At 71.5% G+C, this 57,671-nt stretch carries 45 protein-coding genes and 1 pseudogene (2 of these 46 only partly in view); 15 read left to right on the forward strand and 31 right to left on the reverse strand.

What is annotated here, in order from left to right:
- The 8 genes from EMA17_RS20050 to EMA17_RS20085 form a co-directional block, all read right to left on the reverse strand.
- Positions 1–486: the beginning of an alpha/beta fold hydrolase gene (locus EMA17_RS20050; protein ID WP_126638438.1), read on the reverse strand. The gene continues 795 nt to the left of window position 1, outside the view; only the first 486 of its 1,281 coding nucleotides appear in the window; it begins with the start codon at positions 484–486; its stop codon lies beyond the left edge, outside the window.
- A gap of 251 nt (positions 487–737) precedes the next feature.
- Positions 738–1,895, reverse strand: a complete 1,158-nt coding sequence (gene ispG, locus EMA17_RS20055; RefSeq protein ID WP_126638439.1) for a flavodoxin-dependent (E)-4-hydroxy-3-methylbut-2-enyl-diphosphate synthase — start codon at positions 1,893–1,895, stop codon at positions 738–740.
- 173 nt (positions 1,896–2,068) lie between these two features.
- The gene (locus EMA17_RS20060) at positions 2,069–3,370 is read right to left on the reverse strand and encodes a M50 family metallopeptidase (protein WP_126638440.1); all 1,302 of its coding nucleotides are present in this window, start codon (positions 3,368–3,370) and stop codon (positions 2,069–2,071) included.
- On the reverse strand, positions 3,367–4,629 hold the full coding sequence (gene dxr / locus EMA17_RS20065) for a 1-deoxy-D-xylulose-5-phosphate reductoisomerase (protein WP_126638441.1): 1,263 nt from the start codon (positions 4,627–4,629) through the stop codon (positions 3,367–3,369). The genes EMA17_RS20060 and dxr overlap by 4 nt, the downstream gene beginning before the upstream one ends.
- Before the next feature lie 129 nt (positions 4,630–4,758).
- Positions 4,759–6,684 (reverse strand): acyl-CoA dehydrogenase family protein, encoded by a 1,926-nt coding sequence (locus tag EMA17_RS20070; protein WP_126638442.1) that lies wholly within the window; start codon positions 6,682–6,684, stop codon positions 4,759–4,761.
- Positions 6,685–6,978: 294 nt separating this feature from the next.
- Complete coding sequence (locus tag EMA17_RS20075) at positions 6,979–8,421, reverse strand: aldehyde dehydrogenase family protein (RefSeq protein ID WP_126638443.1); 1,443 nt, start codon at positions 8,419–8,421, stop codon at positions 6,979–6,981.
- Between the two features lie 108 nt (positions 8,422–8,529).
- Positions 8,530–10,050 (reverse strand): PucR family transcriptional regulator, encoded by a 1,521-nt coding sequence (locus tag EMA17_RS20080; RefSeq protein WP_126638444.1) that lies wholly within the window; start codon positions 10,048–10,050, stop codon positions 8,530–8,532.
- Between the two features lie 43 nt (positions 10,051–10,093).
- Positions 10,094–12,346: a hypothetical protein gene (locus EMA17_RS20085; protein WP_218042937.1), complete on the reverse strand. Its 2,253-nt coding sequence runs from the start codon at positions 12,344–12,346 to the stop codon at positions 10,094–10,096.
- Positions 12,347–12,764: 418 nt separating this feature from the next.
- Between EMA17_RS20085 and gabT the strand changes: the two genes are divergently transcribed.
- Complete coding sequence (gene gabT, locus EMA17_RS20090; RefSeq protein WP_126638446.1) at positions 12,765–14,120, forward strand: 4-aminobutyrate--2-oxoglutarate transaminase; 1,356 nt, start codon at positions 12,765–12,767, stop codon at positions 14,118–14,120.
- Between the two features lie 199 nt (positions 14,121–14,319).
- Here the strand turns inward: gabT and EMA17_RS20095 are convergent, their stop codons facing one another.
- Positions 14,320–14,907, reverse strand: coding sequence for an anti-sigma factor antagonist (locus EMA17_RS20095; RefSeq protein ID WP_126638447.1), 588 nt, complete (start codon positions 14,905–14,907; stop codon positions 14,320–14,322).
- 382 nt (positions 14,908–15,289) lie between these two features.
- Here EMA17_RS20095 and EMA17_RS20100 point away from each other — a divergent pair, with 382 nt between their 5' ends.
- Both EMA17_RS20100 and EMA17_RS20105 read left to right on the forward strand, forming a co-directional pair.
- Positions 15,290–15,937 carry a phosphatase PAP2 family protein gene (locus EMA17_RS20100; protein ID WP_126638448.1) on the forward strand — a complete coding sequence of 216 codons (648 nt, stop codon included), beginning with the start codon at positions 15,290–15,292 and terminating at the stop codon, positions 15,935–15,937.
- Positions 15,938–16,174: 237 nt separating this feature from the next.
- Positions 16,175–17,593, forward strand: a complete 1,419-nt coding sequence (locus tag EMA17_RS20105; protein ID WP_246126777.1) for an APC family permease — start codon at positions 16,175–16,177, stop codon at positions 17,591–17,593.
- 103 nt (positions 17,594–17,696) lie between these two features.
- Here the strand turns inward: EMA17_RS20105 and EMA17_RS20110 are convergent, their stop codons facing one another.
- The 8 genes from EMA17_RS20110 to EMA17_RS20145 form a co-directional block, all read right to left on the reverse strand.
- Positions 17,697–18,491, reverse strand: a complete 795-nt coding sequence (locus EMA17_RS20110; protein WP_126638449.1) for a tyrosine-protein phosphatase — start codon at positions 18,489–18,491, stop codon at positions 17,697–17,699.
- A gap of 103 nt (positions 18,492–18,594) precedes the next feature.
- Positions 18,595–19,554 carry a metallophosphoesterase gene (locus EMA17_RS20115; RefSeq protein WP_160161478.1) on the reverse strand — a complete coding sequence of 320 codons (960 nt, stop codon included), beginning with the start codon at positions 19,552–19,554 and terminating at the stop codon, positions 18,595–18,597.
- 164 nt (positions 19,555–19,718) lie between these two features.
- Positions 19,719–21,221, reverse strand: a complete 1,503-nt coding sequence (locus EMA17_RS20120) for a CoA-acylating methylmalonate-semialdehyde dehydrogenase (RefSeq protein ID WP_126638451.1) — start codon at positions 21,219–21,221, stop codon at positions 19,719–19,721.
- Positions 21,222–21,492: 271 nt separating this feature from the next.
- Positions 21,493–22,923 (reverse strand): NAD(P)/FAD-dependent oxidoreductase, encoded by a 1,431-nt coding sequence (locus EMA17_RS20125; RefSeq protein ID WP_126638452.1) that lies wholly within the window; start codon positions 22,921–22,923, stop codon positions 21,493–21,495.
- Positions 22,924–23,029: 106 nt separating this feature from the next.
- Entirely contained in the window at positions 23,030–23,830 is an 801-nt protein-coding gene (locus EMA17_RS20130; RefSeq protein ID WP_126638453.1) for an ABC transporter permease, read from the reverse strand.
- Positions 23,830–24,729 (reverse strand): ABC transporter permease, encoded by a 900-nt coding sequence (locus EMA17_RS20135; RefSeq protein ID WP_126638559.1) that lies wholly within the window; start codon positions 24,727–24,729, stop codon positions 23,830–23,832. Before EMA17_RS20135 ends, EMA17_RS20130 begins: the two co-directional genes overlap by 1 nt.
- A gap of 38 nt (positions 24,730–24,767) precedes the next feature.
- Positions 24,768–25,919, reverse strand: coding sequence for an ABC transporter ATP-binding protein (locus EMA17_RS20140; RefSeq protein ID WP_126638454.1), 1,152 nt, complete (start codon positions 25,917–25,919; stop codon positions 24,768–24,770).
- A gap of 97 nt (positions 25,920–26,016) precedes the next feature.
- The gene (locus EMA17_RS20145) at positions 26,017–27,513 is read right to left on the reverse strand and encodes a gamma-aminobutyraldehyde dehydrogenase (protein ID WP_174861403.1); all 1,497 of its coding nucleotides are present in this window, start codon (positions 27,511–27,513) and stop codon (positions 26,017–26,019) included.
- 363 nt (positions 27,514–27,876) lie between these two features.
- On the opposite strand from EMA17_RS20145, the gene EMA17_RS20150 reads away from it, so the two are divergent.
- On the forward strand, positions 27,877–29,490 hold the full coding sequence (locus EMA17_RS20150) for a PucR family transcriptional regulator (RefSeq protein WP_126638456.1): 1,614 nt from the start codon (positions 27,877–27,879) through the stop codon (positions 29,488–29,490).
- 7 nt (positions 29,491–29,497) lie between these two features.
- Here EMA17_RS20150 and EMA17_RS20155 read toward each other — a convergent pair whose 3' ends face one another.
- Positions 29,498–31,339: a serine/threonine-protein kinase gene (locus EMA17_RS20155; protein ID WP_160161479.1), complete on the reverse strand. Its 1,842-nt coding sequence runs from the start codon at positions 31,337–31,339 to the stop codon at positions 29,498–29,500.
- A 251-nt stretch (positions 31,340–31,590) separates the two neighbouring features.
- On the opposite strand from EMA17_RS20155, the gene EMA17_RS20160 reads away from it, so the two are divergent.
- A complete protein-coding gene (locus EMA17_RS20160) occupies positions 31,591–32,721 on the forward strand; it encodes a hypothetical protein (protein ID WP_126638458.1) in 1,131 nt (376 codons plus the stop codon).
- A gap of 159 nt (positions 32,722–32,880) precedes the next feature.
- On the opposite strand, the gene EMA17_RS20165 is transcribed toward EMA17_RS20160, so the two are convergent.
- Positions 32,881–34,110, reverse strand: coding sequence for a geranylgeranyl reductase family protein (locus EMA17_RS20165; RefSeq protein WP_246126778.1), 1,230 nt, complete (start codon positions 34,108–34,110; stop codon positions 32,881–32,883).
- A 118-nt stretch (positions 34,111–34,228) separates the two neighbouring features.
- Here EMA17_RS20165 and EMA17_RS20170 point away from each other — a divergent pair, with 118 nt between their 5' ends.
- Positions 34,229–35,428 (forward strand): cation:proton antiporter, encoded by a 1,200-nt coding sequence (locus EMA17_RS20170; RefSeq protein ID WP_126638459.1) that lies wholly within the window; start codon positions 34,229–34,231, stop codon positions 35,426–35,428.
- A gap of 73 nt (positions 35,429–35,501) precedes the next feature.
- Here EMA17_RS20170 and EMA17_RS20175 read toward each other — a convergent pair whose 3' ends face one another.
- Together EMA17_RS20175 and EMA17_RS20180 are read right to left on the reverse strand one after the other, a co-directional pair.
- Positions 35,502–36,719, reverse strand: a complete 1,218-nt coding sequence (locus tag EMA17_RS20175) for a polyamine ABC transporter substrate-binding protein (RefSeq protein WP_126638460.1) — start codon at positions 36,717–36,719, stop codon at positions 35,502–35,504.
- A 192-nt stretch (positions 36,720–36,911) separates the two neighbouring features.
- Positions 36,912–38,342, reverse strand: a complete 1,431-nt coding sequence (locus EMA17_RS20180; protein WP_126638461.1) for a gamma-aminobutyraldehyde dehydrogenase — start codon at positions 38,340–38,342, stop codon at positions 36,912–36,914.
- 186 nt (positions 38,343–38,528) lie between these two features.
- Between EMA17_RS20180 and EMA17_RS20185 the strand changes: the two genes are divergently transcribed.
- The 4 genes from EMA17_RS20185 (at position 38,529) to EMA17_RS20200 (ending at position 42,610) form a co-directional block, all read left to right on the forward strand.
- Positions 38,529–39,020 carry an Lrp/AsnC family transcriptional regulator gene (locus tag EMA17_RS20185; protein ID WP_174861399.1) on the forward strand — a complete coding sequence of 164 codons (492 nt, stop codon included), beginning with the start codon at positions 38,529–38,531 and terminating at the stop codon, positions 39,018–39,020.
- Positions 39,017–40,402, forward strand: a complete 1,386-nt coding sequence (locus EMA17_RS20190) for an aspartate aminotransferase family protein (protein WP_126638462.1) — start codon at positions 39,017–39,019, stop codon at positions 40,400–40,402. Before EMA17_RS20185 ends, EMA17_RS20190 begins: the two co-directional genes overlap by 4 nt.
- Before the next feature lie 175 nt (positions 40,403–40,577).
- Positions 40,578–41,234 carry a pyridoxamine 5'-phosphate oxidase family protein gene (locus EMA17_RS20195; RefSeq protein WP_126638463.1) on the forward strand — a complete coding sequence of 219 codons (657 nt, stop codon included), beginning with the start codon at positions 40,578–40,580 and terminating at the stop codon, positions 41,232–41,234.
- A complete protein-coding gene (locus EMA17_RS20200) occupies positions 41,231–42,610 on the forward strand; it encodes an NAD(P)/FAD-dependent oxidoreductase (protein ID WP_126638464.1) in 1,380 nt (459 codons plus the stop codon). The genes EMA17_RS20195 and EMA17_RS20200 overlap by 4 nt, the downstream gene beginning before the upstream one ends.
- A 10-nt stretch (positions 42,611–42,620) precedes the next feature.
- On the opposite strand, the gene EMA17_RS20205 is transcribed toward EMA17_RS20200, so the two are convergent.
- The gene (locus tag EMA17_RS20205; RefSeq protein WP_160161480.1) at positions 42,621–43,427 is read right to left on the reverse strand and encodes a tyrosine-protein phosphatase; all 807 of its coding nucleotides are present in this window, start codon (positions 43,425–43,427) and stop codon (positions 42,621–42,623) included.
- A 179-nt stretch (positions 43,428–43,606) separates the two neighbouring features.
- Here EMA17_RS20205 and EMA17_RS20210 point away from each other — a divergent pair, with 179 nt between their 5' ends.
- A complete protein-coding gene (locus tag EMA17_RS20210; protein ID WP_126638466.1) occupies positions 43,607–44,356 on the forward strand; it encodes an ABC transporter ATP-binding protein in 750 nt (249 codons plus the stop codon).
- A 4-nt stretch (positions 44,357–44,360) separates the two neighbouring features.
- Positions 44,361–45,656 carry a hypothetical protein gene (locus EMA17_RS20215; RefSeq protein WP_126638467.1) on the forward strand — a complete coding sequence of 432 codons (1,296 nt, stop codon included), beginning with the start codon at positions 44,361–44,363 and terminating at the stop codon, positions 45,654–45,656.
- Positions 45,657–46,035: 379 nt separating this feature from the next.
- On the opposite strand, the gene rlmN is transcribed toward EMA17_RS20215, so the two are convergent.
- From rlmN to rpsB, 6 genes are all read right to left on the reverse strand, one after another.
- Positions 46,036–47,142, reverse strand: a complete 1,107-nt coding sequence (rlmN, locus tag EMA17_RS20220) for a dual-specificity RNA methyltransferase RlmN (protein ID WP_126638468.1) — start codon at positions 47,140–47,142, stop codon at positions 46,036–46,038.
- Between the two features lie 118 nt (positions 47,143–47,260).
- A complete protein-coding gene (locus EMA17_RS20225; protein ID WP_126638469.1) occupies positions 47,261–48,535 on the reverse strand; it encodes a phosphatidate cytidylyltransferase in 1,275 nt (424 codons plus the stop codon).
- Positions 48,535–49,092 (reverse strand): ribosome recycling factor, encoded by a 558-nt coding sequence (frr, locus tag EMA17_RS20230; RefSeq protein WP_126638470.1) that lies wholly within the window; start codon positions 49,090–49,092, stop codon positions 48,535–48,537. The genes EMA17_RS20225 and frr overlap by 1 nt, the downstream gene beginning before the upstream one ends.
- Positions 49,093–49,124: 32 nt before the next feature.
- On the reverse strand, positions 49,125–49,934 hold the full coding sequence (gene pyrH, locus EMA17_RS20235; protein ID WP_078977400.1) for a UMP kinase: 810 nt from the start codon (positions 49,932–49,934) through the stop codon (positions 49,125–49,127).
- An 80-nt stretch (positions 49,935–50,014) separates the two neighbouring features.
- Complete coding sequence (gene tsf / locus EMA17_RS20240) at positions 50,015–50,848, reverse strand: translation elongation factor Ts (protein ID WP_126638471.1); 834 nt, start codon at positions 50,846–50,848, stop codon at positions 50,015–50,017.
- Between the two features lie 203 nt (positions 50,849–51,051).
- On the reverse strand, positions 51,052–51,990 hold the full coding sequence (rpsB, locus tag EMA17_RS20245) for a 30S ribosomal protein S2 (protein ID WP_126638472.1): 939 nt from the start codon (positions 51,988–51,990) through the stop codon (positions 51,052–51,054).
- A gap of 454 nt (positions 51,991–52,444) precedes the next feature.
- Between rpsB and EMA17_RS20250 the strand changes: the two are divergent.
- Positions 52,445–52,900: pseudogene (locus EMA17_RS20250) on the forward strand (peptidoglycan DD-metalloendopeptidase family protein); the annotation flags it as partial.
- Positions 52,901–53,010: 110 nt separating this feature from the next.
- Here EMA17_RS20250 and EMA17_RS20255 read toward each other — a convergent pair.
- Together EMA17_RS20255 and dusB are read right to left on the reverse strand one after the other, a co-directional pair.
- A complete protein-coding gene (locus tag EMA17_RS20255; RefSeq protein ID WP_126638473.1) occupies positions 53,011–53,592 on the reverse strand; it encodes a TetR/AcrR family transcriptional regulator in 582 nt (193 codons plus the stop codon).
- 98 nt (positions 53,593–53,690) lie between these two features.
- Positions 53,691–54,887, reverse strand: coding sequence for a tRNA dihydrouridine synthase DusB (gene dusB, locus EMA17_RS20260; protein WP_126638474.1), 1,197 nt, complete (start codon positions 54,885–54,887; stop codon positions 53,691–53,693).
- Between the two features lie 100 nt (positions 54,888–54,987).
- Here dusB and ybiA point away from each other — a divergent pair, with 100 nt between their 5' ends.
- Together ybiA and EMA17_RS20270 are read left to right on the forward strand one after the other, a co-directional pair.
- A complete protein-coding gene (gene ybiA, locus EMA17_RS20265) occupies positions 54,988–55,680 on the forward strand; it encodes a riboflavin biosynthesis intermediates N-glycosidase (protein ID WP_126638475.1) in 693 nt (230 codons plus the stop codon).
- Between the two features lie 14 nt (positions 55,681–55,694).
- A complete protein-coding gene (locus EMA17_RS20270; RefSeq protein ID WP_126638476.1) occupies positions 55,695–56,711 on the forward strand; it encodes a flagellar basal body-associated FliL family protein in 1,017 nt (338 codons plus the stop codon).
- 112 nt (positions 56,712–56,823) lie between these two features.
- On the opposite strand, the gene EMA17_RS20275 is transcribed toward EMA17_RS20270, so the two are convergent.
- On the reverse strand, positions 56,824–57,671 hold the 3' portion of the coding sequence (locus EMA17_RS20275) for a glycine--tRNA ligase (RefSeq protein WP_126638477.1). It continues 535 nt past the right edge of the window; only the last 848 of its 1,383 coding nucleotides appear in the window; its start codon lies beyond the right edge, outside the window; it ends in the stop codon at positions 56,824–56,826.

Here is a 57,671-nt window from a genome sequence, read left to right on the forward strand (position 1 = left end):
GCGCTCGACCAGCCGTTCCTCGTCCCGCGCCGTGGCGGGCACGGGGTCGGGCCTTGGCACCCGGTCGAAGCTCGCGTCGACGCACGAGATCGGGTCGCCGCGGCGGTCGACGCCGACGATGTCGTAGCTCTGCCGCACCCGTTCGGGCAGGGCGCGCCGAACGAGCCCGGCCAACCACATCCCGCCGCCGCCCGGTCCGCCGGGGTTGACCACGATCGTGCCGCGCCGGGCCGCGCCGCCGGTGGCCGCCGCGAGCGACGGACCCAGCGTCGTGGCGGGCCCGTCGGGGCGCGCGTGGTCGACCGGGACGGCCGGCGTGCCGCAGCGCGGTCCGGGTTCGGCGACGTCGTCGGGGCAGCCGCCCCACACGACGCCGGGCGTGCTCCCGACGGCCGGGTGCGCCGCGTCGGGACCACTCGCGGGTCCCGCGGCGGTGCCCGCGATCATGGCGGCGACGGCCGCTACGGCCACGACGATGCGTCCCACGCGCGACGCCCCTCCCCCGGGGGCGACGCCCCGATCATGTGACTCGATGATCGGGGTCGATTACCTGGGGTCGGGGCGCATCAACGATATGTCACTCGCGTGGGCGAGCCGATTTGATCCGGTCGGGCTCGAACGGGGGTGGATCGGGGTGGATCGGGACCAGCCCGACCGGACCCGGTCGAACAAGCGTGAAAACGACCGGATCGGGCGCCGGTCGGCATCCGCGCCCGGCAACCCCGCCCGCCGCCGACTCAGGCGATGTCGACGATCGGCTCGCCGCTGATCACACCGTCGGCCTGCATCTGCTCGGCCAGCTTGAGCGCCTCGTCGATCAGCGTCTCGACGATCTTCGACTCGGGCACGGTCTTGATCACCTCGCCCTTGACGAAGATCTGCCCCTTGCCGTTGCCGGACGCCACGCCCAGGTCCGCCTCGCGGGCCTCGCCCGGACCGTTGACGACGCAGCCCATGACCGCCACCCGCAGCGGCACCTTGAGCCCGTCCAGGCCCGCGGTGACCTCCTCGGCGAGCTTGTACACGTCGACCTGGGCCCGGCCGCAGGACGGGCAGGAGACGATCTCCAGGCCGCGCTGCCGCAGTCCGAGCGACTCCAGGATCTGGTTGCCGACCTTGATCTCCTCGACCGGCGGGGCGGAGAGGGAGACCCGGATGGTGTCGCCGATGCCCTGCGACAGCAGCGCGCCGAACGCGACCGAGGACTTGATCGTGCCCTGGAAGGCGGGCCCGGCCTCGGTGACGCCCAGGTGCAGCGGGTATTCGCAGCGCTCGGCGAGCAGCCGGTAGGCCTCGATCATCACGACCGGGTCGTTGTGCTTGACCGAGATCTTGATGTCGCGGAAGTCGTGCTCCTCGAACAGCGAGCACTCCCACAGCGCGGACTCCACCAGCGCCTCGGGGGTGGCCCTGCCGTGCTTGGCGAGGAGTCGCTTGTCCAGCGATCCGGCGTTGACGCCGATCCGGATCGGCGTGCCGGCCGCGGAGGCCGCCTTGGCGATCTCGGCGATCTTGTCGTCGAACTGCTTGATGTTGCCCGGGTTCACCCGCACCGCGGCACAACCGGCGTCGATCGCGGCGAAGACGTACTTCGGCTGGAAGTGGATGTCCGCGATCACCGGGATCTGCGACTTGCGCGCGATCGCGGGCAGCGCGTCGGCGTCGTCCTGCGAGGGGACCGCGACCCGGACGATCTGACAGCCGGACGCGGTCAGCTCGGCGATCTGCTGAAGCGTGGCGTTGACGTCGGAGGTCAGGGTGGTGGTCATGGACTGCACCGACACCGGGGCGTCTCCGCCGACGGCCACGTTGCCGACCATGATCTGCCGTGACTTGCGGCGCGGCGTGAGGGGCCGAGCCGGTACGGACGGCATTCCGAGCTGGATCGCGGTCATGTTCGCTTGAGTCCCGTGGGTTCGGCGGGGTAGGTCGTCGTCAACGCTACGCCACCGTCCACCGGGACGGACGCGCCCGTACCCCTGTGCCGTCCCACCTGTTGCCTGATCGACACACGGTGGGCCGGCCGGCCGGGACACGGGCGCGTTCTCGCGGCCGGGACAGGCCCCTGCTAGGTCACTTTCACGGGGTTGATCAGGTCGGCGATCAGCACCAGGACGGTGAAGGCGATGAAGATCGAGGCCACGACGTAGGCGACCGGCATCAGCCTGGCCACGTCGAACGGGCCCGGGTCCGGCCGCTTGCGCAGGCTCGCGATCCGGCGACGGATCGACTCCCACCACGCGCCGACGACGTGGCCGCCGTCGAGCGGGAGCAGCGGCAGCATGTTGAACAGGAACAGCGACACGTTGAAGCCCGCGATGATGAAGATCATCAGGCCGACCCGCTGGGACGGGGGTACGTCCAGCGCGGCGACCTCGCCGCCGACCCGGGCCGCGCCGACCACGCCGACCGGGGAGTCCTGGTCGCGCTCGTCGCCCTGGAAGGCCGCGCCCCACAGGGCGGGGACCTTCTGCGGGATGCGCAGCAGGCCGTGGAAGGCGTTCTTGACGATGTCACCCGTGAATTCCACGGACTCGGCGGCGCTCTGGCGCTGGATCCCGGTCGCGGGGCTGATGCCCAGGAAGCCGGTGGTGACGTACTGGCCGGGCACGGCCCGCCCGTCGCCGTCTATCTTGATCATCGTGTTCTGTTCGAGCACCGGCTTGAGGGTGATCTTCTGCCCCTTGCGGTCGACCACGAGGGTGACCTCGCCGGACGACTTGCGGATCAGGCCCTGGAGCTTTTCGTAGTCGCCGATCTTTTGCCCGTTGAACGCCACGATGCGGTCGCCCGGCAGCAGACCCGCCGCCTTGCCGGGGGCCGGCTTGGCGCCCGGAGGGCACTTGTCGGTCTTCGCGTCGGCGCTGACCACACACTCGGAGACGGTGCTCACCGTCGAGGTGGTCTTGTTGATCCCGAAGCCCATCAGGTACACCGCGAGCAGTCCGATGGCCAGGATCAGGTTCATGAACGGGCCCGCGAGCATGATGATCGTGCGCTGCCAGGGCTTGCGCTGGTAGAACATCCGGTCCTCGTCGCCGGGACCGACCTCCTCGTAGGACGCCTCCCGGGCGTCCTCGATCATGCTGCGCCACGGCGAGGTGCTGCGGGCCTGGACCTTGCCCGACGCGTCGGGCGGGAACATCCCGATCAGCCGACAGTAGCCACCGGCCGGGATCGCCTTGAGGCCGTACTCGGTCTCACCGATCTTCTTCGACCACAACGTCCTGCCGAAGCCGACCATGTACTGCGGCACTCGGACACCGAACATCTTGCCCGTGACCAGGTGACCCGCCTCGTGCCAGGCGATGGAGAACAGCAGGCCCACGACAAAGACGACGATGCCGAGGATCGTCATGAACAGGGTCAACGGGGTTCTCCTCCGTGGGCGATGATCTCGCGTGCCCGTCGGCGCGCCCAGTCCTCCGCGTCGAGGACGTCCTCCAGTGTCAACCGGTTGCCGTCCCCACGTACATCATGCTCGCTCACCACGGCGGCGACCGTGTCGGTGATGCCGTTGAACCCCAGGTGTCCCGCGACGAACGCGTCCACACACTCCTCGTTGGCCGCGTTGAACACCGCGGGCGCGGTGCCCCCGGCACGGCCCGCGGTGCAGGCCAGCTCGACCGCCGGGAAGGCCTCGTTGTCGAGCGGGAAGAACTCCCACGTGGCCGCCCGGGTCCAGTCGCAGCCGGCCGCCGCGTCTGGCACCCGGTCGGGCCAGGACAGGCCGAGCGCGATCGGCAGCCGCATGTCGGGCGGGGACGCCTGGGCCAGCGTCGAGCCGTCGGTGAACTCCACCATCGAGTGCACGATCGACTGCGGGTGGACCACCACGTCGATCCGGTCGAAGGGGATGTCGTAGAGCAGGTGCGCCTCGATCACCTCCAGCCCCTTGTTGACCAGGGTCGCCGAGTTGATCGTGATCACCGGGCCCATGTCCCAGGTCGGGTGCGCCGCGGCCTGCGCGGGGGTGACGTCGACCAGGTCGGCGCGGGTACGACCGCGGAACGGGCCGCCGCTGGCGGTGACCACGAGCCGCCTGACCTGATCGGCCCGGCCGCCGCGCAGCGCCTGGATCAGCGCGGAGTGCTCGGAGTCGACCGGGACGATCTGGCCGGGCTTGGCGATCGCCTTGACCAGCGGGCCGCCGACGATCAGCGACTCCTTGTTGGCCAGCGCGAGGGTGCGGCCGGCGGTCAGCGCGGCCAGCGTGGGGGCCAGGCCGATCGAGCCGGTGATGCCGTTGAGCACCACGTCGCACGGGTGTTCGGCGAGCTCGGTGGCGGCGGTGGGGCCGGCCAGGATGCGCGGCAGCCGGTACCGACCCTTGGCGTAGCCGCGGCGCTGCGCCTCGGCGTAGAAGGCCAGTTGCAGGTCCTGCGCGGCGGACGCCTTGGCCACCGCGACCACCTCGACGCCGAGTTCGAGTGCCTGCCGGGCCAGTTCGTCGACCCGGCCGCCGCCGGCGGACAGGCCGACGATGCGGAACAGCTCGGGGTGGGCGCGCACCACGTCGATCGTCTGGGTGCCGATCGACCCGGTGGAGCCGAGCAGGACGACGTCCCGTCGGGTGGGCGGCTGGTCGGGGGCGGCGAAGGGCACGTACGGATCGGCCAGGGAGTCCATCCGTCCATTGTGGCCCGCGCCGACGGGGCGCCGAGCACAGGTCGGCCGATTGCCCACGGCGACCGTCCCGGACGGCGCGGGTCGGCGCGCGGGGGCCGCGGTACCCGCCCGCCGGCCCCCGCGCATCGCTCAACCGACGGGTCGGTGCACGTTCTCCACCTTGGACGGGCCGGGCGTCGCGTCGGCGATCCAGGGGCCCTCGGTGGAGACGTCGAGCACACCCGCCTCCAGCCACAGGTAGCGGCCCGCCAGTACGCCCTCGACGGCTCGCACGTCCAGCGTGTCGGTGTTGGTCCACAACCGGCCGAACAGCTCGTCCACCCGGACCTGCGCCTGCCGGCAGAACAGGTCGGCGAGCTCGTACGCGGCCAGGCCCTGCTCGGCGTCGCGGCGGCGCAGCATGTCGGCCCGCACGCACACCGCGCTCATCGCGAACAGCTCGGCGCCGATGTCGACGATCCGGCCGAGGAAGCCCTGCTTGCGCTCCATCGCGCCCTGCCAGCGGGCCATGCCGTAGAAGGTCGAGCGGGCCAGTCGGCGCGAGGTGCGCTCGACGAAGCGCAGGTGCGCGGCCAGGCTCGGCGCCCCGACGGGGGCGAACTCGCGGTAGGACGTCGGCACCTGCCCCTTGCCGGCGACCAGTTTGGGCAGCCATTTGGCGTAGAAGACACCCGCGTCGGCGGCGGCCTTGCCCTTGGCCTTGAGATCCGCGTCGGGGTCGATGATGTCGCCGGCCACGGCCAGGTGGGCGTCCACCGCCTCGCGGGCGATGAGCAGGTGCATGATCTCGGTGGAGCCCTCGAAGATCCGGTTGATCCGCATGTCGCGCAACATCTGCTCGGCCGGCACCCCGCGTTCGCCGCGGGCGCGCAGCGAGGCGGCGGTCTCGTAGCCGCGCCCGCCGCGGATCTGCACCAGTTCGTCGCTGACCAGCCAGCCCACCTCGGAGGAGTACAGCTTCGCCAGCGCCGCCTCGATCCGGATGTCGCGCCGGTCCTCGTCGGCCATCCGCGCGGTCAACTCCAGGACCGCCTCCAGCGCGAAGGCGTTGGCCGCGATGTAGGCGATCTTGCCCGCGACCGCCTCGTGTGCGGCGATCGGGCGGCCCCACTGCTCGCGCTCGCCCGCCCATTCGCGGGCCACCTTCAGCGACCACTTGGCGGCGCCGACGCACATCGCGGGCAGCGAGAGCCGACCGGTGTTGAGCGTGGTCAGCGCGATCTTCAGGCCCGCGCCCTCGGCGCCGATCCGGTTCGCCGCGGGTACCCGGACCCGGTGGAAGCGGGTGACGCCGTTCTCGATGCCGCGCAGGCCCATGAAGGCGTTGCGGTTCTCCACGGTGATCCCGGGGCTGTCGGCGTCCACGACGAACGCGGTGATCCCGCCGCGCCGGCCCTCGGCCTTGGGCACCCGGGCCATCACCACCAGGAGTCCGGCGACCACACCGTTGGTGGTCCACAACTTCACCCCGTCGAGGATGTACGCGTCGCCGTCCTCGGTGGGCACCGCGGCGGTGGCCAGTCGGGCCGGGTCGGAGCCGACGTCGGGCTCGGTGAGCAGGAACGCGCTGACCTCGCGCACGCAGCGCGGCAGGAACTCGCGCTTCTGGTCGTCGGTGCCGAACAGCTTGACCGGCTGCGGCACCCCGATCGACTGGTGCGCGGACAGCAGCGCGCCGAGCGCGGCGTTGACCGAACCGACCAGGACCAGCGCCTTGTTGTAGTACAGCTGGCTCAGGCCGAGGCCGCCGTACTCGGTGTCGACCTTCATCCCGAGCGCGCCGATCTCGGCGAGGCCCTTGATCACCTCGTCGGGAATCCGCGCGTCGCGCTCGATCACGGCGGGGTCCACCCGGGTGGTCAGGAACTCGCGCAGCACCGCGAGGAAGTCCTCCCCCCGACGGATCTCCTCCGCGTCCGCCTCGGGGTGCGGGTGGACCAGGTCGAGCCGAAACCGGCCGAGGAACAACTCCTTCGCGAAACTGGGCTTGTCCCAGTCCTGCTGTCGTGCTTCCTCGGCGACCTTGCGCGCTTCGCGTTCGCTGACAGGGGGCATGGCGGACTCCTCGCGGACTCGCAGCGGAACCGACGTTGTTACCGGCCGGTGTTACCTGCCCGTGCACGTCCACTGAATGCCGGGTAACGGGGTTTTGTCCAGAGCTATGCCACCGCCGACGTCAAGACATGCGCCGCGTCGATCCCGAGCGCGCGCCGCGTGGTTCCGGGGCGCGCGCCGCATCGTTCCCGGACACGCGCCGCATCGTTCCCGGACACGCGCCGCATCGTTCCCGGACACGCGAAAGGGCCCGGCGGCACCACCCCAGGTGGCCGGGCCCTTCGTCGGTGGGGCCTACAGGTCGAGGCCGGTGAGGACCATCACGCGCTCGTAGGTGAAGTCGGTCATCGCGTAGGTGACGCCCTCGCGGCCGACGCCGGAGTTCTTGGCGCCGCCGTACGGCATCTGGTCGGCGCGGTAGGACGGGGCGTCGCCGATGATCACGCCGCCCACCTCCAGTTCGCGCTGGGCCCGGAAGGCGCTCTGGATGTCGTGCGTGAACACGCCGGCCTGGAGGCCGAACTCGGAGTCGTTGACCGCGGCGAAGGCGGCGTCGGTGCCGTCGACCCGGGTCAGCGTGAGCACCGGGCCGAAGACCTCCTCGCAGGCGATGGTGACGCCGGCCGGGACCTCGCTGAGCACGGTGGGCGCGTAGGCGGCCCCGTCCCGGGTGCCGCCGGTGAGCACCTTGGCGCCGGCCTGTACGGCCTCGTCGACCCACGCCTGCACCCGCTCGGCGGCGGCCACGCTGACCAGCGGGCCGACGTCGACCGCGTCGTCCTCCGGGTCGCCGGTGACCTGCGCGGCGACCTTGGCGACGACCTTCTCGACCAGGCGGTCGTACACGCTCGTGTCGGCGATCACCCGCTGCACCGAGATGCAGGACTGGCCGCCCTGGTAGTTGGAGAAGGTGGCGATCCGCTGCGCGGCCCACTCCAGGTCGGCCTCGGAGGACCAGTCGGCCAGCACCACGGCCGCGGCGTTGCCGCCCAGTTCCAGGGTCACGTGCTTGCGCGGGACCGAGTCCATGATGCTCCAGCCCACCGGGCCCGAGCCGGTGAACGAGATGACGGGCAGCCGCTCGTCCCGGACCAGCGCCGGCATCCGGTCGTTGGGCACCGGCAGCACGCTCCAGGTGCCGGCCGGCAGGTCGGTCTCGGCCAGGATCTCGCCCAGGATCAGCGCGGACAGCGGGGTGGCCGGAGCCGGCTTGAGGATGATCGGCGCGCCGACCGCGATCGCGGGGGCGACCTTGTGCGCGACCAGGTTGAGCGGGAAGTTGAACGGCGAGATCCCGAGCACCACGCCCTTGGGGATCCGGCGCACCAGCGCGTAGCGACCGGTGCCGCCCGCGTCGGTGTCCAGGCGCATGCCCTCGCCGTTGAACCGGCGGGCCTCCTCGGCGGCCCAGCGGAACACCGATACCGCGCGGCCGACCTCGCCACGCGCCCACTTGATCGGCTTGCCGTTCTCGGCGGTGATCAGCCGGGCGATCTCCTCGGCGCGCTCGGCGAGCCGCTTGGCGACGTGGTCCAGGGCCCCGGCGCGGCGGTACGCGGGCAGCGCGGCGAACTCGTGTGCGCTCGCGTGCGCGGCGGCGACGGCCTCCTCGATCTGCGCGTCGGTGGGCTCGGAAACCCGGCCGACCAGCCGGCCGTCGTACGAGTTGGTGACGTCGAAGGTCGTCTCGCCGGTGGCCTGGCGGCCCGCCAGCCAGAACGCGTGGGTGGTGGTCACTGCTGCTCCTTCTCCGTCAACGGGCGCCGATGATCCCGGTGTCGTCCACGGTACGTCGATCGGGCGTACGGGTTTTTGTCCATGCCGGCCAATCCCGGCCCGCCGACGCTACGACTTGTCCTCGGCGGTGCCGGTCGTGTCGCGCAGCGCGAACCACAGTTCCGCGCGGGTGTCCGGATCGTCCAGGGTGCGGCCGAGGATCTCCTCGACCCGGCGGATGCGATAGCGCAGCGTGTGGCGGTGCACGCCCAGATCGCCCGCCGCCGCGTCCCACTGCCCGTGCCGGGCCAGCCACGCGCGCAGCGAGACGATCAGGTCGCCCCGACCGCCCGCGTCGTGCGCGCGCAGCGGCGCGAGCACCTGATCGGCCCACGCGTGCACCGCGTCGCCGTCCAGGAGCGGCAGCAGCCCGCCCGCGTCCCGGCCGTGCACGGTCAGCGCCTTCTCCGAGCGCAGGCCCACCGCGTGCGCGCCCAGCGCCTGCCGATAGCCGTCGCCCGCCCGGTCCGGCTCGACCGGACCGGACACGCCCGCGACCAGCCCCGGCAGGTCGACCGGCTCGACCGGCTCGACCGACTCCGGCAACACCAGCACCGTCGCGCCGGCCAGTTCGCCGGTGAGCGCGGGGGTGCCGGCCCGGACCGCCCGCGCGCACAGCCGCTCCGCGAACGCGGCCACCGCCGCGTCCGGGCCGGTGGCCACCACCATCCGCCACGGCCCCGGCGGCAGGTCGGCCGCGATGTCGTGGGCCAGTTCGGCGGGCGTCGCCCGCTCCCCCGTGAGCAGCAGGCGCAGCAGCGCGGTCCGCATCCGGGCCCCGGCGTCCGCGCCCGCCCGGGACTGCTCCAGGGCCAGGGTCAACAGCGACGCGGCGGTGCCCAGGGTCTGCCGGTCGGCGGTACGCGCGGGCCGGTGGGTGCCCACCGCCAGGAAACCGCTGATCCGTCGCTCGGCGCCCAGCGACTGCACCACCACCCGCCCGTCGCCCTCGTCCTCCTGGAGGGACGCGGAGGACGGGGCCGGCATCCGGCGCAGCTTGTCGATGTCGGCGCGCAGCGCCTCGGTACGCGGGCGGGCGGCCGCCGGCGCCACCTGGCGCAGCGTGCCGTCCGCGTCGTAGAGCGCGGCCCAGCCGTCGAGCCGGCCCGCGAGGCGGCGGATCAGCGTCGCGGCGCCCTCGCGCCCGGCGGCGGCCCGGGTCAGTTCCTGCTGCACCGCGAATCCGGTGGTGACCGTCTCGTACTGCTCGGCCGCGAGCGCCGAGGAGACCACCTTGCTGATCGCGATGAACGGGGTCGGCCGGGGCACCTCGAACACCGGGAAGCCGTGGCTCTCGGCCGTCTCGACGATCACCGCGGGCACCCGCTCCAGGGTCAGGCCCACGCCGATGCCCAGGCCCGCCACCTCGGCCGCGGCCAGCCGCTCGACGTAGGCGCGCCGTTCGGCGTTGGTGCGGCCGAGCTTCATCCCGGTGGTGAGCAGCAGTTCGCCGCCCTCCAGGTAGGGCGTGGGGTCGGCCAGTTCACTGGTGTGCACCCACCGCACCTCACGCTCCAGGCCGCCCTTGCCCGCGAGCACGCGCAGGTCGAGGGCGGGTGCGCGGACCAGGGAGGCGAGGGTGGGCGGCATGTCGGTTTGTCCAAACTGGAGTGGGAGAGGTCTCCAGTGTGACTCAGCGGCCGAGATCGATCAGCACGGGAGGCGTGCGCTCCCCTTTTCGGGTGGTCAGGCTGAGCACGGCGTGCTCGGCGGGCAGGTCGCTGGTGAGCTCGGCCGGCGACCAGCGATATCGCTCGACGGTGCGGGTGGTCACCCGCTCGGAGCGCCCGCTGGCCTTCTCGCCGAACAGCGCGCCGAGCACCGAGTAGCGCAGCCGCTTGACCAGGCCGCCCTCCGGCGAGCCCATGGTGATCGACCGTTCCTGCTCCTTGGTCATGCCCCAGTGTTCGGCGAACAGTTCGGCGTCGGCGCGGGAGGCGCCCGGGACGATCGCCTTGCAACCGGCCGCGGTGAACACGCCGTGCCGCAGCGCCGGGGCCAGGTCGTCGAGCGAGCGCACCGACAGGACCAGGCCCGCCCGGCGGTTGCGGGCCCACTGCAGGCCCTTGGCCGCGTACTCGTCGATCAGCCGACCCGCGTCGTCGGCCACCAGGCACGCGAACACCCGGCGCGGTCCCCGTTCGCGCCGCGGAGTGGCCATCGCCTGGACGAACTGGGCCAGCACGAGCCGACCGATCAGCCGGGCCGCCTCGGGGTGCGCCGCCTCGTTCAGCGCGATCCGCACCCGCAGCGGCCGGTCGATCTCGCCGGCGCCGAACCGCTCCCGGTCGGCGTGGAACAGCTCGGCGACGCCGGGTCGTTCCAGCACCGCGAGCCGCTGGACCAGCATCCGCGCGTCGTCGTCGCCGCGCGCCATCGCCCGCAGCGCCCGCTCGTGTTCGGGGTAGCGGCCGGCCGCGCGCAGCGCCTCCTCCAGCGCGACCAGCGCCGCCTCGGTGCCGTCGAGCAGGTCGAGCAGCGTGCCCACGTCGGGATAGCGCTCGTGCCCGGCCACGTACGCGCCCAGTACCTGGCGCAGCGCGTTGCTCGCGCCCTCGCCCAGGCCCAGCGCGCTCGGCGGCAGCGCGGCGGCGGCGAGCCGATCGGCCGCGTCCTCGGGGGTGCCGGCGCCGCCGTACAGGTCCAGGCCCCAGGGCGAGTCGCGATCGCCGACGATCACTTCGCGGTCGTAGCCGCCGGGACGCTCGAACTCGTCGCCCTTGGCGTCGATCACCAGCAACGAGGCGGTGCCGGTGAGCGCGCGCAGGCTCATCGCCTCCACGACCGGTTCGAGCAACCGCCCCGGCTCGCCGGCCCGGGCAGCGCCGACCACCAGCATCGAGGCGCCGAGCACGTCCGGGTCCAGGGCGAAGTCGGTGGCGCGGTACAGCGCCGGATTGCGCGCGTGGTCGGTGCCCGCCCCGATCCGTACCTGCCCGGTCAGCAGGTCGTGTTCGGCCCGCCGGGGCCGCACGTCGCGCTGCCCGGAGCCGTGCCGACAGGCCGCGGCGCCGTGATCGACGATCTCCTCGGCCACGTCGGCCAGATACTCGGGGTCCTGGTCGCCGGCCTCGATCACCCGGCGCAGCCGCAGGTAGTCCACGTCCCGCAGGCGGCCCGCCGCCACCTCGTCGTCGAGCACGTCGGCGGCCTCGTGTTGCCCCGCCTCGCGCAACTCGGGCCACAGGTCGGCGTCGACGGGCGTCTCCTCGTCCTCGGGCGCCGCGTGCTCGCGCGGCGTGCGGGTGTACGGCTCGACCACCACGCGCCACCGGCCGAGCACCGCGGCGGCGTAGACGAAGCCGCCGTTGTAGACGAGGCGCACCAGCCACTGCGCGTCGTGCAGCGCCCCACGCGGGATGATCAGCAGGAGCAGCGCGACGAACGGCCGCATCAGCACGATCCAGGCGACGAAGCCGAGCACCAGGAACAGCGCGGCCCGGCGCCACTGTTCGGGGCGCGGACGCCCGTTCGACTCGGCGCGCCGGTCCAGTCGTTGCCACCACGGGCGCAGGAACGGCCAGGCGATCTCGTACCAGCGGCCGAGGTAGCAAAAGAGCGCGAACAGCAGGACGTAGAGCAGGTTGTTGAACAGCAGCGGCCACAGGAACTCGGGCAGGATCTTCCGGACCAGCCAGACGTAGGCGAGGATCACCCAGTTCAGGCTCACGATCGCGATCACCAGCCACAGCACGGCCCGGCGCACCAGCGCGGCCTCGGGCCGGGTGCGGGCGTCGCGTTCGGCCGCGCGCAGCCGGATCTCCCGCTCGTCGCGCCCGAATCCGTAGACGCCGGGGGCCTCGCGGTGTCGCGGCCCGCGCAACCAGCCGCGCAGGTCGAAGCCGTCGGGGTCGAGGCCGCGTCCGGGCGAGGCCGGTGCCGGCACCCGGGCCCGACCGGCGGGCGGGCGACGGCCCGGCGACTCGTCGGCGCGGATGCGATCGCTTCGGCCGCGATCGTCTCGGCCGCGATCACCGCGGAGGGCCTCGGCCTCGACGGCCCGCGACGCAGGGGAATCCGACCGTTCCACGTTCACGCCTCGCCCTTCCGGAACCACACCTTCGGCCGGGACTCAATCTAGGCGCGGAACCCCCGCTCGTGACGATCATTCCGAGGCGAGTCCGCAATCCGTTCCGCAATCCGTTCGGAGTTGTTCTGCCCGATCGGCATTTGTCCATCCCGGACACAAGCAACCGGGTGACTCACCGATGCGGCGCATGCGGCGAGGACCACCCGGCACCTAGCCTGCGGAGAGGACCACGGTGCCACCGCGCCGACCCACCTCGACCCCACAGGAGACCAGCATGGGCGCTTCGCAGCCCGGCGGGCCCTCGCTCCCGCAGGAGCGCCGGCTCGTCACCGCCATCCCCGGCCCGAAGTCGACCGAGCTGATGAACCGCCGCAACGCGGCGGTCCCGCGCGGCGTCAGCACCACCCTGCCGGTCTTCGTGACCCAGGCGGGTGGCGGCGTGGTCGTCGACGTGGACGGCAACTCGCTGATCGACTTCGGCTCCGGCATCGCGGTGACCAGCGTCGGCAACTCGGCCGAGGGCGTGGTGCGTCGCGCCTCCGAGCAGTTGCAGCGCTTCACCCACACGTGCTTCATGGTGACCCCGTACGAGTCGTACGTGGCCGTCGCGGAGCAGTTGAACGAGCTGACCCCCGGCGATCACGACAAGCGCACCGCGCTGTTCAACTCGGGCGCCGAGGCGGTGGAGAACGCGATCAAGATCGCGCGTGCCCACACCAAGCGGCCCGCCGTCGTGGTGTTCGACCACGGCTACCACGGTCGCACCAACCTGACCATGGCGCTGACCGCGAAGAACATGCCGTACAAGGAATCGTTCGGCCCGTTCGCGCCCGAGGTGTACCGGGTCCCGGTCGCCTACCCCTACCGCTGGCTCACCGGCGCGGAGAACTGCGCCGAGGAGGCCGCCGCGCAGGCGATCGACGCGATCACCAAGCAGATCGGTGCGCACAACGTCGCCGCCGTGGTGATCGAGCCGATCCTGGGCGAGGGCGGCTTCATCGAGCCGGCCAAGGGCTTCCTGCCCAGGATCGTGGAGTTCTGCCGGGACAACGGCATCGTCTTCGTCGCGGACGAGATCCAGACCGGGTTCTGTCGCACCGGCCAGTGGTTCGCGTGCGAGGACGAGGGCATCGTGCCCGACCTGATCACCACCGCCAAGGGCATCGCCGGCGGCCTGCCGCTGGCCGCGGTGACGGGGCGCGCCGAGATCATGGATTCCGCCCACGCGGGTGGTCTGGGCGGCACGTACGGCGGCAACCCGGTCGCCTGCGCCGCGGCGCTCGGCGCGATCGAGACCATGCGCGCGCTCGACCTGAACGGCGCGGCCCGCCGGATCGGCGAGATCATGCTCGGCCGACTGGGCGCGATGAGCGAGAAGTTCGCCGAGATCGGCGACGTCCGCGGGCGCGGCGCGATGATCGCGATCGAGCTGGTCAAGCCCGGCTCGAAGGAGCCGAACGCGGAGCTGGCCGGCGCGCTCGCCAAGGCGTGCCACGCGCAGGGCCTGGTGGTGTTGACCGCCGGCACCTACGGCAACGTGCTGCGCTTCCTGCCGCCGCTGGTGATCCCGGAGGACCTGCTCGTCGAGGGCCTGGACCTGCTGGAGCAGGCCTTCGCCGCCACGGTCTGAGTCGGGCGACGCCCCGGACGGCTCGAACACCACGAACCCCCGGTCACCGGAATGCTCCGGCGGCCGGGGGTTCGGCGTCGTGTCGGGGAATCGATTCGGGAGATCGGACCCGCGCTCGGCGGGCGATCGCATCCGGATGCTTCGGATCCGGATGATCGGGGTTCGGGGGATCGGGATCGAACGATCGGGGTTCGGGCGATCAGATCCGCGGTCGACGCGGTGCCGGAGCGATCCGCTCGACCATGGTCAGGCCCGGGACGGCGTCCCACCCACACAGGGCGAGCACGCGCACCATCTGTCGGCTCGCGCCGACCAGAACCATGTGCCCACCACGCCGCGCCAACGCGCCGGCCTGGTCGACGAACACGCGCAGACCCGCGACGTCGATGAACACGAGCTTGCTCACGTCGACCCGGACATCGCCGCCGTCGCGCGCGGCGGCGGCGAGGACGCGGCGCACCACGTCCACGTTCGCCAGGTCGATCTCGCCTTCGAGCCGGAGGCCGCGCGGTCGGGTGGTGCGCACGACGCGAAGCTGGCGGTCGCTGGTCAGGACCACGCCCATCGCGCCCGCGCCGCGACCCGGCCGGGGTTCCACCGAGGAATCGAACACGGCACCGCCCGCCTTGACGCCCTTGGAAACCACCGGAGCCTCGATCCGGCGGACGCGCCCGCTCCCCGCAGGGGCCGGGATGCACGGCACGCGGTATGTCGAGTAATCGGACTCTTCAACCACCTGGCCAACCCTACCTTTGCGTGCTGACAGCAGAGGGGCGATCGACGACATTGCGTCAATGCCACGTCACGCGAGCCACCGTCGATTTGCCCTGCTTACGGATGTTCTCCGCGTACTTGGACCCTGTCGGGTGCTCGAACTCACGTGCCACGCGCTGTGACCCCGCTCACACCCTTCAATACTCCAACGTACAGCGTGTATGTCCCACCTTCCAGACCGTGGAGAACGTGTGCAGGGTTTGTGAGAGGGCCGCGCGTCGGGAACTCGGCGACCCCGTCTCCGCGTATCTTCGAGTGAGATGCACAGACCTTCCTCCGACACCGGCCCTGAGCAAGCCGGTGGCCGCCCCGGGACAACGCCCCCCGTTCCGGGGCGGTGGTCTGTTCACTCACAGTACACGCGCCGCCTCGCAGCGCCGCTGATTCCCGCCGTCGTGCTCCTGGTGCTCACCGTGCAGGTGATGGCCGAAAGCGGACCCTCGATCACGCTGGACCGGATCGTCCGCGACGGCGTGCGAAACCTCGCCGGCGCGACCGGCGCGGCCTGGCTCGACCGGCCCATGCACACCCTCGCCGACCTCGGCGGCCCGCTCCCGGCCGGCCTCGCGCTCGCCGCGGCGGCGCTGTTCGCCGCGTGGCGGCTGCGCCGGGCGTACCCGATCACGATCGCGGCGGGCGCGGTGCTCGTGGTGACGGTCGCGGTGATCGGCGGCAAGGACCTGATCGGCCGGACCGGGCCGAGCGAGTCGCCGCTGCCCGCCGACCAGTGGGGCTTCTTCCCGTCGGGCCACACCGCCACCTCGACGATCTGCTACGGCACGGCCGCGCTGCTGCTCGGGCGTGTCGGCTCCGCGCGCGCGGCCCGATGGTGGCATCGCGGCGCGGTGGTGTCGTGCGCGGCGATCGGCTTCTCCCTGCTGTGGTGCGACTACCACTGGTTGGCGGACGTGCTGGCCGCGTGGGCGCTGTGCGGGATCGTGTTGTGGGCGGCGGCGCACCTGACGACCCGGATGGCGACCCGCCCGACGGGTCCGCCGGCGGACCGGACGACGACCGGATCCGGCGACCGTCTCGCCAGGTGAACGGCCGGAGAACTTTTCCCGCAGGTCGATCTGCGGATTACGCACCATCACCTGCCAGCTTGAAGCGTTATTCGACGAAATCTGGGCGTACAACCTACGGAATCAGTTGGTAACGGAACCTTGACGCGTGATCAAACGGGCGTTTGTATTACGCCGCACCGTTCGGCACGTGCGAACGGCTCACATCCGTCCCGGAGGCGATAAACCGCACCCCGCTGTCCCGCAGAGGTAGCGCTCATGGCTGTAGAAACCACCCCACCGCCGTCCGGGACCCTGACTCCAGTCACGCTCGAAGACGTCGGTGGCGCACCCGCCCCGCTCAAACGATCCATCGGTGTCGTCGGCGGCACCCTGCTCACCCTGTCCTGCCTGACCCCCGCGTCGTCCCTGTTCGTGATCGTGCCTGGAATGTTCGCGGACCTGGGCTCCGGCACCTCGCTGGCCCTGGTCGTGGCCGCCGTGCTGTGTATCGGGGTGGCGTTCTGCTACTCCGAGTTGGGCACGCTCATCCCCAGCGCGGGCGGCGAGTACGCCATGGTCGGCACCCTGATGGGGCGCTTCATGGGCTGGCTGGTCTTCATCATCGCCACCACCGTGGTGATGATCGTGCCGCCGATCATCGCGCTCGGCACCGCCGACTACCTGACCTCGATCGCCACCGTCGACACCATGTGGGCCGGCGCCGCGGTGATGATCCTGGCGACGATCATGGGGCTGCTCGACCTGCGCGCCAACGCGTGGGTGACCGGCGTGTTCCTGGCCCTGGAAGTGGTCGCCGCCGCGATCGTGGCCTTCCTCGGCTTCGGCAACGTGCACCAGTCCGCCTCGACGCTGGTCAAGCCCGAGGTGGTCGCGGACGCCGCGGCCGGCACCACCGACCCGCTGAAGATGGGCCTGCTGATCGCGGGCATGGCCGGCGCGCTGTTCGCGTTGCAGGGCTTCTCCACCGCGGTCTACCTGGCCGAGGAGATGGAGAACCCGCGACGCACCGTCTCGCGCACGGTGTTGTGGACCCTGGGTCTGGGCGGCGTGATCCTGATCGTGCCGACCATCGCCATCTCGCTGGGCGCGCCGTCCCAGGCCGCGCTGGCCGAGGGCGACATCCTCGGCCTGGTCGAGGGCTGGTCCAACCACGGCACGGCGACCTTCATCGGCCTGTGCATCGCGCTCGCGATCGTCAACGCGGGCGTGGTCATGGTGATCCAGAACTCGCGCGTGGTCTACGCCTCGGCGCGGGACCGGGCCTGGCCCGAGCCGATCAACCGGGCCTTCGGCAAGGTGAACCGGTTCGGCTCGCCGTGGGTGTCCACGCTGGTGGTCGGCGTGCCGGGCGCGCTGCTGTGCTTCGTCAACCTCGACATCCTCGGCGAGGTCACCGGCGTCGCGGTCGCCGCGCTCTACCTGACCGTGGCGCTGGCCGTACTGGTCGCCCGCCGGGGTGTGCACAAGAGCGGCCGGGCGTGGCGGATGCCGCTGTGGCCGGTGATCCCGGTGCTGCTGATCGCGGCGATGATCTACGTGCTGACCGAACAGCCCGTGCGCGCGCTGGTGATCACCGGCGGGGTGCTGGCCGTGGCCGCGCTGTACTGGGCGCTCTACCTGCGCCCGCGCCAGGAGACCCGCTGGAACATCAAACTGATGGCCGACGACTCCTGAGCCCCGGTTCCCGTGCCACCCGCCCGAGGGCGGTGCCTCCTCCTGTGGGCACCGCCCTCGGGTGTGTTCCGGGCCGGCTCGGCGCGGGCCCCGCGTCGGTCGGTCAGTCGGTCAGCAGCGCCGAGCGCAACCGCTCCAGCCGGTCCGCGTCCAGGCCCAGGCCGCGCTCCAGGTAGGCGTCGAAGCTCCCCCAGTGGGTGTCCATCACCTCCAGCGCGCCGCGCAGGTACTCCTCGCGCACCTCCAGGAACGGGCGGAACAGCTCCAGCAGGCCCGGGCGCATCGCGAGCCGGTCGCTGTTGGGCGTGTAGCGGTGCGCCGGGTCGTTGCTGATCAGGTAGTTCGCCACCACGTCGTCGACGCCGACGCCGAGGAGGCGCTGGACCAGGGCCGCCGCGATGCCCGCGCGGTCCTTGCCGGCCGAGCAGTGCACCACCACCGGCAGGCCGTCGGCCTCGATCAGCGCGTGCACCAGCGCCGCGTGCTTGTCGACCCGGCTCACCACCTGGTCGCGGTAGTCCGCGGCGATCGACTTCTCCGCGCGCCCACCGCCCAGCCGCTCGCGCAACACCTCCAAGTCCGCCGAGCGCATGTCGCGCCAGAAGTCCGCGCCCCGGGCCGGATCGGACATCGACAGGTTGAGCCGGCGCGCGCCCTCGGGCAGCACGTCCGCACCGTCCAGCTCGATGTCGGCCGGGCTGCGCAGGTCGACCACGAGCCGGATGCCCAGTCGGGCCAGGCTCGCCCGGTCGGCGTCCGTGGGTGTGGCCAGGTGGCCGCTGCGGAAGTAGCGACCGGCCCGGATGTGTCGGCCGTCGACGGTGGGCAGACCGCCGATGTCGCGGAAGTTGCGGACGCCTTCGAGAGCGGTTCCGGCGTGCGCCTGATGCTGTGTCACGTGTCTCCTCGTGCTGGTCGGGCCGGGACGGGTACAACCGCCGGGTCGGGGCCGGGGTCGATCGGTCGGGGTCGATCGGGCCGCCGCGGGGTGTGTGTCGGACTCAGGCACCGCGGGTCGGGCGGGGTTCGCCGAACCGTGCCTCGAACTGCTCGTCGGTCAGGGCGCGCATCTCGTCGATGGTCGCCGTGCCCAGCATCAGCTCGGTGAGAAAGCGTGGCGCGGGTTTGGCCCGCATCGCGTCGGTGATCGGGCCCGGCACCGTATGCGCGGCGGACTCCACCCGGCCGTCCGGGTGCAGCGTGAAGGTGCGATAGCCGGGACCGTCGAAGCGCCTGCCCTCGAAATCGATGCTGAACGTGGTCGAGGGCGCCACGAACACCGGCACACCCGCGAACTCGCCTTCGAGCGAGCTGTGCAGGTGTCCGCCGGAGATCGCCCGGATCCGCGGGAAGTCGCGCAGCAGCGCGCCGAGTCGCCCGGAGGGGTCCAGATTCGGACAGATCTCCGCGAGCGGCGGCTGGTGCAGGAACAGCAGCGCGTGCTCGGCGTCCGAGCCGGCCAGGATCTCCCGGATCCGGGCCGCCTCCGGCGCGCTCAGCTCCGGCCCGTCGGCACGTGTCATGCGGTCGTCGAGGTCGCGGTACACCCCGTCCCCGACGTGTTCGCGGCCGAGCGCGTTGGTGTCCACCATCAGCAGCAGCCAGGGCCCGATCCGTACCGCGGGCTCCAGGTGCACGCCGGTGCGGGGCAGGCAGGCGGTGTAGGCGTCGTGGCTGTCGTGGTTGCCCGGGAGGCAGTACACCGGCACCGACAGCCCCTGGAGCACGTCCCCGAGCCGCCGGTAGGCGCCCGGCTCGCCGGTGTCGGCCAGGTCGCCGGAGGCGACCAGCACGTCCGCCGAGGCGAGCGCGTCGGCGGCGCCCTCCAGGGTGGCGGCCAGGCCCGCGTCCGGGTCGTGCCGCACGAATCCGTGGGTGCCCGGGGCGTCCCGGTAGTGCACGTCGGAGATCTGGATCAACCGGACGGCGGTGTCGCCGGCCGGACTGTCTTGGATGGGCATGCGCCATTCCCCTGTCACGTCCGTAACGGCCGTCGACTGATCATCTGACGACCCGTCACGCATGCTGCCAGGGAAGGCGTGTGGAGGAAATGGCGAAGCCCGCCGGACCACGTCGTCGGGGTCGGGCGGGCTCGCCGTGAGGTCTCGCGAAAGCGAGGAGGTGATCAGTCGTTGGTGGGGAAGCCCAGGTTGATCCCGCCGTGGCTCGGGTCGAGCCAGCGCTGGGTGACGACCTTGCCCCGGGTGAAGAACTGCACGCCGTCGGCGCCGTACGCGTGCAGGTCGCCGAACAGCGAGTTCTTCCAGCCGCCGAACGAGTAGTAGGCGACCGGGACCGGGATCGGCACGTTGATCCCGATCATGCCGACCTCGACCTCGTTCTGGAACTTGCGGGCCGCGCCACCGTCGTTGGTGAAGATCGCGGTGCCGTTGCCGTACGGGTTGGCGTTGATCAGGGCCAGGCCCTGGTCGTACGAGTCGACCCGGAGCACGGAGAGCACGGGGCCGAAGATCTCGTCGGTGTAGATCGACATCTCGGGGGTGACGTTGTCGAACAGGGTCGGGCCGACCCAGTAGCCCTCCGCCGTGTCGTCCCCGTTGATCGGGTGGGTGCGGCCGTCGACCACGAGCGTCGCGCCCTGGTCCACGCCGGCCTGTACATAGGACAGCACCTTGTCGGCGTGCTGCCGGGTGACCAGCGGGCCCATCTCGGACGCGGCGTCGTTGCCCGCGCCGACCCGGAGCTTGGTCATCCGCTCCTTGATCTTGCCGATCAGCTCGTCGGCGATCGGCTCGACCGCGACCAGGGCGGAGATCGCCATGCAGCGCTCGCCGGCCGCGCCGAAGCCGGCGTTGACCGCGGCGTCGGCGACCAGTTCGAGGTCGGCGTCCGGGAGCACCAGCATGTGGTTCTTGGCGCCGCCCAGGGCCTGCACGCGCTTCCCGTAGCGGGTGCCGTTCTCGTACACGTACTTGGCGATCGGGGTCGAGCCGACGAAGGAGACCGACTTGATGTCGGGGTGCTCCAGGATGCGGTCCACCGCGACCTTGTCGCCGTGCACGACGTTGAACACGCCCTCGGGCAGGCCGGCCTGCTTCCACAGCTCGGCGAGGAAGTTCGCGGTCGAGGGGTCCTTCTCGCTCGGCTTGAGGATCACCGTGTTGCCGGTGGCGATCGCGATCGGGAAGAACCACATCGGGACCATCGCCGGGAAGTTGAACGGCGAGATGATCGCGACGGGACCGAGCGGCTGGCGGATCGAGTAGACGTCGATGCCGGTCGACGCCTGCTCGGAGTGGCCGCCCTTCTGCAGGTGCGGGATGCCGCAGGCGAGTTCCACGACCTCCTGGCCCCGGGCGATCTCGCCGAGCGCGTCGGAGTGCACCTTGCCGTGCTCGGCCACGATGATCGCGGCCAGCTCGTCCTTCTTGGCGTTGAGCAGCTCGCGGAAGTTGAAGAGCACCTGGGAGCGCTTGGCCAGCGAGGCGTTGCGCCAGCCGGCGAAGGCCCGGACGGCGACGGAGACGGCCTCGTCGACCTCTGCCACGGACGCGAAGTCGACCGTGCCGGTGACCTTGCCCGTTGCCGGGTTGTGGATGTCGCCACGGCGCTCGGACGTCCCCGTCCACTCCGCGTTGGCAATCCAGTGGGTTACGTGGTTCGTCACGGGTCCGACCTTCCGAGGTGATGTGGTTTCGCCAGTCTGCTGGGCGGGTGAGGGGTGCTCAACCTTCAGATTGTCGGTGATTGGGGCGTTTGGCTTACAGACCGTCTCGGTCGGGTTTTGTGGTGCCCACCCGCACCGCCCGTCGCGTTTCGGGCGCAGGCTGCGGATTCACCGCGGCGCGCGAGCCGACCGTGGCCCCGCGGCCCGCGTCGGGGATCGGGAGCACGCCGGAGGCCGCCGGCGGCGCGGCCGCCCCGCGCGCGGCGCGTTTCTAACTGTCGAAGCCCATGCCCAACCTGTCGAGGGTCTTCAGCCACAGGTTGCGCTTGCCGGCGTTCTTGTCGGCGCGGTCCATCGACCACTTGGTCATCGCGACGCCGGCCCACTTGATCGGTTCCGGGGGGAACGGAAGTGGCTTGGTGCGGACCATCTCCAGTTCCGTGCGCTCGGTCGGGCGACCGTCGAGCTTGTCCAGCATCACCTCGGCGCCGAACCGGGTGGCGCCCACACCGAGGCCCGTGTAGCCCATCGCGTAGGCCACCTTGCCCTTGTACGCCGTCCCGAAGAACGCCGAGAACCGGCTGCACGTGTCGATCGCGCCACCCCACGTGTGGGTGAAGCGCAGGCCTTCGAGCTGCGGGAATGTCTCGAAGAAGTGCCCCGCGAGCTTCGCGAAGGTCTCCGGACGCTGGTCCAGCTCCGGGGACAGCCGCGAGCCGTAGTGGTAGACGGCGTCGTAACCGCCCCACAGGATCCGGTTGTCCGCGCTCAGCCGGTAGTAGTGGAACTGGTTGTTCGTGTCGCCGATGCCCTGGCGGTTGCTCCAGCCGATCGCCGCCAGCTGCCCGGCGCTCAGCGGCTCGGTCATCATCGCGTAGTCGTAGACCGGGACCACGAACGGCCGCAGCCGCTTGACCAGCGACGGAAAGACGTTGGTGCCCAGCGCCACGTTGCCCGCGAAGACCCGCCCATAGGGCGTCTTCAGCACCATCCCCGAGCCGTGCTCGGCCAGTTCGGTGACCTTGGTGCGCTCGAAGACGCGTACGCCGAGCGACTCGCACGCGGCCTTGAGGCCCCAGGCCAGTCGGGCCGGGTCGACGATCGCGCAGCCCGTCTTGTCCCAGACGCCCGCCAGGTAGGTGGGCGAGTCCACCTCGGCCCGGACCTCGTCCCGGTCCAGGAAGGTCAGTTCGGTGCCGTACTTCGCCGCGAGGTCGATCTCCTCGCGCAGTTCCTCGACCTGGTGCGGCTGGGTGGCCACGTTGAGCTCACCGGTGCGGCGGAAGTCGCACTCGATGCCGTAGCGCTCGATCGCCGCCTCGATCGCGTCGAGGTTCTCCTCGCCGAGCCGTTCCAGCCGGGCGAGTTCGCCCTCCCAGCGGTCGAGGCCGTTGTAGAAGCCGTGGGTCAGGCTCGCGGCGCAGAATCCGCCGTTGCGACCCGAGGCCGCCCAGCCGATCTCGTGCGCCTCGATCAGGACCACGTCCCGCGAGGGGTTGCGCTCCTTCGCGATCAGCGCGGTCCACAGGCCCGAGTACCCGCCGCCGACCACCGCGAGATCGCAGTGGTCGTCGCCGATCAGGGCCGCGTGCGGCGCGGGGCGGTCCGGCTGGTCCAGCCAGAAGGGAACCGGCGCGGCGTCCGCGAGCGAGCGGACGGCCTCGACCGAGGGGGCAGGATCCGACGTGTTCCGGGGACCCATGGGGTTTCACCACTTTCGCGATGCCCGCCGGGGTCCCCTTGTCGGACCCCGGCGGTTTCACCGCATAGCTACGGATCTGGGAGTGTTCATCATCCAACAGGTGCGCCTAGGCGGGTTGCCTGGCCCGCCGCGACGCGCGGATCCGGCCGATCATCACGATCAGCACGGCGATCACGAACATCGCCGAGCCGATCACGTTGATCTGCGGCGGGGTGCCGCGCTGGGCCGCGCCGTACACGAACATCGGGAACGTGACCGTGTTGCCCGAGGTGAAGTTGGTGATCACGAAGTCGTCGAAGCTGAGCGCGAAGGCGAGCATCGCGCCGGCTCCGATGCCGGGTGCCGCGAGCGGCAGGGTCACCCGCAGGAACACCTGGGTGGGTGACGCGTACAGGTCCCGCGCGGCCTCTTCGAGCTTGGGATCCATGCCGAGCACGCGGGCCTTGACCGCGACCACCACGAAGCTCAGGCAGAACATGATGTGCGCGATCAGGATGGTCGTGAAGCCGGTGTTGATCCGCATGTTCAGGAACAGCGTGCCGAGCGAGGCGCCCATCACCACCTCGGGCATCGACATCGGCAGGAACAGCAGCGTGTTGATCGCGCCCCGGGCCCGGAACCGGTAGCGGCCGAGCGCGAAGGCGATCGCGGTGCCGAGGGCGGTGGCGATCAGCGTGGACGACACCGCGATCCTCAGGCTGACCTCGACCGAGTCGCAGATGCCCGCGACCCCGCACGGGTTCTCCCACGCGTCGGTGGTGAAGCCGTTCCAGGTGTAGTTGAAGCGCCCGTTCGGGTCGTTGAACGAGAACATCAGCACGACGATGTTGGGCAGCGTCATATAGCCGAGCGCGAGCAGGCCGATCAGCACGACGACGTTGCGACGCAACCAGTTGACGACGGCCATCAGACCAGGTCCTCCGTCCCCGCCTTGCGGATGTACGCCGTCACCATCAGCACGATCAGCAGCATCAGGATGAACGACAGGGCGGCGGCGGTCGGGTAGTCCAGGACGCGCAGGAACTGGGTCTGGATCACGTTGCCCGCCATGCCGGTGTCGGGCGAGCCGAGCCACTGCGCGTTGACGTAGTCGCCGGAGGCCGGGATGAAGGTGAGCAGCGTGCCGGAGACCACGCCCGGCAGCGACAGCGGGAAGGTGACCTTGACGAACGTGGTGCGCGGCGAGGCGTACAGGTCGCCGGCCGCCTCGTGCAGCCTCGGGTCGATCCGCTCCAGGCAGGCGTACAGCGGCAGCACCATGAACGGCAGGAAGTTGTAGGTCAATCCGCAGATCACCGCGAGCGGCGTGGCCAACACGCGGTCGTCCTGGGTGAGTCCGAGGAACGCCGTGACGTCGGTGAAGCGCAGCGTGTTGAGCACGTCCACGACGATCCCGTTGTCCGCGAGGATCGTCTTCCAGGCCAGGGTGCGGACCAGGAAGCTGGTGAAGAACGGCGCGATCACCAACACCAGCCACATGCCGCGCCACTTGCCCGCCTTGAACGCGATCGCGTAGGCGAGCGGGTAACCGATCACCAGGCACATCACGGTCGCCGCTGCGGCATAGCCGAACGAGCGCAGGAACTGCGGGTGGTACTGCTCGATCGCGTCCCAGTAGCCGGCCCAGTGCCAGGTGAGGTCGTAGCCCTTGGTCAGGTTGCCGGTCTGGAGCGAGGTGGAGCCCTGGACCACCATCGGAACGGCGAAGAACACCACGAGCCACAGCAGGCCGGGGGCGAGCAGTGCGTACGGCACCCATCTGCCGCGCCGCGCGGGCTCGTCGCTCGCCTTGTCGGTGGTGTCCACACCTCCCGTCGTGCCCGTGCCGAGGGTGCCGAGCGCGCTCACGCGGCGTCCTCGCTCGCCTCGGCGACGCCCGCGGTGAGGTCGCCCGATTCGAGCCCGAAGCCGTGCTCCGGGTTCCAGTGCAGCAGCACGCCGGCGCCGGGCACCAGGCGCCGGTCGCGCTCCATGTTCTGCTCGAAGACGGTGAATTCCTGACCCCACGGCATCCGCACCACGTACTGGGTGGAGACGCCGATGAACGCGGCGTCCACGATCACCCCGCCGTCGAGCCGGTTGCGGCCGTCCGCGACCTTCGCGTCGCTCGTGTGCACGATGGTGATCTTCTCCGGGCGGATGCCCATCACCAGCCGCTCGCCGTCGGCGGCGGAGCGCGCGGCGGGGAGCACGAGGCGGTTGCCCTGCGCGTCGAGCAGCAGATCGCCGTCGGCGCGCCCGGTCACCCGGGCCTCGACGAGGTTGGACTGCCCGAGGAAGTTGGCCACGAAGGTGGTCCTCGGCGACTCGTACAACTCGACCGGCGAGCCCAGCTGTTCTATGCGGCCGCCGTTCATCACGGCGATGGTGTCGGCCATCGTCATGGCCTCTTCCTGGTCGTGCGTGACGTGCACGAAGGTGATGCCCACGTCGGTCTGGATGCGCTTGAGTTCGAGCTGCATCTGCCGGCGCAGCTTGAGGTCGAGCGCGCCCAGCGGCTCGTCCAGGAGCAACACCTGCGGCGTGTTGATCAGCGCCCGGGCCACCGCGACCCGCTGCTGCTGGCCGCCGGAGAGCCGGGTCGGCTTGCGCTTGGCCAGGTGCCCGAGCTCGACCAGGTCGAGCATGTCCTTCACCTGCCCCGCGGTGTCCTTGACGCCGCGTCGGCGCAGCCCGAAGCCGACGTTGTCGGCCACGCTCAGGTGCGGGAACAGCGCGTAGTTCTGGAACACCGTGTTCACGGGGCGCTTGTACGGCGGCAGCGCCGTGACGTCGCGATCGCCGATGTGGACCGTGCCCGTCGAGGGCTGCTCCAGTCCGGCGATCATGCGCAACGTCGTGGTCTTGCCGCAGCCCGAGGCGCCGAGGAGGGCGAAGAACGATCCCGCGGGGATCGTCAGGTCCATGGGGCGGACGGCCGTGAAGTCACCGTAGTGCTTGCTCAGACCCGCCAAGGAGACATCGCCGGAGGCGCCGGCCCGCTGCTGCTCAGTCATGTTTCCTCTCGCCGCCCGGGACGGGTGAAGGCCCGTCCGCCGGCCACACGAGACGGCCGGGAGTTCTCGCTCTCGGCCGCCGATCCGGAAGGGGGGTCTACCGAGCTCCGAAGATGGTCCGGTGCCAGTCCTTGCGGGCGATGCCCGTGCCGTCGTACATGACGTGCTTGACCTGGGTGTACTCGTCGAAGGAGTACTGCGACATGTCCTTGCCGAAGCCGGATGCCTTGTAGCCGCCGTGCGGCATGTCGCTGATGATCGGGATGTGGTCGTTGACCCACACGCAGCCGGCCTGGATCTCCCGGGTCGCGCGCAGCGAGCGGAAGATGTCGCGGGTCCACGCGGACGCGGCGAGGCCGTACGGGGTGTCGTTGGCGAGCCGGATGCCCTCGTCGTCGCTGTCGAACGGCAGCACCACCAGCACCGGGCCGAAGATCTCGTCCTGCACGATCTCGCTGTCCTGGGCCACCCCGGTGACCAGCGTCGGCCGGTAGAAGGCGCCCTTGGCCAGGTCGCCGCCGGGGATCTCGCCGCCGGTGACGATGGTGGCGCCGTAGCCGCGGGCACGCTCGACGAAGCCGGCCACCGACTCCTGCTGTCGGCGCGAGACGAGCGGGCCGAGGTCGGTCGCGGGGTCCGTGGTGTCGCCGAGGCGCACACCGTCGTACAGCTCCGCGACCCCGGCGACGAACGCGTCGTAGAGCGGACGCTGGACGTAGGCGCGGGTGGCGGCGGTGCAGTCCTGGCCGGAGTTGATCAGGGACGCGGCGACCGCGCCGTTGATCGCGGCGTCGAGGTCGGCGTCGTCGAAGACCACGAACGGGGCCTTGCCGCCCAGTTCGAGGTGCAGCCGCTTGACCGTGCGCAGGGCCACCTCGCCGACCCGCTTGCCCACTCCGGTGGAGCCGGTGAAGGAGACCATCGACACGTCGGCGTGGCCCATCAGGTATTCGCCGACGGTCCGTCCCTTGCCGGTGACCACGTTGACCACGCCGTCGGGGATGCCCGCGTCCGTGCACGCCCGCGCGAACATCAGCGAGGTGAGCGGGGTGATCTCGGCCGGCTTGAGCACGATGGTGTTGCCCGCGGCGATCGCCGGGAGGATCTTCCAGGCGGCCATCTGCAGCGGGTAGTTCCACGGCGCGATCGAGCCGACCACGCCGATCGCCTCGCGGCGCACCATGGAGGTGGAGCCGGCCGCGTACTCCCCGGCCGCCTTGCCCTCCAGGTTGCGCGCGGCGCCCGCGAAGAACGCGGTGTTGTCGATCGTGCCCGGTACGTCGAACTCGGTGGTCAGCCGGATCGGCTTGCCCGCCTGCGCGCTCTCCACCCGGGCGAAGTCCTCGGCCCGCTCGTCGAGCAGCGCGGCCAGTCTGTTCAGCGCGCCGGCCCGCTCGCCCGGGGTGGCGCCCGACCACTGCGGGAAGGCGCCCTTGGCGGCGGCGACCGCCGCGTCCACGTCCGAGGGGTCCGCGAGGGTCAGCGTCTCGACCGTGTCGCCGGTGGCGGGGTTCACGACGTCGAACGTCTCCCCGGACGAGCCCTGCCGCAGTTGTCCCCCGACGTACTGATGACCGTTGCCGAAGTCCTGCATAGGCATGGGAGCCCTCCAAGGGAATTTCGATGAGCCGACGGGCGTCGCGGGGGGTGGTTATGCGCGTGAGCCGCGTCAGCGTAGGACGATGCCGTTTCGACACGGGGTGCCGCAACAGGCACATCGACAGGTACGGGGCCATGGCCTTTACAGGTCGTGAATCGCCGGCACGAACCCCGGGGCGGGAGGTCGAACCCGCCGGCGACCTGTCACCATGGAAGCACCGCCCGCCGAGCCGTTTACAGCTTGCTCACGGTTTGCTCGCGGGTTCCCTTCTCTCGGGATCCCTCGGATTCCCCCGGCTTCCCCCCGGGAACCAACCGCCCCGCGGTCGGGTCGTAGTCAGCACGCGGAGGTTGTCGAATGTTCCCCACCGTTTCCGACGTACTGGCCCTCGATATCGTCCGGCGTGGCCGCCCGCAGGTGGTGGCGGGCGAGCGTGGCCTGGCCCGTCCGGTGCGCTGGGTGCACATCAGCGAATTGCCCGACGTGACCCGCCTGCTCAAGGGCGGCGAGCTGGTGATGGCCACCGGCATCGCGCTCCCGGAGGAGCGTGAGGGGTTGCAGCGCTACATCCGCGATCTGGCCGAGGTGGACGCCGCCGGGCTCGTGCTCGAACTGGGCCGGCGCTACACCGAACAGCTGCCGCGCGCGCTGGTCGCCGCGGCGGAGCAGGTCGGCCTGCCGGTGATCACGCTGCGCAACGAGACCCGGTTCATCGGCATCACCGAGGCCGTGCACGCGCTGATCATCGACGCCCAGTTGGCCGAGTTGCAGGCGTCCGAGGCGGTGCACCAGGCGTTCAACGAGCTGGCCGTGGAGGGCGCCGAGCCCGCCGAGGTGGTCCGTCAGGCGTCCCGGATGGCCGGGCGGCCGGTGATCCTGGAGAACCTGGCGCACCAGGTGCTGGCCTACGACGCGGCGGGCCTGGCGGCCGAGGCGCTGCTGGAGAACTGGGAGGACCGCTCCCGGCAGCTGCGGCTGTCCACCCGCACCGCCTTCGACGAGCGCACCGGGTGGCTGGTGACCACGGTGGGCGCCCGGGGACACGACTGGGGCCGGCTGGTGCTGGTCGGCGACGGCACCCCGCCGCCCGCGCAGCAGACCATGCTCCTGGAGCGGGCCGCCTCCACGCTGGCGCTGAACCGGCTGGTGGTGCGCGACCGGGAGAGCCTGGAGCGGCAGACCCACCGCACGCTGCTGTCCGGGATCCTGACCCACTCGTACACGGTGGCCGAGGTGACTCTGCGCGCCCGTGCCCTGGGCATCCCGCTGGAGGGTCGGCGTCTGGTCGGCGTGGTGTTGCGGCTGCGGCGCAACACCACGCCCGCCGCGCTGGAATCCCAGGCCCGGCTGCGCGACTTCACCGAGATCGCCGCCGCCGCGGTGCGCGAGCGCCGGTTGGCCGCGCTGGTCGGCGGGCTCGACGACGACAACGTCGGGCTGCTCGTCGCGCTCGCCTCGCAGGACACCGAGGACGCCGCGTTGGAGGGCTTCTCCGGCGCGATCCGTCGGCTCGCGCCGGACCTCGCGGACGACATCGTGGTCGCGGTGGGCTCCTCGGTGGGCGCGGCCCGCGACGCGCGGCGCTCGCTCCTGGAGGCGACCCAGGTCGCCGACGCGGCACTGCACCAGGGCGGCAAGGCCGCGTTCTACCGGCTGCCCGACGTGCGGCTGCGCGGTCTGCTGCACCTGCTGCGCGACGACGCGCGGCTGCAGACCTACGTCGAGCGCGAACTCGGGCCGCTGCTGGCCTACGACGCGCAGCAGGGCACCCAGCTGGTCCCGATGCTCCGGATCTATCTGGAGCACGGGCGCAACAAGTCCGCCGCCGCCGATGCCGCGCACCTGTCCCGGCCGTCCTTCTACGAGCGGCTGCACCGGATCGAGCGGGTGCTCGGCGTGGACCTGGACCAGGTGGAGAGTTGCCTGTCGCTGCACGTGGCGCTGCTCGGCCTGGAAGCGCTCCGGCGCTGACCGCCGCTCAGGCGGCCGGCCGGGTGCCGGCGAGGGTGAAATCGTTCATCGCGAGCGCGTGCAGCACCCAGTCGCGCGGCCACAGTTGTTCGGTGCCGAACACATCGACCTCGACGTAGATCCCGTCGATGATCACCGACGCCAACATCGCGTGCCGGGCAATACCGGACTCGGTCCAGGTGTATTCCCAGACCACGCCTTTCCGGCCGTGAATGGCACGCGACTCGAAGGTCACTTTCCGATAGTCGCGAAATACCCGGGCCGCGTTCTGTTCGTCGTCGCGCCACTGTTCCAGCAGGTCGCTGGTCTGCTGGAAGGCGGTCCGCCCGGTCAACACGGTCGGGCCGGCCGGGTCGGTGTAGATCACGCTCTGGTTCTGCTCCTTGCGGGTCCAGCCCTGCGGGACCGGCCAGGCGAAGGTGCTCTCGTCGACCCGGTGCACGGGGATCGGCGCGCTTGTCGGGGGCGCGGTGGGGTACGCGGCCAGGCCGGTCGGCGGATCGGCGGCCGGTCGCGAGCCGGACCCGGTGACCGGCGGCGGGTTCGGCCGGGACGACGCCCCTCCCGTGTCGCCGCCTCGGCCGCCGGCACGGGCGAGCAGCACCGCCGCCACGATCGCGCCGGCGACGAGGAAGGTGACGATCGGGAGCAGCACCGCCAACAACCGACGGCGCGAGCGGGCCGGTCGCGGGCCGCGGGAGGGCAGCGGGAAGGTCGGCGGATTCCCGGCCCTCGTCGAGCCGCCGGGTCGGCGCCCGGGCGGCGGCGCGGCGGGCACCCGGGGCAGCGGATCGAACGATCCGGCCTCGTCGGGGGCGGGTCGCGCGGCGGGCGGCAGGTCGCACGGCGGCGGTTGCCGGTGCGGGGAGGGCACCAGCGTCGCGTCCGGGTCGGTCGTGTCGGGGTCGCCTCCGTGCGGGTCCGTCCGGTACGGGTCGGTCGAGGCCGGGTCGGTCACGGCCGGGTCCCCCGCCTCCACCGCCCCGGGCCCCGACGCCCACCCGAGCATGGTGGGCCGGATCGGCCGGGTCGCGTCGTCCGCGCGCCGGCGGCCCTCCGCGGCGACCACCGCGTTCAGCCGCGCCTCCACCTCGGCGCTGCTCGGGCGCAGCGTCGGATCGCGCCGGAACAGATCGCGAACCAGTGGCTCCAGCGGCCCGATCTCCTCCGGCACCTCGGGCTCGGCGATCACGATCGCGTGCATCGTGGCCACCGGGGTGGCCCGTCGGAACGGCGAGGCGCCGGTGACCGCCGCGCACAGCGTGACGCCCAACGACCACAGGTCCGAGGCCGGTCCCGGGTGTTCGCTCTCGATCCGCTCCGGCGCCATGAACTCGGGCGAACCCAGGATCGCGCCGGTCCCGGTCAGTCCGCTCACGCCCTCCAGGGCGGCGATGCCGAAGTCGGTGAGCACCGCGTGCCCGTCCCGCTCGATCAGGACGTTGCCCGGCTTGACGTCGCGGTGGATCACCCCGTGTGCGTGCACGACGCCGAGCGCGCGGGCGATCTGTACCGCCATCGCCGCGGCGGCGTGCGGGGTGAGCGGCCCGTCCTCGGCCAGGATCGTGTCCAGCGAGCGGGCGTCGAGCAGTTCCATCACGATCCACAACCGGTCGTCGTCCTCGACGTAGTCGTAGACCCGCACCACGTTGGGATGGTTGATCCGGGCGGTCGCCTGGGCCTCGCGCAGACTTCGCTCGCGGAAGGACCGGGACGCGTTGCGCCCCCAGCCCGTACTGATCACCTTCGCCGCCACGGGTCGGTCGAGCAGGCGATCCCGGGCCCGCCACACGGTGCCCATTCCGCCGCTGCCGAGCACGCTCACCAACTCGTAACGGGCTCCGACCACGAAGCCCGTCCCACCCTCACCAGGCGCGCCCGACATCGGCTTTCCCCCAGGTTCGCCGCTTTTCAAGATCAGACCATTTCAGCTTTACCAGAGTTATCCCCCAAAAGCCGTCCTAAAGCCTGGGACGGACATGGTAGAACGAATCGTCACACATAGCGGGAGGGGGATACCGCATGTTCCTGTGGAGAAAACTTCGATCAGAAAATGTCAAGCGAGCCGCGTTGATCATTTCTGTTCCGGTCGGAATAGGGATGATTCTGAACGCCGGCCTCGCCGTCGCGGATACCGACGCGAGCGGGTCGGTACCGCGAACCGGCGGCGAGGGACACACGCAGACCCGGCACCCCACCGGTGAGGGCACCAGGCCACCGGTCACCACCAAACCGCCCGTGAGCACGAAGCCGGCCACGACGTCGGCGCCGGGCACCCACCGACCGACCACCGAACCGCCCACCACCCGGCCGCCGAGCAGCACCCGGCCGCCGACCACGACACCACCGACCACGGGGCGGCCCGGCACCACCCCGCCGCCCACCGGGCCGTCGACCACGGCGCCGCCGGCCACCCGGTTCGGGGTGACAACCGCCCTCCAGATCACCTTCGACGCCCGGGGTCGGGGCACGATCTGGTTCACCGTCACCAACGACACCGACAAGGCCCAGCCCGCCCGGGACGTGTACGCCTACAGCACGGGGCAGTTGCGGATCACCTCGGTGGCCGGCTGCTCGGCCGCACCCGCGCTGCGGGACCCGGGCCCGACCTGGGCGACCACGTTCAAGTGCGCACCCGGTTCGCTCCGGCCGCACGAGACCAAGCGCTGGTCGGCGTCGGTGGAATACCCGCCCGCCGCGGCCGGGTCGCCGCGCGCGGCCCGCGCGGAGGTACGGCTCCCGCTCGCGCCGGAGACCGACATCTCCACGTTCTGCGTCCTGGTGGTACCCGAGGGCGCCGCGGACACCTCGGTGATCCTGGGTCGGGCCGGACCGCTGACCCTGATCGGCCGGGCCGACAACAACGACCCGTCGTTCATCGGCTACACCGTCGACACACCCCTGCCGAGCTTCCCGGGCGGGACCTCCGGCGGAGGCACGTCGGGCGGCGGCACGAGCGGCGGCGGTTCCACCGGTGGCGGGAGCACCGGCGGCGGCGCCGGTGGTGGAAGCACCAGCGGTGGAAGCACCGGCGGAGCCGCGGACGGCACCACTCCCGGCGGCACCGACCGAACGCCGCCGAGCACCCTGCCCAAGACCGGACCCGACGACGACACCCTGTCGCTCGCGGGCGGCGCGGTCGGCCTGCTGCTCGTCGGCAACGCGCTGTTCCAGGGCGCGCGGGTGCGCCGGATCCACTCCGCCGAGGGCGAGGAACCGGAGCAGGACTGACCCGAAGCCCGACCCGGCCCACCGCGACACCGCGGCACCCGCGACACCGCACCACCCGGGCCGGCCGCACACCCGACACGACACGGCCCCGGGCCCGCGCGCCGCGGACCCGGGGCCGTGCCCGGTGCGCCGACCGATCGACGACCGGCAGGCGCTCGATCAGTGACCGGTCAGCGCCAACACCCGCCGGGCGGCGGGCCGTTCGAGCAGGTCGGCGAACGTGGCGCGCCCCTGGACAACCTTGCGGAACACCCGCCAGCCCTGCGGCAGCGTGGTCACCGCGTGGTGCAACATCGCCGGGTGCCGCTCGAAGACGTCGAGCAGGATCCGCCCGGCACGCATCTCGCGACCGAGCACCGCGTCCACGTCCGCGTGGTAGTCCGCGCCGATCTTGTCCACCTCGGCCACGGTGTCGACCCCGGCCACCTGCGCGGCCCGCTCCCCCGCCAACCGGCCCGAGCGCAGCGCGTACGAGATGCCCTCGCGCGTCCAGGGTTCGAGCAGCCCGGCGGCGTCCCCGGCGACCAGCACCCGGCCGCGCGACAGCGGCGCGCTCTCCTTGCGGCAGCGGGTCAGATGGCCCGACTCCACCGCCGGCCGGAACCCGGCCAGACCCAGCCGGCCGATGAAGTCGCGCAGGTAGGCACGGGTGGCCTCACCCTCGCCGCGCGCGCAGATCACCCCGACGGTCAACGTGTCGCCCTTGGGGAACACCCACCCGTACGAGCCCGGCAGCGGACCCCAGTCGAGCAGGATCCGCCCGCGCCAGTGCGCGGCGACCTCCGGCGGCACCGGGATCTCCGCCTCCAGGCCCAGATCGACCTGGTCGAAGGTGACCCCGACGTAGGCCGAACTGCGTCCCGCGCTGCCGTCCGCGCCGACCACCGCGTTCGCGCGCACCGTCTCGCCGCCCGCGAGGGTCAGTTCCACCAGGCCGTCGTGCTCGACGATCCGGGAGACCGCGATGCCCTCGCGCAGCACCGCGCCCGCGGCCACCGCGGCCCGGGTCAGCGCCTCGTCGAAGCGGGCCCGGTCGACCAGTCCGATCAGCGTGGTCCGGGCCGAGCGGACCCGACGGCGGCGTCCGCGCAGGGTGAACTCGACCTCGCGGACCAGGTCTTCCACGGGCGGCTCGAAGCCCGGCGGGAGGGCGTTCTTGGACGGGCCGATGATGCCGCCGCCACACGTCTTGTAGCGCGGGAGTTCGGCCCGGTCCAGGACCAGCACGCGGCGTCCAGCGCGCGCCGCGGCCAGCGCCGCCGACGCGCCGGCGGGGCCCGCGCCGATCACCACGACGTCCCAACCCGAGGGCTCCCCGGGGTCGTCGGCGTGGTCGGTGGGCGTTGCGACGGCGGGCACGGCGGTGGCCTCTGGGGAGCTGCTAGTCATGGAAATCGACCCTAGTGCCACCACGCCGTACGTCCGTCCGGGCGGCTCCCGCCCGCCCGCACGACCCCCGCCCGCGCGTCTGTCCGAATAGCCGGCGAATGCGCCTTATGCTCCGCCGGTGTCCCACGACAGCGCGCCGTTCCTGATCGTCCTGGCCCTGGCCTTCGTCGCGCCGCTGGCGGCCGATCTGCTCGGGCGACGGATCCCGGTACCCACCGTCGTGCTCGAACTCCTGCTCGGCGTACTGGTCGGACCGTCCGTTCTGGACTGGGTGCACGAGACGAGCGTGCTCACCTTCGCGGCCAACTTCGGGCTGGCCTTCCTGATGTTCCTGGCCGGCTTCGAGATCGACCCGTCCCGGCTCAACGGTCGGCCGTTGCGCCTGGCCACGCTGGGCTGGGTGGTGTCCCTGGTGGTCGGCCTGGCGGTCGGGCTGCTCCTGGTGTGGTCCGGTTCGACCATGTCGCGCCTGGTGGTGGGCCTGGCCCTGACCACCACCGCGCTCGGCACGCTGTTGCCGATCCTGCGCGACGCCGGAGCGCTGCCCACCCGGTTCGGCGCGCGGGTGATGGCGATCGGCACCCTCGGCGAGTTCGGTCCGATCGTGGCGATCTCGCTGCTGCTGGGCGGGCGCAACGCGGATGCCTCGGCGGTCGCGCTGGCCTGCTTCGCGGCGGTGACGCTGGTGGTGCTGGCGTTCGCGCGCCGGCCGCTGCCCTCGGCGCTCGACCGGGTGGTCCGGGCCACCCTGCACTCCAGCGGCCAACTCGCCGTCCGACTGGCCGTGTTGGTCCTGGCGGCGCTGGTCTGGGCGGCGGACGAACTCGGCCTCGACGCGCTGCTCGGCGCGTTCGCGGCCGGCCTGATCATCCGGCTGCTGCTGTCCGACATGCCGGCCGAGTCGCGCGAGACGGTGGCGGCCAAGCTGGACGCGATCGGCTTCGGGATGTTCATCCCGGTGTTCTTCGTGATCAGCGGCGTGCGCTTCGACGGGCGGGCGCTGTTCGCGGACCTGGGCACGGTGGCCCTGCTCCCGCTGTTCCTGGCGCTGTTGCTGCTGGTCCGCGGCGTGCCGACCTACCTGCTGGAGCGCGCTTCCCCGGTCGCGGTACGCCTGGGCCTGGCCCTGTTCGCCTCGGCCGGCCTGCCGCTGATCGTGGTGATCACCGGAATCGGCGTGGCGGAGGGCGAGTTGCGGGCGGGCACCGCGGCCGCGATGGTCGGCGCCGGCATGGTCTCGGTGCTGGTGTTCCCGCTGCTCGGACTGCGCGCCTACCGCAAGGCGCGGGCCGCCGACCCGGCCATGGCGGAGCACTGACCACGCCGGCCGGAACCGAGGCCCGCCGACCGTCCGGGGCCCGCCGACCCGCCGACCGGCACTTGCCGCCGGCTCACAGACCGATGATCTTCCCCCACGCCTTCTCCCAGCGCCGCTCCTCGTCCTCGGTGGTCTCCCGCATCCCGTGCAGCTTCGCGGTCATCTCCGCGTCCGGGAAGATCAGCGGGTTGGTGGCCGACGCGCGCGTCTCCTCGTCCGAGGACTCGGCCAGCACCTGCTGCGCGGCCGGCACCGGACACACGTACGCCACGTAGTTCGCCAACTCCGCGGCGATCTCGGGGTCGTAGTAGAAGTCCATCAGCTTCTCGGCGTTGGTCTTGTGCGCGGCCTTGTTCGGCACCATCAGGTTCTCCGACCACAGTTCGGCACCCTCCTCGGGCACCACGAACTCGATGTCGGGGTTGTCCAGCTTGAGCTGACCCACGTCGCCGGAATACGCCTGGCAGGCCAGGATGTCGCCGCTGGCCAGGCCCGAGGTGTAGTCGTTGCCGGTGAAGCTGCGGATGTGGTCCTTGTCCACCAGCTTCTGCATCCGCTCCATCACCTTGTCCACGTCGGCGTCGGTGAACGCGCGGATGTCCGAGCCCTCGCCGAGCATCAGCAGCGCGACCGCCTCCATGAAGCCCGCGAACACGGTGACCCGGCCCTTGAGTTCGGGCCGCCACAGGTCGTTCACCGACCGGATCTCGCGGTCCACCAGCTTCTTGTTGTACGCGATGCCGGTCATCCCGCTCTGCCACGGCACGGTGTAGTCGCGCCCGGGGTCGTAGCCGGGGCTGCGCAACGATTCGGCGAGGTTGGCGCCCACCCGCGGCAGATTGGCCTTGTTCAGCTTCTGCACCCAGCCGAGCCGAACGAAGCGGGTGCACATCCAGTCGGAGATGACGATGGCGTCGCGCCCCGGCTCCTTGCCCGCCTGGATGGCCGGGTGGATCTTACCGAAGAACTCGTCGTTGTCGTTGATCTCCTCCGAGTACCGGACCTTGATCCCGGTCCTGTCGGTGAACGCGTCGAGCGTGGGGTGGCGCTGCTCGTCCTCGTCGTCGACGTCGATGTACAGCGCCCAGTTGGAGAAGCGGACCACCTTCTCCCGCTCCGACCGGTCCGTTCCGCCGCGCCTGCTCTCCTCGACATACGCCGAGGGCACGCCGCACGCGGCCAGCGCGCCGACGGCCGCGGCCGCGCCGGTGCCGCGCAGGAACATCCGCCGGTCCACCCGATGCCCGGCAATCCGCAGCGGGGATCGGGCGCGAGTGCGGGCGCGGGTCATCGGCGACTCCTTGGCGGTACGGAACGGGGCCTGTTCCCTGGGCGCGGGGACGCGCCGGGCGTACGGACGGCCCACCGCATCGTGGCCGGGTCCCGCCCCGGACGGCAACACGCACCCTGTCAACCCTCGCGGAGCGGAGTTGACAGGGTGCGTGCGGGTGTCGCGGGGGTGCCGCTCGCGCGGCGCGGCGGATCAGGCGTCGTAGTTGGTCATCACGTGCTTGATCCGGGTGTAGTCCTCGAAGCCGTAGCCGGAGAGGTCCTTGCCGTAGCCGGAGTGCTTGAAGCCGCCGTGCGGCATCTCGGCGACCAGCGGGATGTGCGTGTTGATCCACACGCAGCCGAAGTCGAGCCGCTTGGCCATCCGCATCGCCCGGCCGTGGTCCTTGGTCCACACCGAGGAGGCGAGCGCGTACTGCACGCCGTTGGCGTTGGCCAGCGCCTCGGCCTCGTCCTCGAACGCCTGGACGGTGATCACCGGGCCGAAGACCTCGTTCTGGATGATCTCGTCGTCCTGCTTCAGCCCCGAGACCACGGTCGGCGCGTAGAAGAAGCCCTTGTCGCCGACCCGGTGACCGCCGGCCTCGACCTTGGCGTGTCCGGGCAGGCGGTCGATGAAGCCGGAGACCTGGGCGAGTTGGTTGACGTTGTTGACCGGGCCGTAGTCGGCGTCGTCCTGCGGGCCGGTGGAGGTGGCGTTCGCGGCGGCGGCCAGCGCGGCGACGAACTCCTCGCGGATCGAGGAGTGCACGAGCACCCGGGTGGCGGCGGTGCAGTCCTGGCCCGCGTTGAAGAAGCCGGCCCCCGCGATGCCCTCGGCCGCGGCGGCGATGTCGGCGTCCTCGAAGACCACGACGGGCGCCTTGCCGCCGAGTTCGAGGTGCACCCGCTTGAGGTCCTTGGACGCGCTCTCCGCGACCGACATGCCGGCCCGTACCGAACCGGTGATCGAGGCCATCGCCGGGGTCCGGTGCTCGACCATCAGCCGACCGGTGTCGCGGTCGCCGCAGATCACGTTGAACACGCCGGCCGGCAGGATCTCGCCGATGATCTCGGCGAGCAGCACGGTGGACGCCGGCGTGGTGTCGGACGGCTTGAGCACCACGGTGTTGCCTGCGGCGAGGGCCGGCGCGAACTTCCACACCGCCATCATCATCGGGTAGTTCCACGGCGCCACCTGGGCGCAGACACCGACCGGCTCCCGTCGCACCATGGAGGTGTGCCCCGCCATGTACTCGCCGGCCGACTTGCCCTCGAGCATGCGCGCCGCGCCCGCGAAGAAGCGGATCTGGTCCACCATCGGCGGGATCTCCTCGGACGCGGTCAGCGCCCGCGGCTTGCCGGTGTTGCGACACTCGGCGTCGATCAACTCGTCGGCACGCTTCTCGACCGCGTCGGCGATCTTGAGCAGGGCGAGCTGGCGCTCGGCGGGCGTGGTCTCGCTCCAGCTCTCGAACGCCGTGGCCGCCGCGCGCATCGCCGCGTCGACGTCCCGCTCGCGAGAGAGCGGGGACGTCGCGTAGACCTCGCCGGTGGCGGGATCGACGATGTCGAGCGTGCCGCCGTCCGCGGCGTCGGTGAACGTGCCGTCGATGTAGTTGCGCAGAGTACGCAGGTCGCTCATGTCCCAAGTCTCCTTCGAAAACGGGGCGGCGCCGGCAGGACGGCGAGGGGGTCGATTCCCGACCTGGGCCGCGATCCCAGCCTAACCGGATTGCTGTCGGTATCCGCATCCCCATCACACACCAACAACTGAATCAGTTGTCTGATTGAGCAAAGTCAACGGATTCCCTTGCGAAAGGCCCATCTGATGAGGCAGAGTGACCACGTGGCCGGTCGAGACAGAAACCCGAGTGCGCCGGCCGACGCCGTGTCGAAGGCGATCATCGAGCAGCTCCAGGAGGACGGACGCCGCTCGTACGCCGCGATCGGCAAGGCCGTCGGTCTCTCGGAGGCCGCCGTGCGCCAACGCGTACAGCGCCTGCTCGACCAGGGCGTGATGCAGATCGTCGCGGTGACCGATCCGCTGACCGTCGGCTTCCATCGCCAGGCCATGGTCGGGGTTCGCGTCGAAGGGGACATCGAACCCGTGGCGGACATACTGGCCACGATGGAGGAAGTGGACTACGTCGTCATCACGGCGGGTTCGTTCGACCTCATCGTGGAACTCGTATGCGAGAACGACGACCACCTGCTCGACATCATCAACAAGAGGATCCGAGCGATTCCGGGCGTACGGAGCACCGAGAGCTTCGTCTACCTGAAGCTCCGGAAGCAGACCTACCAGTGGGGTACTCGATGACACAGCAGTACGACAACGCGGCCCTCTCCAAGAGCGCCTACGACCACCTGTGGATGCACTTCACCCGCATGTCGTCGTACGAGAACGCTCCCGTGCCGACCATCGTGCGCGGTGAAGGCAGCTACATCTGGGACACCAACGGTCGCAAGTACATCGACGGCCTCGCCGGCCTGTTCGTCGTACAGGCCGGGCACGGCCGCGCCGAGCTGGCCGAGGTCGCCCGCAAGCAGGCCGAGCAGCTGGCCTTCTTCCCGGTGTGGAGCTACGCCCACCCCAAGGCCGTCGAGCTGGCCGAGCGCCTGGCGAACTACGCCCCGGGCGACCTGAACAAGGTCTTCTTCACCACCGGCGGCGGCGAGGCCGTCGAGTCCGCGTGGAAGCTGGCCAAGCACTACTTCAAGCTGACCGGCAAGCCGACCAAGCACAAGGTCATCTCGCGGGCCATCGCCTACCACGGCACCCCGCAGGGCGCGCTGTCGATCACCGGCCTGCCCGACTACAAGGCGCCGTACGAGCCGCTGGTGCCGAGCACCTTCCGGGTGCCCAACACCAACCAGTACCGCAAGCCGGAGTTCCTGGCCGACGACTCCCCCGAGGCGTTCGGCCGCTGGGCCGCCGACCAGATCGAGGTGGCGATCCTCAACGAGGGCCCCGACACCGTCGCCGCGGTCTTCCTGGAGCCGGTGCAGAACGCCGGCGGCTGCTTCCCGCCGCCGCCCGGCTACTTCCAGCGTGTGCGCGAGATCTGCGACCAGTACGACGTGCTGCTCGTCTCGGACGAGGTCATCTGCGCGTTCGGCCGGCTCGGCACCATGTTCGCGTGCGACAAGTTCGACTACGTGCCGGACATCATCACCTGCGCCAAGGGCATGACCTCGGGCTACTCCCCGATCGGCGCGATGATCGTCTCCGACCGCCTCGCCGAGCCGTTCTACAACGGCAGCGACAACGTCTTCATGCACGGCTACACCTTCGGTGGGCACCCGGTGTCCTCCGCCGTGGCGCTGGCCAACCTCGACATCTTCGAGCGTGAGGGCCTGAACCAGCACGTGCTGGACAACGAGTCCAAGTTCCTGGCCACCCTGCAGAAGCTCCAGGACCTGCCGATCGTCGGCGACGTGCGCGGCAACGGGTACTTCTACGGCATCGAGATGGTCAAGGACAAGAGCACCAAGGAGACGTTCGACGAGGACGAGGCCGAGCGCCTGCTCCGCGGCTTCCTGTCCACCGCGCTCTACGACAACGGCCTGTACTGCCGCGCCGACGACCGCGGCGACCCGGTCATCCAGCTGTCCCCGCCGCTGGTCGCGGACCAGGGTGTGTTCGACGAGATCGAGCAGATCCTGCGCGGAGTGCTGACCGAGGCCTGGACCAAGCTGTAGAACGCGCCGTCGAATCGACGGTGGGCACCGGCATTTCGACGAACCCTCAGTGAGGCTGCCGCCGTCGCGCACACACCCGTGCGCGACGGCGGCAGACTCATATCCGGCGCCGAATCCCCCGAAACACCCCGAACCACCGGAACCATCGGCACCACCGACATCCCGAAGAGGCCCGATGAGTCACCCCGTCCCCGGCTCCACTCCTCGAACCCGCATACGCCGCCTGCCCGATCACGCCGTCGAGGACCGGGCCGCGCTGCACGCCGTGCTCGACGCCGGCCTCGTCGGCCACCTCGCCATCACCGGCGAGGACGGACAGCCGTTCGTCCTGCCCGTCGCCTACGCCCGGGACGGCGAGCGGGTGTTGATCCACGGCTCGACCGGCAGCCGACTCTTGCGCGGTCTGGCCGCCGGCGCGCCCACCTGCCTGACGGTGACCCTGCTCGACGGCCTGGTGCTGGCCCGATCCGCCTTCGAGTCGTCGATGCACTACCGCAGCGCGATGGTGCTCGGCTCGTGCGCGGTGCTCCCGGACGCCGAGAAGGTCGCCGCCCTGGACCTGCTCACCGACCGACTGCTCCCCGGCCGCCGCGACGACCTGCGCCCGCACTCGGCAAAGGAGTTGGCCGCGACGCTCGTCCTCGCGCTGTCCCTGGACGAGGCCTCGGTGAAGATCTCTTCCGGACCGCCCGACGACGACGAGGCCGACCTCGACGCCCCGATCTGGGCCGGCACGGTCCCGATCACCGAGCACTTCGGCACCCCGATGCCCGCCCCCGATCTGCGCTTCGACCTCCCCGCGCCGGACTACCTGAGGACGTGGACCCGATGACCACCGACTATCGCGACGTGTCCCTGTGGTTCGACACCCTCGGCGAGGACGTCACCGCGCGCCCCGCGCTCACGGGCGACCTGGACGTCGACGTGGCGATCGTCGGCGCCGGCTACACCGGCCTGTGGACGGCGTACTACCTGGCCAGGGCCGATCCCTCGCTGCGGATCGTGGTGCTGGAGCGGGAGGTCGCCGGCTTCGGCGCGTCCGGCCGCAACGGCGGCTGGTGCTCGGCGCTGTTCCCCGCCTCCATCGCCAAGGTGGCCCGCGACAGCACCCGGGAACGCGCGATCGCCCAGCAGCGGGCGATGAACGCGACCGTCGACGAGGTCGGCCGGGTGGTCGCCGCGGAGGGCATCGACTGCGACTTCGACAAGGGCGGCACGGTCGTGCTGGCCCGCACCCCGGTACAACTGGCCCGCGCCCGCGAGGCGGTCGCCGGGGAACACGCCTGGGGCTTCGACGACTCCGACGCCCGGCTGCTCGACGCCGCCGAGGCGCGCGCGATGGTCGGCGCCACGGACGTGCTCGGCGGCACCTACACCCCGCACTGCGCGGTGCTCCACCCCGCCAAGCTGGCCCGCGGCCTGGCCGCGACGGTGGCCGGCCTCGGCGTGCGCGTCCACGAGCGGACCCCCGTGCTCTCGATCGAGGACGGCGTCGCCGTCACCCCGCACGGCCGGGTCCGCGCCGACGTGGTGGTCCGCGCCACCGAGGGGTACACCCCCGAGCTGGCCGGCTTCCGCCGCGACCTCGCGCCGGTCTACTCGCTGATGATCGCCACCGAGCCGCTGCCGAAGGCCTTCTGGGACGAGGTGGGCCTGGCCCGCCGGGAGAGCTTCAGCGACATGCGGCACCTGATCATCTACGGCCAGCGCACCGCCGACGACCGCCTCGCCTTCGGCGGACGCGGCGCGCCGTACCACTTCGGCTCGAGGGTACGGCCCGAATTCGACCGCGACGAGAAGGTCTTCGCCGAACTGCGCCGGGTGATCACCGAGTTGTTCCCGGCCGTCGCCGACGCGCGGATCACCCACACCTGGGGTGGCCCGCTGGGCGTGGCCCGCGACTGGTACGCGAGCTGCGGCCTGGACCGCGCCCGCAAACTGGCCTGGGCCGGCGGCTACGTCGGCGACGGCGTGGGCACCACCAACCTCGCCGGCCGCACCCTGGCCGACCTGATCCGCGACGAGTACACCGACCTGACCCGGCTGCCCTGGGTCCGCCACCGCTCGCCCCGGTGGGAGCCGGAGCCGCTGCGCTGGATCGGCGCCAACGTGGGCCTGCGGGTGATGGCGGGCGCCGACGTCGAGGAGCGGCGCACCGGGCGCGACTCGCGCCTGGCACACGCGTTCGGCCGGTTCCTGGGTCACTGAGCCGGGCCGGTCACCCCGTTCCCCCTCGGATGGTGCGGCGCCAGGACTCCAGGTGGTCCGGCGCCGCACCCGCCTTGAGCAGGAACTCCGCCGCCGAGCCGTGCCGCTCCTCCAACACCCGCAGGAAGGTGTCGATGGACGCTCGCGCCGCACCGCGCATCGCGGGCGCGACCGGATGCGACGGATCGATCCGGGGCTGGCGCGGCAAGCGGTCGATGCGCTCGAACATCTCCACGAGATGCGTCTCGGTCTCGGTGTAGTCGGCGATGATCGCCTCGCGCTCGACCCCGGCGACCGACAGGAGCAGGGCGACCAGGATCCCGGTCCGGTCCTTGCCCGCGGTGCAGTGCACCAGCGCCGGCACCCCGCCGTCGCCGGCCAGGACCTCCAGCGAGCGTACGTACGACTCGCCGCCGCGCTCTGCCATCCGCATGTAGAGCAGCCCGGCCCCGAACTCGTCCACGCTGCCCAGGTCGATGTCGTCGTCCAATCCCAGGCCCTGGGTCTGCCCGGCCGACACGTCGCCGATCGCGGCCCGGTCGGCGGCCAGCGCCGAGCGTCGACCCAGCAGCGGCAACCGGTGTCGAACCACGCCCGCCCACTCGGTCGGGGGCAACCCCTCGTGGTCCGAACGCAGATCGAGCACGTGCCGCACGCGATAGGTGTGGATCAATCGGTCGACCCCCTCGGGGGTGAGCAGATCCGGGGTCTCGGACCGCATCAGTACCCCCGTTCGAGTGACACCGCCGCCGATCAGCGGTAGGTCGCCGACGTCGCGGGCATTGAGCAGATCTGGAAGATCGAGTCGGCGGTTCATGTGCACCCCGTTCGGAACGCGTTCGAGACACCTGTTCGCCTCATCATGATGTGTGCGAACTCCCGCCGCCGACAGGGCTCCCGAGTGAGGGGGTTTGTCGCCCGTGCCGAAACCACGTGCCGCGACGCTCGTTGGAGGACAACGGGTGGCAACGAACGTATCTCTGCGGGAGGTGTGCCATGTCCCTGTCATCCCGCTCGACGAGACCCACTGACCGGCGCGCCGGCGCCGACGGATCGACCGCCCCACCCGACAACGACGTGCTGCGCGCTCACGGACTGACCCTCACCCAGGGGTCGCGAACGCTGCTGCGCGACGTCTCGGCCGCGGTCCGCGCCGACGAGACGTTCGCGATCACCGGGCCCGACGGCGCCGGCAAGTCGGCGCTCCTCGCCTGCCTGTCCGGCGTGCTCGCCCCCGACGCCGGCGAGATCTGGTTCAACAGCGGTCCGCTGCACGTGCTCGACGAGAAGGGCCGCACCGCGTTGCGGCGCCGGCACTTCGGCCTGGTCGACGGCCGCACCCGGCTGCTGCCCGAGTTGACCGTCGCGGAGAACGTCGCGCTGCCGCTGCTGCTGGATCGCACGCGCCGCACCGAGGCGTTCGCGATCGCCCGGCACTGGATGGAGCGGCTCGACGTCACCGAGCACGCCGAGGCCCGGCCGCCGGGCCTGGGACCGGCGCTGCTGCGTCGGGCGGCGGTCGCCCGCGCGCTGGTCACCCGACCGGCGGTGGTCTTCGCGGACGAGCCGGCGCACGGCCTGGCCGGTGCCGAACTCGACCATCTGATGCGGATCCTGGTCTCCGCCGTGCGCTCGCACGGGATCACCCTCGTACTGGCCACCGCCGATCGGCGGGTGGCGGCGCACGCGGACCGCGGTCTGGTCCTGCGCGAGGGTCGTCCCGACCCGCGCGCGGAGGGGTGGTAGGCCGATGTCCGGGGCCGGCGCACGGGTCCTGCGCGACGTGTGGCACGGCGCGTCCCGGGTCGACGCGGTGCGGGTGCTGGCCGGCGCGGCGCTGGCGGGCGGTGCCACGATCGTGCTGCTCTGCCTGCTGGCCTGGGCCCGCCCGAGCGAGCACCCGGCACCGGCGCCGACCGGTCCGCTGCTCGCGGCGCTGCCGGTGCTGGCCGCCGTGGCGGTGCTGACCGCGGTCGGCACCCGGCTCGCGGTCCTGCATCGGCACGACCGGGCCGACCGCGCCCGGCACGCCCGCGCCGAGGTCGCCGAGGGGCCGCCGGCCCCGGGGCACGGGGCCGAGCGGGGGGCGGTGGCGACGGAGGCGGGGATCACGGCCCTGGTCGGCACGATCGCCGGGATGCGGGCACACCTGCTGCTGCGCTCGGTGCGGGACTCGGTGCCGCCCTCGGTGGGCCGACTGCTCGAGGTGGGCGCGGAGGCGCACTGGCCCGGCCTGGTGGCGCTGCTCGTGGCGATGCCCACGATCGCGGCGATCGCGGCGGCGAGCGCGGTGCGGGGGCCGTCGACCCGATCGTCACCCCGGGTGCCGCCGTACGTCGGGCCGCTCCTGGTGCTCGCCGGGCTGCTCGGGCAGTACCTGATCGCCGACCCGGCCCGTCCGGAGGAGTTGCCGCACGGCGCGCTGCCGGCGGCGGTGGGCGGATACGCCGCGGTGCTGATCGGGGCCGCGCTGACCATGCCCTGGTTGGTGGCCTGGCTCGGCGGCGGCTGGGCGGCCCGGGCCCGTCGGGCCTGGACGTTGTGCGCGGCCCGGCGGATGGAGGCCGCCGCGCACGGCCTGGCGCTGCCGCTCGGACTGACCACGATCGCGCTGGCGGTGGTCACCACCGGCCGGCTCGCGGGCGACCGCACGCCGGTCCGGATGGCCGACGCGCCGCTGTTCCTGACGGTGGCCACGGTCTCGCTGTGCGCGGCGGCGATGTTGTTCGCGGTGGTCGTCGAGTACGGCCCGGCCCGCCGGGAGACCTCGCGGACCCTGCACTCGATCGGCGCGACCACGCCGACGGATCGCCGCGCGGCCCTGGTCGCCCTCGCCGTCCCCGTCCTGGTCTGCGTGCCGACGGCGATCACCGTCGGCACACTGGCGGCCTGGCCAGCGCACGAGGGCGCCAATCCGTTCCCGACGGTGTCCACCCGCACCGCGCTGCTCGGCACGGTCTGGGCGGTCGGCCTGCTGGTGGCCGCGCTGATCGCGGCGGCGGCGGTGATCCTGCGGGACGAACGACCGCAGCGGCGCCGGGCCTGAACCCCGGACAGGCATGGGAAAACACTGCAGACATGGGAAAACACTCCGAGCCCGGCGCGGCGTCCCCTTCCGCGACGGGCTCGAAGTGCTTCTCGTCTCGGGGGCCACGCGACCCCGAGCCGTGCGCCGGATCGTGTCCCTTCGACCGGCGGCTTGGGCGTGCCACCGCCGGATCATTCGAACGGGGGGATCAAAGGATCCGACGGCCTGGCACTGAGATCAGTCTGCCCTGTGCGGCCTAAGGATCCGATAAGGATTCGTTACCCGTTCTATATCGCCGCGCCGCGCACCCGTGACCTGCACCGATTGTCCCGCTTGCCGACTGTGTCCCGCGCGATCGGCGGGCCGGCCGACGCCGCCCGCCGATCGAGCCGCGGAATCAGACCTCGGCGGCGGCGAGTTGCCCGCACGCGCCGTCGATGTCGCGACCCCGGGTGTCCCGGACGGTGACCGGCACGCCGTGCTTGGTCAGCAGCCGGACGAACTCCTCCTGGCGCTCGGCCGTGGAGGCGGTCCACTTCGACCCCGGAGTGGGGTTGAGCGGGATCAGGTTGACGTGCGCGTTGTGGTTCTTCAGCCGACGCCCGAGCAGGTCGGCCCGCCAGCCGTGGTCGTTGATGTCCTTGATCAGCGCGTACTCGATGGAGACCCGGCGACCGGTGACGCCCTCGTAGTGCCAGGCCGCGTCCAGCACCTCGCGCACGTCCCAGCGGGTGTTGACCGGGACGAGCGTGTTGCGCAGGTCGTCGTCCGGCGCGTGCAGGGACAGGGCGAGGGTGACCGGGATCCGCTCCTCGGCGAGCTTGTACATCGCGGGGACCAGGCCGACCGTGGACATGGTCACCGATCGGGCGGAGATGCCCAGGCCCTCGGGGCTCGGGTCGATCAGCCGGCGAACCGCGCCGACCACGGCCTTGTAGTTGGCCAGCGGCTCGCCCATCCCCATGAAGACGATGTTGCTGACCCGGCCCGGACCGCCGGGCACCTCGCCGCGCGCGAGGGCCCGCGCGCCGGCGAGCACCTGCTCGACGATCTCGCCGGTGGACAGGTTGCGGGTCAGGCCCGCCTGGCCGGTGGCGCAGAACGGGCAGTTCATCCCGCAGCCCGCCTGCGAGGACACGCACATCGTGACCCGGTCGGGGTAGCGCATCAGGACGGCCTCGACGAGGGTGCCGTCGAAGAGCTTCCACAGCGACTTGCGGGTGGCCCCGTCGTCGCAGGAGATGTCCCGTACGGAGGTCATCAGCGAGGGCAGCAGGGCTTCGGCGAGCCTGGCCCTGGTCGCGGCGGGCATGTCGGTCCACTGCTCGGGGTCGTCCGAGAGGTGACCGAAGTAGTGCTTGGACAGTTGGGCCGCGCGAAACGGCTTCTCGCCCAGCTCGGCCACCGCCTCGCGGCGCTCGGCGAGGGTGAGGTCGGCAAGGTGGCGCGGCGGCTTCGAACGACGCGGCGGCGCGGTGAAGGTGAGTTCTCCAGGTTTGGGCATGGCTCGTCCAGTGTCGCAGGTGTACGGGCGGGGCCGGATCCGGCGGGGCTCGAAGACCCGCCCGGCCCCGCTCCGTGCGTCCGCGTGGCCTGTCCGGAAGGGCCGGATCAGGTCCGGGTCATACGAATGCGGCGAGCAGCAGCCACACCACCGGGGCGGCGGCGAGCAGCGAGTCGAGGCGGTCCATCACGCCGCCGTGACCGGGCAGCAGGCTGCCCATGTCCTTGACCTTGAGGTCGCGCTTGATCATCGACTCGGCGAGATCGCCGAGCGCGGACACCGCCGCCGCCGCGACGCCCACCACGGCGCCCTGCCACCACGCGCCGTCCAGCATGGACATCACGCACAGCGCGCCCGCGGCGGCGGCGAGGATCACGCCGCCGGCGAAGCCCTCCCAGCTCTTGCCGGGACTGATCGTGGGCGCCATCTTGTGTCGACCACCGGAGATCACCCCGGCCGCGTAGGCGCCGGTGTCGGCGCACACCACCAGGATGATGAAGGTCAACACCCGCTTCGCGCCGTCGTCGTCGCCCAGCATGAGCACCGCGAAGCCGGCCAGGAACGGCAGGTAGAAGACGGTGAACACACCCGCCGTCATGTCCCGCAGGAAGTCCTCGGGGCCCTCGGTCATCCGCCAGATCATCACCGCCACGGCGGTCAGCGCGGTCGCCACGGCCAACCCCTGCGCACCGCGCGCGTAGGCGGCGATCAACATCGCCGCCGAGCCGACCGCGAGCGGGATCACCGGAATCCGGATCCCGCGCCCGACGGTGGCGCCCTGCGCGGTCCGCCCGGCCGCGTCTGCGACCGCCTCGGCCCGGCCGAACGCGCCCGCCAACTCCCACAGTCCGACCAGGACCGCGAGCAGCACGACGCCCACGAACAACACCTGGACGGTGAGCAGCGAGGCCACGATCACCCCGCCGAGGGCGACGCCGACGCCGATCGCCTGGGGCAGGTTGCGTCCGGCCTTGCCGACGGGTTTCGCGGGTTGGTCCCCGGTCACCACACGGCCCTCGCGTGGCGCCTCGACGGGCGCCGGGTCCCGTCGAACGGGCTCCTCGTGGAACGGCCCGCCCGCGTCGGGCCGCGACCCGTCGTCCGGGTCGTGACCCGCGATCGGTGAGAGCACCTGCGTGTGGTCATCCTGTGTCCGTACCCCGACGCCGGCGGGAAAGTGCTGCTGCGCACGAATGGCGCCGTCGCCGTGGCCGTCCGGCCTGCCGGGCCGGACCGCATCGTAAGGGGCCGCGTCGTAACCCGTCGGCGCGTCCGGGACCTGCTCCGGCCACGCGCCGTACGACCCGTACGGGTCGTGGCCGGGCGGCAGATCGGGGTGCGCTCCCGCGGGCGGATCGGCCGGCGGCGTACCGCCCCAGGTCGAGTCGTTCATCAGACTTCGAGCAGCTCGGCTTCCTTGTGCTTCAGCAACTCGTCGATCTGCGCGACGTACTTGTGGGTCGTGTCGTCGAGTTCCTTCTCGGCGCGACGCACCTCGTCCTCGCCGGACTCGCCGTCCTTGACCAGCTTGTCGAGCGTGTCCTTGGCCTTGCGGCGGATCGACCGCAGCGAGATCTTCGCGTCCTCGCCCTTGCTCCGCGCCACCTTGATGAACTCCTTGCGGCGTTCCTCGGTGAGCTGCGGGAAGACGACCCGGATGACCTTGCCGTCGTCGGTCGGGTTGACCCCGAGGTCGGAGTCGCGGATCGCCTTGACGATCGCGTTCCTCGAACCGCCGTCGAACGGGGTCACCAGGACCATCCGCGGCTCGGGGGTGGTGAACGACGCGAGCTGGTTCACCGGGGTCGGCGAGCCGTAGTAGTCCACGAGGATCTTGTTGAACATGGCCGGAGTGGCCCGGCCCGTGCGGATCGCCGCGAAGTCGTCCTTGGCGACCACGACGGCCTTCTCCATCTTTTCCTCGGCCTCGAGGAGAATCTCGTCGATCATGTCGGCTCCTGTCCCGGTCCTGTCGCCGTCGATCAGCCGTCGGTACGGCTGACCAGGGTGCCGATCTTCTCACCCCGCACGGCGCGGGCGATGTTGCCCTCGACGAGCAGGTTGAAGACGACGATCGGCAGTTCGTTGTCCATACACAGGCTGATCGCGGTGGCGTCCGCGACCTTGAGCCCGCGGGCGAGCACCTCGGCGTGATCCAGACGATCGAACATGACCGCGTCCGGGTTGGACTTCGGGTCGCAGTCGTATACGCCGTCGACGCCCTTGGCCATGAGCAGCGCGACCGCGTCGATCTCGAGCGCGCGCTGGGCGGCCGTGGTGTCGGTGGAGAAGTAGGGCATGCCCATGCCCGCGCCGAAGATGACCACGCGGCCCTTCTCCAGGTGTCGCACGGCGCGGCGCGGGATGTACGGCTCGGCGACCTGGCCCATCGTGATGGCGGTCTGCACGCGGGTGTCGATGCCCTGCTTCTCCAGGAAGTCCTGGAGCGCCAGGCAGTTCATCACCGTGCCGAGCATGCCCATGTAGTCCGAGCGGGCGCGGTCCATGCCGCGGATCTGCAACTCGGCGCCGCGGAAGAAGTTGCCGCCGCCGATCACGATGGCGACCTGGGTGCCGCGGCGGACCACGTCGGCGATCTGGAGCGCGATGGTCTGCACGGTGTCGGGGTCGACACCGAGGGCCCCGCCGCCCGCGAACGCCTCACCGGAGAGCTTGAGCAGCACCCGGCGCGCGTAGGGGTTCGGCTCGTCGCCCTCGGCGGACGACGAGGAGGCCGCCTTCGTTTCGGTTTCCTGCACGGTTCCCTCCACGCCTTGCGGCCTCCTCGCCATACTGCTTTTCACTGCGTTCATGCCTACTACATGCCCCGACCGTGTTCACTTCCCGGCCGGGGCGGTGCCGCGAGTGGCGATCAGACGCCGACCTTGAAGCGGGTGAAGCGCTTGACCTTGACGCCGGCCTCGTCCAGGACCTTGCCCACGGACTTCTTGCTGTCCTTGGCGAACGCCTGGTCGAGCAGCACGTTGTCCTTGAAGTAGCCGGTCACCCGGCCCTCGACGATCTTGGACAGGGCGGCCTCGGGCTTGCCCTCCTCGCGCGCGGTGGCCTCGGCCACACGACGCTCGGTCTCGACCGTCTCGGCCGGCACGTCCTCGCGGGCGAGCACGGTGGGCGAGAACGCGGCGATGTGCTGCGCGACGTCCTTGGCCACCTCGGCGTCGGCGCCGTCCAGCTCGATCAGCACGCCGATCTGCGCGGGCAGGTCGGGGCTGGTCTTGTGCAGGTACGCGGTGACGAAACCGTCGGCGTACTGCGCGAAGCGGTCGAGCACGATCTTCTCGCCGAGCGTGACGTTCGCGTCGTCCACGAACTGCTGGACGCTCTTGCCGGCCTCGATCTCGCTCGCGAGCAGCGCGGCGATGTCGGCGGGCGAGGTCTTGGCGACGTGCGCGGCGATCGCGTTGGCGGCCTCGATGAACTTCGGGCTCTTGGCCACGAAGTCGGTCTCGCACTTGAGCTCGACCAGGACGCCGGAGGCGTTGCCGTCGAGCAGCGCGACGATCGCGCCGTTGGACGCCGAGCGACCCTCGCGCTTGGTGACGCCCTTCTGGCCCTTGACGCGAAGGATCTCGACCGCCTTGTCGACGTCGCCTTCGGCCTCTTCGAGGGCCTTCTTGCAGTCCATCATGCCCGCGGCGGTGAGCTCACGGAGCTTCTTCACGTCCGCGGCGGAGAAGTTCGCCATGTCCTGATTCTCTCGTCTCTCGGTCAGCGGCCCGGTTGCCCGAGCGACTGCGGGTGAGGGTGTCGCCCCACCCGATGAAGGTCAAGGGTCCGTGCGGTATTCCGACACATACGGGGATGTACGGGATGCGTACGCACCGTGATCGGGTCCCGGCACAGGGCGAGGGGTACGCCGGCCTGGCCGTCGTACCCCTCGTTCCAGGGTCAGGCCTGCGGGTCGGCCTCGGCGGCGGGCGCCTCGGTGACCGGGGCTGCCTCGGCGGCCGGAGCGGCCTCGGTGGCCTCGGCCTCGACGTCGGCCTCGGTGACCGAGCCGGACTCGACGACCTCTTCGGCGGCGGGGGCGGCCTCGGCCGGAGCGGCCTCGTCCTTCTTGCCCGCCTCGAGGAGCTCGCGCTCCCAGTCGGCGAGGGGCTCGCCGGCGGTGGCCTTGGTGTCGGCGGCGGCGCCACCGGCACGCGACATGAGACCGTCGGCGACGGCGTCGGCGATCACGCGGGTGAGCAGCGTGACCGAGCGGATCGCGTCGTCGTTGCCCGGGATCTTGTAGTCGACCTCGTCGGGGTCACAGTTGGTGTCGAGGATCGCGACGACCGGGATGTGCAGCTTCCGGGCCTCGCCGACGCCGATGTGCTCCTTCTTGGTGTCCACGATCCACACGGCCGAGGGCACGCGCTGCATGTCGCGGATGCCGCCGAGGGTCTTCGCCAGCTTGTCCTTCTCGCGCTTGAGGACGAGCAGTTCCTTCTTCGTCATGCCCGAGCCGGCCACGTCGTCGAAGTCCAGCTGCTCGAGCTCCTTCAGGCGCTGGAGGCGCTTGTAGACGGTCGAGAAGTTGGTCAGCATGCCGCCGAGCCAGCGCTGGTTGACGTAGGGCATGCCCACGCGCGTCGCCTGCTCGGCGATCGCCTCCTGCGCCTGCTTCTTGGTGCCGACGAACAGGATCGTGCCGCCGTGGGCGACGGTCTCCTTGACGAACTCGTAGGCGCGGTCGATGTACGACAGCGACTGGAGCAGGTCGATGATGTAGATGCCGTTGCGCTCCGTGAAGATGAAGCGCTTCATCTTCGGGTTCCAGCGGCGGGTCTGGTGACCGAAGTGGACGCCGCTTTCCAGCAGCTCCCGCATCGTGACGACGGCCATGGCCGTACGCTCCTTGGACTCTCGTCCCGGCGATCGAGCCCGGGACTCTCGGTTGTGTCGTGACGACGGGTCGCCGTCACGCCTGACGCCCGCGACACCACGCCGAGGTCCTTGCGGATTCCCGGACCGAGAGGTGTCCCCATCGAGTCCCGCTCACTGGCGTCTCGCCATGCGGGACGTCGGCGGCTCGAAGGTGGGCGCGCGAAGTCGACCCGGAAGGCCGGGCCGCTCCGGGAAGTGTACGGGACCGGTACACGGCCGGGCGACTCGCCTTCCGGCCACCCTTTTCCACCGCCTCGTCGGCTTGTATGCCGGCTTTTCGCGGCGTATCGCAGTTCGATGATCGACGACCGCTTGTGGACGAAAAAGTTGTCTACGCGCACCGGATGGCCGTTTGTCCACAGGCCGGCGCGGATCGGCGCACACGTCGGGCGCGGGCGGTGAGTCTGGGCGCATGAACGATTCGAGGTCGGGTCGCGGACCCGCCGTGCTGGGTCTGCTGTTGCTCACCGCCGTGGTGTCGACGGTCGCGTCGCCCCTCGCTTCCCCGGTGCCGCTCGCGGCGGGGGCGGCGCGGGCCGCACCACAGGCTCGGCGCTGGGTGTGGCCACTGGATCCCCGACCGGTGGTGCTGCGCGGGTTCGAGCCGCCGGCGGCGGCGTGGCTGGCCGGGCATCGCGGGGTGGATCTGGCCGCGACGGTGGGCCGGCCCGTGCGCGCGGCGGGCGCGGGGGTGGTGGTCTTCGCCGGCGCGGTGGCCGGGCGCGGGGTGGTCACCGTGCGACACGGCGACGTGCGCACCACCTACGAGCCGGTGCTGGCGTCGGTGGCGGCGGGTCGGGTGGTCGCGGCGGGCGACCCGATCGGGGTGCTGGCGCCGGGGCCGTTCCATCTGCCGGTGCCGTGTCTGCACTGGGGGTTGCTGGTGCCCGAGTATCACGACCCGCTCACGCTGCTGCGCCGGGTGCGGGTGCGGTTGTACCCGAACCGCCCGGGGTCGGGTTCGTCGGGTTCGGCGGGCTACGCGACCCGCGCGACGCCGCCGAGCACCAGGGCCAGCGTGGCGGACTCGGCCTCGGCGGGGTCGGCGCCGCACTCGATCCGCCGGACCGCCGCGTCGACCATGCCCTGGACCAGCGTGGCGACCAGCATCGGGTCCCGGTGGCCGAGCGCGGACAGCGCGTCCACCACCAGTTCGACGATCCGCCCGTGGGCGGCCCGGATGCGCTCGCGCGCGTTCGCGTCCAGCTCGCCGGTGGAGATCGCGACCACGACGCGATGACGACGATCACCGACCAGTTCCAACTGGCGCGCCACGTAGGCCGCGATCTTCTGCGCCGGGTCCTCGGTCGCGCCCATCGCGTCCTCGACCTCGGCCACCCACGCCGGCAGGTCGACGGCGCACAGTTCCTCGACGACGGCCGCGCGCGAGGCGAAGTATTCGTAGAGCGAGGAGCGGGCCAGGCCGGTGCGTTCGGCCAGGGCGGGGAAGGTGAGCGCGGCGAAGCCGCCCTCGTCGAGCAGGCTCCGGGCGGCGTCGAGCAGCGCGGCGTGCTGCATCGCACGGTGCTCGGCGACGGAGGAGGCTCGAATCTTGGGCATTCCCTCACTCTACGACGTCACCGTGCGTGCCATCGGGGAGCCGGCCCGATTCCCGGACTTCCCGGATCCCGGGTGCGCGGCGCCCCTCGACGGCGCGGTCAGCCGCCGGAGTGGTCCAGTTCGGCGTCGACCGGGGGCAGCGCGCACTCGGGGTCGTCGAGCCAGCCCTCGGGCAGCACGACGCGCTTGCCGCCCGCGGTGCGCCCGCGCGGGCCGTCGGCGCCGATCGGCCAGGGCTGGTCCAGGTCGAGCTGCCCGAACCAGTCGTCGAGTTCGGCCAGGCTGCTCGCGGTGGCCAGGCCGCGGCGGATGGTGCCGCCGACCGAGAAGCCCTTCATGTACCAGGCGACGTGCTTGCGCAGGTCGGTGACGCCGTGGGTCTCGTCGCCGATCCACTCGGCGAGCAGCACCGCGTGCCGGCGCATGATCGTGGTGACCTCGCCCAGGGTCGGCCGGGCCCGGTCGGCGCTGCCCTCGAAGGCGGAGACCAGGTCGCGGAACAACCACGGGCGGCCCAGGCAGCCGCGACCGACCACGACGCCGTCGCAGCCGGTTTCGCGCATCATCCGCAGCGCGTCCTCGGCGTCCCAGATGTCGCCGTTGCCGAGCACCGGGATGTCGGTGACGACCTCCTTCAGCCGCGCGATGGCGGACCAGTCGGCGGTGCCGCCGTAGTGCTGCTCGGCGGTGCGCCCGTGCAGGGCGACCCAGGTGACACCCTCGTCCACGGCGATCCGGCCCGCGTCGAGGTAGGTCAGGTGGTCGTCGTCGATGCCCTTGCGCATCTTGATGGTGACCGGGACGCCCCGCGCGTTCTTGACCGCCGAACGCAGGATGTCGCGCAGCAGGTTGCGCTTGTAGGGCAGCGCGGAACCGCCACCCTTGCGGGTCACCTTGGGCACCGGGCAGCCGAAGTTGAGGTCGATGTGGTCGGCCAGGCCCTCGTCCACGATCATCGCGACCGCGCGGCCGACGATGTGCGGGTCGACCCCGTACAGCTGGATGCTGCGCGGGCGCTCGGTCTCGGCGAAGCGGATCAGCCGCAGCGTCTTGGCGTCCCGCTCGACCAGCGCGCGGGTGGTGATCATCTCGCTGACGTACAACCCGGCCGGGCGCGCGGTGGTGGCCGCCTCGGCCTGCTCCTGGCACAGCGTGCGAAACGGCGCGTTGGTGATACCGGCCATGGGGGCCAGCACCACGGGTGGCCGAATCCGCTCGCCGCCGGAGGCGCCCAGGCGCAGCGGCGGCCACGGGCTGCCGGTGGCGTCGGGCGTGGGTGCGTCGGCGGGTGCCATGGACGGTGCTCCAGGAGGGGTGTGGGGATGGATCCGATCCATTGTCCCCCACCGGGAAAAGCGGTTTCCGGGTGTCGCCGGTCCTGGCAGCATCGCGGTCATGACCTCCGATTCCCCGCCGGCGTCCACCGGGTCCGCCGCCGAGTCCGACCGTGAACCGCTCGACGTCGCGTCGCTGATCCTGCGGGCCCGACGGCAGCCCCGGCTGAAGTACGTCTTCTTCTGGGGGCACCGCGAGCCGATCCGGGGGGTGGACGCGAGTTGTCTGAGTCAGTGGTATCCGTCGCCGTTCGAGGTGGACGGGATCACCTATCGCACGGCCGAGCACTGGATGATGGCCGGCAAGGCCCGGATGTTCGGCGACGCCGACGCGGAGCGGCGGGTGCTGGCGGCCGGTCACCCCAAGACCGCCAAGACGATCGGGCGTCAGGTGCGCGGCTTCGACGAGCAGCGGTGGGTGGACGAGCGGTTCGAGTTGATCGTGCGCGGCAACGTGGCCAAGTTCGGGCAGCACCCGGACATGGGCGCGTTCCTGCTCGGCACCGGGCGGCGGATCCTGGTCGAGGCCAGTCCGCTGGACCGGATCTGGGGCATCGGGCTGGCCGCCGACGACGAGCGGGCGGGCGACCCCGAGCGCTGGCGCGGGCTGAACCTGCTCGGCTTCGCGCTGATGGCGGCCCGCGCCCGGTTGGCCGGCCCGGCCGGCTCCGGCGCCTCGCCCGGCTCGACCGCGTCGGCCGGAGGGCACGATCACGCGGTGGCGGAATCGGCTCCTGCACCGTCGTCCGGATGAACTAACCTCCGCACATGAGTGCCTTCCCGCCCCCGCAGCCCCCGAACGGGCCCGGCTACGGCCACGGGCAACAGCCGTACGGACAACCGAACAACGGCCGGTCGGCCCATGGGCAACCGCCTCAGGGTCAACCGGCCTACGGGCAACAGCCGTACGGACAACAACCGTATGGGCAGCAGCCGTACGGACAGCAGCCCTACCCCCAGCAGTACGGCCAGGGTTACGGCCAGCCGCCGCCCGCGCCGCCGGGCCGGCCGAAGTGGCTGGTGCCGACGGCGGCGGTGGTGGCGCTCGCGGTGATCGGCGGCGGGGCGTTCTTCTTCCTGTCCGGGGACAAGGACGACGACAAGAAGCCCGCCGCGCAGATGTCGCCGACCGCTCCCGCCAACGGCGGTTCGCTGCCCGCGACCGGCGGTTCGCCCGGACCGGGCGCCGACGAGCCCAAGGGGTTCCAGTCGGCGCCGCCGCCGAACAACTCGGCCATCGACGACCTGTCGACCGACAAGTTGTCCTTCACCACCGACTACTTCTTCAAGGACACCGCCGAGTTCCAGGGGCGCACCGGCGCGAAGTATCGGCAGTTGGGCAGCGACGACTCGGCGGCCAAGGACTGCTCGAAGGTGATCACGGCCGGTGGCTCGGCGGTCACCCAGAACGGCTGCGTGGGCGTGCTGCGCGGGTCGTACAAGGACTCGGCCGGGAAGTACGCGGTGACGCTGTCGGTGGTCTCGATGCCGAACAAGGAGAAGGCCGAGGCGGTGAAGAAGGGACTGGGCACGATCGCGCTGTCCAACTCCCCGATCGCCTGGCTCCAGCCGCCGGCGTCGAGCGGGGTCACCTTCAAGGACGGCTCCGAGCACGCCGCGATCGCCACCACGACCGGGCACTACGTCCTGATCCTGGACATCGGCCGGGCCGACGGCGGGCCGATGAAGGGCCAGGGCGAGGAGGCCTCGAAGGCCGCGGGCAACGTCCTGAACGACCTGAACTACCGGATGGCCGACCGCATCGTGGCGGGCATCTTCAGGTAGTTCGCCCGACACCCGGATCGCCGGGTGGCACGACGGCCCGCGACACACGTGAGGGGCGCCGTCCGAGACGGCGCCCCTCACGGCGTTCACCCGGCCCGCGGCCGGTTTCGGGTCAGCAGCCCGGCAGGCGTGCCGCGAGATAGCCCACGACCTGGTCGAGCGACACCCGCTCCTGCTGCATCGTGTCGCGCGAGCGCACGGTCACCGCGTCGTCCTCGAGCGTGTCGAAGTCGACGGTGATGCAGAACGGCGTGCCGATCTCGTCCTGGCGGCGGTAGCGGCGGCCGATCGCGCCGGCGTCGTCGAAGTCGCAGTTCCAGTACTGCCGCAGGTCGGCGGCCAGGCCCCGGGCCTTCGGCGACAGGTCGGCGTTGCGCGACAGCGGCAGGATGGCCGCCTTGACCGGCGCCAGGCGCGGGTCGAGCCGCAGCACGGTGCGCTTCTCCAGCTTGCCCTTCGCGTTCGGCGCCTCGTCCTCGAAGTAGGCGTCGAGCAGGAACGCGAGCATCGCCCGGTTCAGACCCGCGGCCGGCTCGATGACGTACGGGAACCAGCGCTCACCGGCGTCCTGGTCGAAGTACGACAGGTCGGTGCCGGACTTCTCCGAGTGGGTGCGCAGGTCGTAGTCCGTGCGGTTGGCGATGCCCTCCAGTTCGGAGAACTCGGTGCCGCCGAAGTTGAAGCGGTACTCGATGTCGACGGTGCGCTTCGAGTAGTGCGACAACTTCTCCTTCGGGTGCTCGAAGAAGCGCATGTTGTCCGGGTTCAGGCCGAGACCGATGTACCAGTCCCAGCGCTGCTGCATCCAATATTCCTGCCAGTGCTCGTCCTCGCCCGGCTTGACGAAGAACTCCATCTCCATCTGCTCGAACTCGCGCGTGCGGAAGATGAAGTTGCCCGGCGTGATCTCGTTGCGGAAGCTCTTGCCGGTCTGGGCGATGCCGAACGGCGGCTTCTTGC

It is taken from the genome of Embleya hyalina, assembly GCF_003967355.1.
GTDB classification, from domain to species: domain Bacteria; phylum Actinomycetota; class Actinomycetes; order Streptomycetales; family Streptomycetaceae; genus Embleya; species Embleya hyalina.

Coding starts and splice junctions, on each gene's coding strand:
- ispG (WP_126638439.1), bottom strand. CDS start 1,895: ATGACCGCGATCCAGCTCGGAATGCCGTCCGTACCGGCTCGGCCCCTC.
- dxr (WP_126638441.1), bottom strand. CDS start 4,629: ATGGACTCCCTGGCCGATCCGTACGTGCCCTTCGCCGCCCCCGACCAG.
- EMA17_RS20070 (WP_126638442.1), bottom strand. CDS start 6,684: ATGCCCCCTGTCAGCGAACGCGAAGCGCGCAAGGTCGCCGAGGAAGCA.
- EMA17_RS20080 (WP_126638444.1), bottom strand. CDS start 10,050: ATGCCGCCCACCCTCGCCTCCCTGGTCCGCGCACCCGCCCTCGACCTG.
- gabT (WP_126638446.1), top strand. CDS start 12,765: ATGGGCGCTTCGCAGCCCGGCGGGCCCTCGCTCCCGCAGGAGCGCCGG.
- EMA17_RS20095 (WP_126638447.1), bottom strand. CDS start 14,907: ATGTCGTCGATCGCCCCTCTGCTGTCAGCACGCAAAGGTAGGGTTGGC.
- EMA17_RS20105 (WP_246126777.1), top strand. CDS start 16,175: ATGGCTGTAGAAACCACCCCACCGCCGTCCGGGACCCTGACTCCAGTC.
- EMA17_RS20115 (WP_160161478.1), bottom strand. CDS start 19,554: ATGCCCATCCAAGACAGTCCGGCCGGCGACACCGCCGTCCGGTTGATC.
- EMA17_RS20125 (WP_126638452.1), bottom strand. CDS start 22,923: ATGGGTCCCCGGAACACGTCGGATCCTGCCCCCTCGGTCGAGGCCGTC.
- EMA17_RS20130 (WP_126638453.1), bottom strand. CDS start 23,830: ATGGCCGTCGTCAACTGGTTGCGTCGCAACGTCGTCGTGCTGATCGGC.
- EMA17_RS20140 (WP_126638454.1), bottom strand. CDS start 25,919: ATGACTGAGCAGCAGCGGGCCGGCGCCTCCGGCGATGTCTCCTTGGCG.
- EMA17_RS20145 (WP_174861403.1), bottom strand. CDS start 27,513: ATGCAGGACTTCGGCAACGGTCATCAGTACGTCGGGGGACAACTGCGG.
- EMA17_RS20150 (WP_126638456.1), top strand. CDS start 27,877: ATGTTCCCCACCGTTTCCGACGTACTGGCCCTCGATATCGTCCGGCGT.
- EMA17_RS20160 (WP_126638458.1), top strand. CDS start 31,591: ATGATTCTGAACGCCGGCCTCGCCGTCGCGGATACCGACGCGAGCGGG.
- EMA17_RS20165 (WP_246126778.1), bottom strand. CDS start 34,110: ATGACTAGCAGCTCCCCAGAGGCCACCGCCGTGCCCGCCGTCGCAACG.
- EMA17_RS20175 (WP_126638460.1), bottom strand. CDS start 36,719: ATGACCCGCGCCCGCACTCGCGCCCGATCCCCGCTGCGGATTGCCGGG.
- EMA17_RS20180 (WP_126638461.1), bottom strand. CDS start 38,342: ATGAGCGACCTGCGTACTCTGCGCAACTACATCGACGGCACGTTCACC.
- EMA17_RS20185 (WP_174861399.1), top strand. CDS start 38,529: ATGAGGCAGAGTGACCACGTGGCCGGTCGAGACAGAAACCCGAGTGCG.
- EMA17_RS20190 (WP_126638462.1), top strand. CDS start 39,017: ATGACACAGCAGTACGACAACGCGGCCCTCTCCAAGAGCGCCTACGAC.
- EMA17_RS20195 (WP_126638463.1), top strand. CDS start 40,578: ATGAGTCACCCCGTCCCCGGCTCCACTCCTCGAACCCGCATACGCCGC.
- EMA17_RS20200 (WP_126638464.1), top strand. CDS start 41,231: ATGACCACCGACTATCGCGACGTGTCCCTGTGGTTCGACACCCTCGGC.
- EMA17_RS20205 (WP_160161480.1), bottom strand. CDS start 43,427: ATGAACCGCCGACTCGATCTTCCAGATCTGCTCAATGCCCGCGACGTC.
- EMA17_RS20210 (WP_126638466.1), top strand. CDS start 43,607: ATGTCCCTGTCATCCCGCTCGACGAGACCCACTGACCGGCGCGCCGGC.
- EMA17_RS20215 (WP_126638467.1), top strand. CDS start 44,361: ATGTCCGGGGCCGGCGCACGGGTCCTGCGCGACGTGTGGCACGGCGCG.
- rlmN (WP_126638468.1), bottom strand. CDS start 47,142: ATGCCCAAACCTGGAGAACTCACCTTCACCGCGCCGCCGCGTCGTTCG.
- EMA17_RS20225 (WP_126638469.1), bottom strand. CDS start 48,535: ATGAACGACTCGACCTGGGGCGGTACGCCGCCGGCCGATCCGCCCGCG.
- frr (WP_126638470.1), bottom strand. CDS start 49,092: ATGATCGACGAGATTCTCCTCGAGGCCGAGGAAAAGATGGAGAAGGCC.
- pyrH (WP_078977400.1), bottom strand. CDS start 49,934: ATGGCGAGGAGGCCGCAAGGCGTGGAGGGAACCGTGCAGGAAACCGAA.
- tsf (WP_126638471.1), bottom strand. CDS start 50,848: ATGGCGAACTTCTCCGCCGCGGACGTGAAGAAGCTCCGTGAGCTCACC.
- rpsB (WP_126638472.1), bottom strand. CDS start 51,990: ATGGCCGTCGTCACGATGCGGGAGCTGCTGGAAAGCGGCGTCCACTTC.
- EMA17_RS20255 (WP_126638473.1), bottom strand. CDS start 53,592: ATGCCCAAGATTCGAGCCTCCTCCGTCGCCGAGCACCGTGCGATGCAG.
- dusB (WP_126638474.1), bottom strand. CDS start 54,887: ATGGCACCCGCCGACGCACCCACGCCCGACGCCACCGGCAGCCCGTGG.
- ybiA (WP_126638475.1), top strand. CDS start 54,988: ATGACCTCCGATTCCCCGCCGGCGTCCACCGGGTCCGCCGCCGAGTCC.
- EMA17_RS20270 (WP_126638476.1), top strand. CDS start 55,695: ATGAGTGCCTTCCCGCCCCCGCAGCCCCCGAACGGGCCCGGCTACGGC.